General features: G+C 69.9%; 50 protein-coding genes and 1 pseudogene (1 of these 51 only partly in view). 24 read left to right on the forward strand and 27 right to left on the reverse strand.

The window, feature by feature from the left end:
- Positions 1-207: 207 nt before the first annotated feature.
- Positions 208-780 (reverse strand): cob(I)yrinic acid a,c-diamide adenosyltransferase, encoded by a 573-nt coding sequence (locus tag ACIBB8_RS03195; protein WP_266981430.1) that lies wholly within the window; start codon positions 778-780, stop codon positions 208-210.
- Positions 781-996: 216 nt separating this feature from the next.
- Between ACIBB8_RS03195 and ACIBB8_RS03200 the strand changes: the two genes are divergently transcribed.
- The 4 genes from ACIBB8_RS03200 to ACIBB8_RS03215 all read left to right on the forward strand — a co-directional run bounded on the left by ACIBB8_RS03200 (position 997) and on the right by ACIBB8_RS03215 (position 5,912).
- Positions 997-1,638 carry a TetR/AcrR family transcriptional regulator gene (locus tag ACIBB8_RS03200; RefSeq protein ID WP_398948735.1) on the forward strand — a complete coding sequence of 214 codons (642 nt, stop codon included), beginning with the start codon at positions 997-999 and terminating at the stop codon, positions 1,636-1,638.
- Positions 1,639-1,811: 173 nt separating this feature from the next.
- Positions 1,812-2,660, forward strand: a complete 849-nt coding sequence (locus tag ACIBB8_RS03205; RefSeq protein WP_266981425.1) for a 3-hydroxyacyl-CoA dehydrogenase family protein — start codon at positions 1,812-1,814, stop codon at positions 2,658-2,660.
- 238 nt (positions 2,661-2,898) lie between these two features.
- Positions 2,899-3,222 carry an STAS domain-containing protein gene (locus ACIBB8_RS03210; RefSeq protein ID WP_327244317.1) on the forward strand — a complete coding sequence of 108 codons (324 nt, stop codon included), beginning with the start codon at positions 2,899-2,901 and terminating at the stop codon, positions 3,220-3,222.
- A 212-nt stretch (positions 3,223-3,434) separates the two neighbouring features.
- A complete protein-coding gene (locus tag ACIBB8_RS03215) occupies positions 3,435-5,912 on the forward strand; it encodes an ATP-binding protein (RefSeq protein ID WP_398948736.1) in 2,478 nt (825 codons plus the stop codon).
- 129 nt (positions 5,913-6,041) lie between these two features.
- Here the strand turns inward: ACIBB8_RS03215 and nucS are convergent, their stop codons facing one another.
- The 5 genes and pseudogenes from nucS to ACIBB8_RS03240 all read right to left on the reverse strand — a co-directional run.
- On the reverse strand, positions 6,042-6,713 hold the full coding sequence (gene nucS, locus ACIBB8_RS03220; protein WP_356393539.1) for an endonuclease NucS: 672 nt from the start codon (positions 6,711-6,713) through the stop codon (positions 6,042-6,044).
- Between the two features lie 31 nt (positions 6,714-6,744).
- Entirely contained in the window at positions 6,745-7,029 is a 285-nt protein-coding gene (locus tag ACIBB8_RS03225; protein WP_366689525.1) for a GntR family transcriptional regulator, read from the reverse strand.
- 900 nt (positions 7,030-7,929) lie between these two features.
- The gene (locus tag ACIBB8_RS03230; protein ID WP_398948737.1) at positions 7,930-8,208 is read right to left on the reverse strand and encodes a hypothetical protein; all 279 of its coding nucleotides are present in this window, start codon (positions 8,206-8,208) and stop codon (positions 7,930-7,932) included.
- 57 nt (positions 8,209-8,265) lie between these two features.
- Positions 8,266-9,942 carry a recombinase family protein gene (locus tag ACIBB8_RS03235; RefSeq protein WP_398948738.1) on the reverse strand — a complete coding sequence of 559 codons (1,677 nt, stop codon included), beginning with the start codon at positions 9,940-9,942 and terminating at the stop codon, positions 8,266-8,268.
- A 69-nt stretch (positions 9,943-10,011) separates the two neighbouring features.
- A pseudogene (locus tag ACIBB8_RS03240) lies at positions 10,012-10,111 on the reverse strand (endonuclease); the annotation flags it as partial.
- Between the two features lie 271 nt (positions 10,112-10,382).
- Here ACIBB8_RS03240 and ACIBB8_RS03245 point away from each other — a divergent pair.
- Positions 10,383-10,775 carry an SCO5389 family protein gene (locus ACIBB8_RS03245; RefSeq protein ID WP_358857428.1) on the forward strand — a complete coding sequence of 131 codons (393 nt, stop codon included), beginning with the start codon at positions 10,383-10,385 and terminating at the stop codon, positions 10,773-10,775.
- A gap of 77 nt (positions 10,776-10,852) precedes the next feature.
- On the opposite strand, the gene ACIBB8_RS03250 is transcribed toward ACIBB8_RS03245, so the two are convergent.
- The gene (locus ACIBB8_RS03250; protein ID WP_398948739.1) at positions 10,853-11,905 is read right to left on the reverse strand and encodes an LLM class flavin-dependent oxidoreductase; all 1,053 of its coding nucleotides are present in this window, start codon (positions 11,903-11,905) and stop codon (positions 10,853-10,855) included.
- Between the two features lie 201 nt (positions 11,906-12,106).
- On the opposite strand from ACIBB8_RS03250, the gene ACIBB8_RS03255 reads away from it, so the two are divergent.
- Positions 12,107-12,436 (forward strand): ATP/GTP-binding protein, encoded by a 330-nt coding sequence (locus ACIBB8_RS03255; protein ID WP_398948740.1) that lies wholly within the window; start codon positions 12,107-12,109, stop codon positions 12,434-12,436.
- A gap of 21 nt (positions 12,437-12,457) precedes the next feature.
- On the opposite strand, the gene ACIBB8_RS03260 is transcribed toward ACIBB8_RS03255, so the two are convergent.
- The 3 genes from ACIBB8_RS03260 to ACIBB8_RS03270 form a co-directional block, all read right to left on the reverse strand.
- Positions 12,458-13,333, reverse strand: a complete 876-nt coding sequence (locus ACIBB8_RS03260) for an ABC transporter permease subunit (RefSeq protein ID WP_398948741.1) — start codon at positions 13,331-13,333, stop codon at positions 12,458-12,460.
- On the reverse strand, positions 13,330-14,487 hold the full coding sequence (locus ACIBB8_RS03265; protein WP_398948742.1) for an ABC transporter ATP-binding protein: 1,158 nt from the start codon (positions 14,485-14,487) through the stop codon (positions 13,330-13,332). Before ACIBB8_RS03265 ends, ACIBB8_RS03260 begins: the two co-directional genes overlap by 4 nt.
- A gap of 109 nt (positions 14,488-14,596) precedes the next feature.
- Positions 14,597-15,460, reverse strand: a complete 864-nt coding sequence (locus tag ACIBB8_RS03270) for a hypothetical protein (protein ID WP_398948743.1) — start codon at positions 15,458-15,460, stop codon at positions 14,597-14,599.
- A 268-nt stretch (positions 15,461-15,728) separates the two neighbouring features.
- On the opposite strand from ACIBB8_RS03270, the gene ACIBB8_RS03275 reads away from it, so the two are divergent.
- Positions 15,729-16,577 carry a hypothetical protein gene (locus ACIBB8_RS03275; RefSeq protein ID WP_398948744.1) on the forward strand — a complete coding sequence of 283 codons (849 nt, stop codon included), beginning with the start codon at positions 15,729-15,731 and terminating at the stop codon, positions 16,575-16,577.
- Positions 16,578-16,590: 13 nt separating this feature from the next.
- Here the strand turns inward: ACIBB8_RS03275 and ACIBB8_RS03280 are convergent, their stop codons facing one another.
- The 5 genes from ACIBB8_RS03280 to mce form a co-directional block, all read right to left on the reverse strand.
- On the reverse strand, positions 16,591-17,370 hold the full coding sequence (locus ACIBB8_RS03280) for an ABC transporter permease subunit (protein ID WP_398948745.1): 780 nt from the start codon (positions 17,368-17,370) through the stop codon (positions 16,591-16,593).
- A gap of 5 nt (positions 17,371-17,375) precedes the next feature.
- On the reverse strand, positions 17,376-18,389 hold the full coding sequence (locus ACIBB8_RS03285) for an ABC transporter ATP-binding protein (protein ID WP_398948746.1): 1,014 nt from the start codon (positions 18,387-18,389) through the stop codon (positions 17,376-17,378).
- 86 nt (positions 18,390-18,475) lie between these two features.
- On the reverse strand, positions 18,476-19,414 hold the full coding sequence (locus tag ACIBB8_RS03290) for a cellulose-binding protein (RefSeq protein ID WP_398948747.1): 939 nt from the start codon (positions 19,412-19,414) through the stop codon (positions 18,476-18,478).
- 185 nt (positions 19,415-19,599) lie between these two features.
- Positions 19,600-23,427, reverse strand: coding sequence for a polarized growth protein Scy (gene scy / locus ACIBB8_RS03295; protein WP_398948748.1), 3,828 nt, complete (start codon positions 23,425-23,427; stop codon positions 19,600-19,602).
- A 165-nt stretch (positions 23,428-23,592) separates the two neighbouring features.
- Positions 23,593-24,021, reverse strand: coding sequence for a methylmalonyl-CoA epimerase (gene mce / locus ACIBB8_RS03300; protein ID WP_356328855.1), 429 nt, complete (start codon positions 24,019-24,021; stop codon positions 23,593-23,595).
- A 135-nt stretch (positions 24,022-24,156) separates the two neighbouring features.
- On the opposite strand from mce, the gene ACIBB8_RS03305 reads away from it, so the two are divergent.
- From ACIBB8_RS03305 to ACIBB8_RS03320, 4 genes are all read left to right on the forward strand, one after another.
- Positions 24,157-25,359: an acetyl-CoA C-acetyltransferase gene (locus tag ACIBB8_RS03305; protein ID WP_398948749.1), complete on the forward strand. Its 1,203-nt coding sequence runs from the start codon at positions 24,157-24,159 to the stop codon at positions 25,357-25,359.
- A 41-nt stretch (positions 25,360-25,400) separates the two neighbouring features.
- On the forward strand, positions 25,401-26,360 hold the full coding sequence (gene meaB, locus ACIBB8_RS03310; RefSeq protein ID WP_398948750.1) for a methylmalonyl Co-A mutase-associated GTPase MeaB: 960 nt from the start codon (positions 25,401-25,403) through the stop codon (positions 26,358-26,360).
- Positions 26,361-26,503: 143 nt separating this feature from the next.
- The gene (locus ACIBB8_RS03315) at positions 26,504-29,014 is read left to right on the forward strand and encodes a protein kinase (RefSeq protein WP_398948751.1); all 2,511 of its coding nucleotides are present in this window, start codon (positions 26,504-26,506) and stop codon (positions 29,012-29,014) included.
- Between the two features lie 13 nt (positions 29,015-29,027).
- Complete coding sequence (locus tag ACIBB8_RS03320) at positions 29,028-31,259, forward strand: protein kinase (protein WP_398948752.1); 2,232 nt, start codon at positions 29,028-29,030, stop codon at positions 31,257-31,259.
- A gap of 33 nt (positions 31,260-31,292) precedes the next feature.
- On the opposite strand, the gene ACIBB8_RS03325 is transcribed toward ACIBB8_RS03320, so the two are convergent.
- From ACIBB8_RS03325 to ACIBB8_RS03345, 5 genes are all read right to left on the reverse strand, one after another.
- Positions 31,293-31,643: a PepSY domain-containing protein gene (locus tag ACIBB8_RS03325; protein WP_398948753.1), complete on the reverse strand. Its 351-nt coding sequence runs from the start codon at positions 31,641-31,643 to the stop codon at positions 31,293-31,295.
- Positions 31,644-31,771: 128 nt separating this feature from the next.
- Positions 31,772-32,248, reverse strand: a complete 477-nt coding sequence (locus ACIBB8_RS03330) for a MarR family winged helix-turn-helix transcriptional regulator (RefSeq protein WP_398948754.1) — start codon at positions 32,246-32,248, stop codon at positions 31,772-31,774.
- A 150-nt stretch (positions 32,249-32,398) separates the two neighbouring features.
- Positions 32,399-33,166, reverse strand: coding sequence for an AIM24 family protein (locus tag ACIBB8_RS03335; RefSeq protein WP_398948755.1), 768 nt, complete (start codon positions 33,164-33,166; stop codon positions 32,399-32,401).
- Positions 33,163-33,813, reverse strand: coding sequence for an AIM24 family protein (locus ACIBB8_RS03340; protein WP_384370733.1), 651 nt, complete (start codon positions 33,811-33,813; stop codon positions 33,163-33,165). The genes ACIBB8_RS03335 and ACIBB8_RS03340 overlap by 4 nt, the downstream gene beginning before the upstream one ends.
- Positions 33,813-34,445: an AIM24 family protein gene (locus ACIBB8_RS03345; protein ID WP_398948948.1), complete on the reverse strand. Its 633-nt coding sequence runs from the start codon at positions 34,443-34,445 to the stop codon at positions 33,813-33,815. The genes ACIBB8_RS03340 and ACIBB8_RS03345 overlap by 1 nt, the downstream gene beginning before the upstream one ends.
- 210 nt (positions 34,446-34,655) lie before the next feature.
- On the opposite strand from ACIBB8_RS03345, the gene ACIBB8_RS03350 reads away from it, so the two are divergent.
- The gene (locus tag ACIBB8_RS03350) at positions 34,656-35,006 is read left to right on the forward strand and encodes a DUF3817 domain-containing protein (RefSeq protein ID WP_398948757.1); all 351 of its coding nucleotides are present in this window, start codon (positions 34,656-34,658) and stop codon (positions 35,004-35,006) included.
- Positions 35,003-35,296, forward strand: a complete 294-nt coding sequence (locus tag ACIBB8_RS03355) for an MTH1187 family thiamine-binding protein (protein ID WP_030916057.1) — start codon at positions 35,003-35,005, stop codon at positions 35,294-35,296. The genes ACIBB8_RS03350 and ACIBB8_RS03355 overlap by 4 nt, the downstream gene beginning before the upstream one ends.
- 55 nt (positions 35,297-35,351) lie before the next feature.
- On the opposite strand, the gene ACIBB8_RS03360 is transcribed toward ACIBB8_RS03355, so the two are convergent.
- Positions 35,352-36,350, reverse strand: coding sequence for a DUF5937 family protein (locus ACIBB8_RS03360; protein ID WP_398948758.1), 999 nt, complete (start codon positions 36,348-36,350; stop codon positions 35,352-35,354).
- A gap of 74 nt (positions 36,351-36,424) precedes the next feature.
- On the opposite strand from ACIBB8_RS03360, the gene ACIBB8_RS03365 reads away from it, so the two are divergent.
- From ACIBB8_RS03365 to ACIBB8_RS03380, 4 genes are all read left to right on the forward strand, one after another.
- Positions 36,425-37,906 carry an MFS transporter gene (locus ACIBB8_RS03365; RefSeq protein ID WP_398948759.1) on the forward strand — a complete coding sequence of 494 codons (1,482 nt, stop codon included), beginning with the start codon at positions 36,425-36,427 and terminating at the stop codon, positions 37,904-37,906.
- A gap of 10 nt (positions 37,907-37,916) precedes the next feature.
- Positions 37,917-38,426, forward strand: coding sequence for a MarR family winged helix-turn-helix transcriptional regulator (locus tag ACIBB8_RS03370; protein WP_398948760.1), 510 nt, complete (start codon positions 37,917-37,919; stop codon positions 38,424-38,426).
- 58 nt (positions 38,427-38,484) lie between these two features.
- Complete coding sequence (locus ACIBB8_RS03375) at positions 38,485-38,817, forward strand: DUF3817 domain-containing protein (protein ID WP_398948761.1); 333 nt, start codon at positions 38,485-38,487, stop codon at positions 38,815-38,817.
- Between the two features lie 75 nt (positions 38,818-38,892).
- Positions 38,893-40,593 carry a methylmalonyl-CoA mutase gene (locus tag ACIBB8_RS03380; RefSeq protein WP_398948762.1) on the forward strand — a complete coding sequence of 567 codons (1,701 nt, stop codon included), beginning with the start codon at positions 38,893-38,895 and terminating at the stop codon, positions 40,591-40,593.
- A 210-nt stretch (positions 40,594-40,803) separates the two neighbouring features.
- On the opposite strand, the gene ACIBB8_RS03385 is transcribed toward ACIBB8_RS03380, so the two are convergent.
- Complete coding sequence (locus ACIBB8_RS03385) at positions 40,804-41,433, reverse strand: TetR/AcrR family transcriptional regulator (RefSeq protein WP_366689599.1); 630 nt, start codon at positions 41,431-41,433, stop codon at positions 40,804-40,806.
- 333 nt (positions 41,434-41,766) lie between these two features.
- Here ACIBB8_RS03385 and ACIBB8_RS03390 point away from each other — a divergent pair, with 333 nt between their 5' ends.
- The 4 genes from ACIBB8_RS03390 (at position 41,767) to ACIBB8_RS03405 (ending at position 45,933) form a co-directional block, all read left to right on the forward strand.
- Positions 41,767-42,732 carry a tetratricopeptide repeat protein gene (locus tag ACIBB8_RS03390; RefSeq protein ID WP_398948949.1) on the forward strand — a complete coding sequence of 322 codons (966 nt, stop codon included), beginning with the start codon at positions 41,767-41,769 and terminating at the stop codon, positions 42,730-42,732.
- Positions 42,733-43,330: 598 nt separating this feature from the next.
- Complete coding sequence (locus ACIBB8_RS03395) at positions 43,331-43,984, forward strand: DUF6230 family protein (protein WP_398948763.1); 654 nt, start codon at positions 43,331-43,333, stop codon at positions 43,982-43,984.
- A 97-nt stretch (positions 43,985-44,081) separates the two neighbouring features.
- Positions 44,082-44,654 carry a DUF6114 domain-containing protein gene (locus tag ACIBB8_RS03400; RefSeq protein WP_398948764.1) on the forward strand — a complete coding sequence of 191 codons (573 nt, stop codon included), beginning with the start codon at positions 44,082-44,084 and terminating at the stop codon, positions 44,652-44,654.
- The gene (locus ACIBB8_RS03405; RefSeq protein ID WP_398948765.1) at positions 44,644-45,933 is read left to right on the forward strand and encodes a hypothetical protein; all 1,290 of its coding nucleotides are present in this window, start codon (positions 44,644-44,646) and stop codon (positions 45,931-45,933) included. The genes ACIBB8_RS03400 and ACIBB8_RS03405 overlap by 11 nt, the downstream gene beginning before the upstream one ends.
- A gap of 194 nt (positions 45,934-46,127) precedes the next feature.
- Here the strand turns inward: ACIBB8_RS03405 and pyk are convergent, their stop codons facing one another.
- From pyk to pta, 3 genes are all read right to left on the reverse strand, one after another.
- Complete coding sequence (gene pyk, locus ACIBB8_RS03410) at positions 46,128-47,558, reverse strand: pyruvate kinase (protein ID WP_366133400.1); 1,431 nt, start codon at positions 47,556-47,558, stop codon at positions 46,128-46,130.
- A gap of 74 nt (positions 47,559-47,632) precedes the next feature.
- Positions 47,633-48,925 carry an acetate kinase gene (locus ACIBB8_RS03415; RefSeq protein ID WP_398948766.1) on the reverse strand — a complete coding sequence of 431 codons (1,293 nt, stop codon included), beginning with the start codon at positions 48,923-48,925 and terminating at the stop codon, positions 47,633-47,635.
- A gap of 5 nt (positions 48,926-48,930) precedes the next feature.
- Positions 48,931-51,003: a phosphate acetyltransferase gene (gene pta / locus ACIBB8_RS03420; protein WP_398948767.1), complete on the reverse strand. Its 2,073-nt coding sequence runs from the start codon at positions 51,001-51,003 to the stop codon at positions 48,931-48,933.
- Between the two features lie 267 nt (positions 51,004-51,270).
- Between pta and ACIBB8_RS03425 the strand changes: the two genes are divergently transcribed.
- The gene (locus ACIBB8_RS03425) at positions 51,271-52,296 is read left to right on the forward strand and encodes an ATP-dependent 6-phosphofructokinase (protein ID WP_398948768.1); all 1,026 of its coding nucleotides are present in this window, start codon (positions 51,271-51,273) and stop codon (positions 52,294-52,296) included.
- 257 nt (positions 52,297-52,553) lie between these two features.
- Here ACIBB8_RS03425 and ACIBB8_RS03430 read toward each other — a convergent pair whose 3' ends face one another.
- Positions 52,554-53,228: a response regulator gene (locus ACIBB8_RS03430; RefSeq protein ID WP_398948769.1), complete on the reverse strand. Its 675-nt coding sequence runs from the start codon at positions 53,226-53,228 to the stop codon at positions 52,554-52,556.
- Complete coding sequence (locus ACIBB8_RS03435; protein WP_398948770.1) at positions 53,225-54,919, reverse strand: ATP-binding protein; 1,695 nt, start codon at positions 54,917-54,919, stop codon at positions 53,225-53,227. Before ACIBB8_RS03435 ends, ACIBB8_RS03430 begins: the two co-directional genes overlap by 4 nt.
- 130 nt (positions 54,920-55,049) lie before the next feature.
- On the opposite strand from ACIBB8_RS03435, the gene ACIBB8_RS03440 reads away from it, so the two are divergent.
- Positions 55,050-56,402, forward strand: a complete 1,353-nt coding sequence (locus tag ACIBB8_RS03440) for a cation:dicarboxylate symporter family transporter (RefSeq protein WP_398948771.1) — start codon at positions 55,050-55,052, stop codon at positions 56,400-56,402.
- Between the two features lie 179 nt (positions 56,403-56,581).
- On the forward strand, positions 56,582-56,595 hold the 5' end (the start) of the coding sequence (locus ACIBB8_RS03445) for a MerR family transcriptional regulator (RefSeq protein ID WP_398948772.1). 391 nt of this gene lie beyond the right edge of the window; the window shows 14 of its 405 coding nt (coding positions 1-14); the start codon lies at positions 56,582-56,584; its stop codon lies beyond the right edge, outside the window.

A 56,595-nucleotide genomic window follows, 5' to 3' on the forward strand; every position in this document is an offset into this window, starting at 1 on the left:
CGTAGGGCGGGCCTGGCGGCGTCTGGTGCGGGCGATCGCAAGGCGGAGGGTCGCCCCGATACCGGTCGTATCGGGGCGAGCCCGACAATGCAGCGAGCGTGCGTGCCAGACGCCGCCAGGCAGGCGGGACTTTCGAAACACGCCCCAGGGCCGGTCCCGTCCGGCCGACGCTGTCCTCGGACGCCGGACGGGACGAAGGGCCCCGGCCTACCGCTCCCCGCCCGGTACCCACAGCACGTCGCCGACTTCCTTGTTCGCCGTCCTCGCGAGGATGAACAGGAGGTCGGAGAGGCGGTTGAGGTACGTCGCGGTCAGCGCGTTCATCACCTCGCCGTGCACCTCCAGCGCCGCCCAGGTGGACCGCTCGGCCCGCCGGACCACCGTGCACGCCTGGTGCAGCAGCGCCGCCCCCGGCGTACCGCCCGGCAGGATGAAGGACCGCAGCTTCTCCAGCTGCTCCAGGAAGTGGTCGCAGTCCGCCTCCAGCCGGTCGACGTAGTGCTGCTCGACCCGCAGCGGCGGGTACTTCGGTTCCTCGACGACCGGCGTCGACAGATCCGCACCCACGTCGAACAGGTCGTTCTGCACCCGGACGAGGACCTTCACGACCTCCTCCGGCAGCTGCCCGAGCGCGATCGCCGTACCGATGACGGCATTGGCCTCATTGGTGTCGGCGTACGCCGAGATCCGCAGATCGGTCTTGGCGGTGCGGCTCATGTCGCCGAGGGCGGTCGTGCCCTGGTCGCCGGTACGGGTGTAGATGCGCGTCAGATTGACCATGCGGCCGAGCCTAGTGCCGTGACCGGCATGTTTGCCCCCTGAGGAGCGTCGCCTGGTGGGTGCGATCGCAAGGCGGCGACGGGGACGCGTCCGGTCGTGAAGGTCCGGGCGAGACCGGTTGCGGTGATGAGGGGCGCGGCAGCAGAAAAATAGAGCCCATGAAAATTTACAATGACACCAAAAATTAAGTCACGCCAGCGAAGCTAGGATGGCGTCATGGCGGAGGGACTCAGGGAGCGGAAGAAGCGGCAGACCAGACAGCACCTCTCGGACGTGGCCACCGCCCTCTTCCTGGAGCGCGGCTTCGACGTGGTCACCATCGCCGAGATCGCGCGGGCCGCGGACGTCTCCGTGAACACGGTCTACAACTACTTCCCCACCAAGGAGGACCTGTTCCTCGACCGCGGCAGCGATGTCGTCGGATGCCTCTCGCGGTATGTGCGCGGCCGCGACCGGGGCGAGTCCGCCGCCGACGCCGTCCTGCGTGAACTGCGCATCCAGGTCGAATGCGTCTCGCCGACGGTCGGCCTGATCGAGGGGTACGAGCGCTTCATGCGGGTCGTCCACGAGGCCGACAGCCTCAAGGCCCGCCTCTGGTACGTCCAGCAGGACGCGCTCGTCCACCTGGAGACAACGCTGCGCGAGGAGGCAGGCACCGGCTCAGGCGACCCGCTGCCGCTGCTGGTGGCCGGTCAGCTCTCCTGGGTCCACTCCACCCTGCTCGGCCACATCAGCCGCGAGATGGTCGCCGGCCGCAAGCCCGCCGAGGTGTCCCGTGAAGCCCTCGTCCTCCTTGACGAGATGGAGGACGTACTCGGGGACAAGGTGCTCAACTACGCGCGACGCGCTGGCGAATGACGCGTCCCGGTGTGATGTCCGTCATGTGAGACGTGACGCGCATCTCTTCGCCGCCCCAGCGCGCCTCACGGGTACTAATCTCCGCCGGAGAGCATGTGAACAACCGTTAAGAATCCGTCCGGACCGTCGTCGCGGACGACGGCCGTCGGGGCCGAACACAAAGGGGTGCGAACGTGGCCAGGAAGCTCGCCGTCATTGGGGCCGGACTCATGGGGTCCGGTATCGCGCAGGTCTCCGCCCAGGCGGGCTGGGACGTCGTGCTGCGCGATGTCACCGACGCGGCCCTGACCCGTGGTCGCGACGGCATCAAGGCCTCGTACGACAAGTTCGTCTCCAAGGGGAAGCTGGAGGCGGCCGACGCCGACGCCGCGCTGGCCCGCATCACCACGACCACCGATCTCGACGCCGTCGCCGACGCGGACGTCGTCGTCGAGGCCGTCTTCGAGAAGCTCGAGGTCAAGCACGAGATCTTCCGCGCCCTCGACAAGATCGTGCGGGACGACGCCGTCCTCGCCTCCAACACCTCCGCCATCCCGATCACCAAGATCGCGGCTGTCACGGAGCGCCCGGAGCGCGTCGTCGGTGTGCACTTCTTCTCACCGGTCCCGATGATGCAGCTCTGCGAGCTCGTACGCGGCTACAAGACCAGCGACGAAGCCCTCGCCACCGCGCGTGAGTTCGCCGAGTCCGTCGGCAAGACCTGCATTGTGGTCAACCGTGACGTCGCCGGCTTCGTCACCACCCGGCTGATCTCGGCGCTCGTCGTCGAGGCCGCCAAGCTGTACGAGTCGGGTGTTGCCTCGGCCGAGGACATCGACATCGCCTGCAAGCTGGGCTTCGGTCACGCCATGGGCCCCCTCGCGACGGCGGACCTGACCGGCGTCGACATCCTGCTGCACGCCACCTCCAACATCTACACCGAGTCGCAGGACGAGAAGTTCGCGGCACCGGAGCTGATGCGCCGGATGGTCGATGCAGGTGACATCGGCCGCAAGAGCGGGCAGGGCTTCTACACCTACTGATCGCATTCGACCCCCGGGTGCCTGATCTGCCGTCGATCAGGCACCCGGGGGAGCCGGGGGAGGCTCCCGGCTGCGGTGGGCCTTGAGCGGGCCGATGTCACTCAACGGAGTGAATTCGGTATCGGTTCGCTTACAGACGGCAACTTCCCTGTGGCCGGCACAGTCACTTGTGGCAGAGACGGAGCAGGGGCAGGAACAGGCAGACGGACCGTCCATGGAGTATTTCCGGGGAGCGCATATGCACATCAGGGGCGACCACACCGAGCTGGTCGTCGGGGGCCGCCTCGACGTCCGGAGCGCGGCGGACGCCCGTACGGTCCTGCACTCCGCCCTCGATGACGGAGCCGGCGACCTGGTGCTCGACCTCACCGAGCTGGACTCCTGGGACGCCACCGGACTGGGCGTCATCATGGGCGCACACCGGAGGGCCGGGCGGGCCGGGCGGCGGCTGGTACTCCGCGGAGTGCCGCCGCAGATGCAGCGCCTGCTGGTGGCGACCCGACTGCACCGCATTCTGGCCATCGAGGGTGGAATCGCCGCAGACTCCCTGCCGCGGGTGTAGAGGGCGTTCATCCGAACACGCACAATCCTCATGAGACCGTGACGTCCTGGGCGGCGTGGCACCCCGATGGTTTGTGGATGCGGGGCGACGGTCTAGGGTTCGGCCGTCCCCCGAATGACGGAACCCATGGGGCGGACACCGGACCAGAAGCGACAGCGGTGCGTGCGAGGCCGGGAGGGGCAACCGCGCGACGCGTCTGGGGGACTTTGGCGATGGACCCGATACACCGGGGGCCGGAAGATTTCGGCCAGGACAATGACGGCCACGGCGAGGAAAGCGGACGGCGAACGCAGCCCCGCGCGCCGTTGACCAGCGATTTCGGTCAGCAGACGATGCAGCAGGCGCGCGTCGTGCGGGTCGTCTCCGGCGATTTCCTGCTCACCGTCAACCCGGTCGACGGCAGCGAGGTCGAGCTCTGCCCGCCCGGGGAGCAGCCCCCCGTGCCGGTCCGCCGCAACGCCGCCGAGCGCGCCGACCGCGAGCGTGCCGCCGCACCGCCCGTGCCATCGGGTCCGCCCGCCCCCCAACTGCCGCTCCTGGAGCGCCAGGAGGAGCGTGAGCGGCTGGTGCGCCTGCTGGCGCGCGGCCGCTCGGTACGGCTCACGGGGCCGGCCGGATCCGGCCGCACGGCGCTGCTGAGCGCCGTCGCCGCCGACTGCGCGGACTTCGCACCGGACGGAGTCGTCCGGCTCTCCGGCCTCAAGCGCACCGTCACGGACCTGCTGTACGGGCTCTTCGAGGCGGTCTACGACGCACCGCTGCTCCGCCCCGACCGCGCCGTACTTCTCGAGAAGCTCCGGTCCATCGGCGCCGTCGTCGTCCTCGACGACCTGGAGTTCGGCGGGGCCGCGCTGGACGAGCTGCTCGACGCGACACCCGAGTGCGCCTTCCTGCTCGCCACGACCCCCGACGTCCCGGCGCCCGCCGCCGACGCGCACCTCGACGAGGTCTTCCTCGCAGGACTGGGCCGCAGCGCCTCCATCGAGCTGCTGGAACACGTCGTCGAGCGGCCGCTCACCGACGACGAGGCGAACTGGGCGGGTGACCTCTGGTTCGAGTCCGAGGGGCTGCCGCTGCGCTTCGTCCAGGCGGGCGCCCTGCTGCGCCAGCGCGACCAGCTGCGCACCGACCCGACCGCCTACGACGAGCAGGGCTACGGCGAGGGCCGGCCCGTCGACGACGTCTTCGCGAAGGGCGCCGGCGCCGGAGGGCAGGACGTACCGCTGCCCAGCCTCGGCGAGGGCGCGGCCCCCGCCGCGCTGCTCGCCTCCCGGCTGAGCGGTCCGGCACGCGACGCCCTGCACTTCGCCGTCGCGCTCGGCGGCGAGGTGCCGCACCAGGCGCATCTGCCGGCGCTCGTGGGGGACACCCACGCCGATGCCGCACTCGGTGAGCTGGCCGGCTGCGGACTGCTCTCCCCGGCCGGTTCCCGCTACCGGCTGGCCCCCGGGGTCGTCGCCCAGCTGGAGGCCGCCGGATACGGCGAGGACGCGGACGACCGGGCCCGCACCGCCGCCCAGCACTACACCTGGTGGGCCGGGCACCCCTCGGTCACCGCCACCCGGGCGGTCGCCGAGGCCGACGCGATCGTCGCGGCCATGACCCGGCTGGTCCCCGGCGACGGGGCCGGACAGGCCAGCGCTGCCGTGCTGCTGGCCCGCAGTGCCGCCCCCGCCTTCGCGGCCGGGCTGCACTGGAGCGGCTGGGAGAAGACCCTGCGGCTGGGTCAGGAGGCCGCCAGGATCGCCGGTGAGGTCGCGGAGGAGGCCTACTTCCATCACGAGTTGGGCGTTCTCGCGCTCTGCAACGGGAATCCGGACCGGGCCAGGGCCGAACTGGAGACCTCGATCGGCATGCGCGGTGCGCTCGCCGACAAGTCCGGGGCGGTGGCCGGACGCCGGGCACTCGCCCTGGTCGCGGACCGCTCCGGCACGGTGCCCGGCGGCCGCACACAGGCGGGCGAGGAGGTGCCGGCCGCGCGGTACGACGAGCCGGCCTCGCCGTCCGGCGGCATACCCGCGGCCGGGCCGATGGCGCTGCCACGGATGTCCGAGGACGACACCGCGCTGATACCCCGGGCCGCCCCGGCATCCAGCAGTGGGGGATTCGGCGGCCGCAAGGCGGTGCTGGGCGGCGCCCGGCGCAATCTGGTCGCGGCGGGCGCGGGCGTCGTGCTCGCCGCCGTGCTCGGCACCGTGGTGACGCTCGGCATGATGCCCAGCAGCGACGCCCAGGACGGCAAAAGCGTCTCGACCGAGCAGTCGGCGGGCGAGGACGACAGCGAGAACGGGCTCCCGGCCGACGAGTCGGCGGACGACTCGACACCGGGCGGGGCCTCGTCGAGCGGCTCGCCCCAGGCGCCGGGACCGTCCGGCAGTCAGGTCACCCCGAGCGGCAGCGGTGCACCGTCCTCGGAGTCGAGCGGGCCGAGCGACACCCCGAATTCGGGCCGGCCGACGAGCGGGAGGCCCAGCTCCCCGGGCACGCCCACCGAGTCGCCGACCAGGACACCCACGAAGACGCCGACCAAGACGGCCACTCCGCCCCCGAACCCGACGGAGACGACCAGCTCCCCCGCCCCGACCGAGAATCCGACGGACACGACATCCCCGAGCACCTCCGATTCGGCGAGCGGCCCGTCCACGACGGCGAGCGCGTCCGGCAGCTCTCCGGAACCGGACGTGGCCTGACGGTCTCCCCCGCGACAGGAAGCCCACTCCCTGTCGCGGGGGAGGCCGTCAGCGCACCTCCGCGCAGACGAAGAAGGCCCCGGACCGCATGGCGCGGGTCCGGGGCCTTCCGTGGTGCGGAGGTCGTGGTCAGAACAGGCGGAGCTTGTCGTCCTCGATGCCGCGCATGGCGTCGTAGTCGAGCACCACGCAGCCGATTCCGCGGTCCGTCGCCAGCACCCGGGCCTGCGGCTTGATTTCCTGCGCCGCAAAGATGCCCTTCACCGGGGCGAGGTGGGGATCGCGGTTGAGCAGCTCCAGATAGCGGGTCAGCTGCTCCACGCCGTCGATGTCACCGCGGCGCTTCAGCTCCACGGCCACGGTCTTCCCGTCCGCGTCCCGGCACAGGATGTCGACCGGGCCGATGGCGGTGGGATATTCGCGGCGGATCAGCGTGTAGCCCTCGCCGAGGATCTCGATCCGGTCGGCGAGGAGTTCCTGCAGGTGCGCTTCCACGCCGTCCTTGATGAGGCCCGGATCGACACCCAGTTCGTGCGAGGAGTCGTGGAGGATCTCCTCCATCGTGATGATCAGTTTTTCGCCCGCTTTGTTCACCACGGTCCAGACGCCTTCGGTGTCGTCGGCGCCCTCCTTCAGGGTGCAGGGCGGTGACATCCAGTTGAGGGGTTTGTACGCCCTGTCGTCGGCATGGATGGAGACGCTCCCGTCGGTCTTCAAGATGACCAAACGCTTAGCGGAGGGCAGGTGGGCGGACAGTCGGCCGACGTAGTCCACGGTGCAACGAGCGATGACGAGACGCATGGGAGCCAGCCTACGGGGCCCACGGGCCCCGCTAGGCCCCGTCTCGGTCGGCCGGGGCCGACTCCCCACCCTGGGACACGAACGTCCCCCTCTGGGGCACGGTGAACACCCGGCCCTCTTCCACCAGGACGGCGATTGCCCGGCGGACCGTGGTGCGCGCCAGGCCGTATTGCTGCACTAGCTGAGTTTCGCTGGCAATGGCCCGCCCCGGGGCCCAGTCGCCCCGTTCGATGCGGGCCTTAATGATCTCCGCCAGCTGCCGGTACGGCGTGAGCGGTGCCCCCTGGTCAATCTCTGCATCCGGATCAATGTCCATGCCTTGACGCTAGGCGTCGGGCCACGTGTCGGCATTTGCAGCTACGTAGCGATACAAGGCGATACGATGCGGCTACCCCCAAAGGGTGCCCCGGCGGCGCTGTAACGCCCCGGGGCCGGTCAACGCTGAATGGAGCGCAGACAGTTGGAAGACTACCGGGATCGAACAACGCTCGACACGACGTCCGCCAACCAATGGGAGTACGTCACCTACGCGCCTAAGGGCGCGACATGTTCAGCCTGCCTCAAGTCGATTAAGCGCCTGGAGCCAGTGAAACGGGGAGGCTTCGAAAGGCCGTCGGGCTCGCCGCTTGTTGTCTACCGGCACACCACGTGCCCGGAAGGGTGATCGCTAATGCTGAGTACCCCAACGCCCGCTATGCCCATCACCATGACCGCTGAATGGCGCCGTACGCACCGCGAGGAAAGCATCCGCCCGGAGACTGAAGAGGAGCGGGCGGAAAAGCCCCGGCACGTTAGGGACGGCGAGAATCTCGCCTAGCGTGTCGGCACGGCCCCACCGGTTCCCCCCCGCCGGTGGGGCCACCAAAGTCCAGCAGAGGGCCCGCAGAGGGCCGGATGCGACAGAGGGCCCCCGGAATCCGGGGGCCCTCTCGTCGTGTCTCAGACGGCCGTGTACGGCCCGCTTAACGCCAGCGGGCACACGGTCAAAGCCGTGCGTGTGCGTCACATCAGCAATCGTGCTACCCGGCAGCAATTCGTAACACCACTCAGCACCCCAGAGGGCAGGCACCAGGCCCGGCTCCGCCGAGCTCGTTCCTGTGACCGGCATCGGCCCTCGGTGTCCCCGCCTCCGGAGCCGATGCCGCCCCCGCCCATGTGCGGGCGGGGGCGGGCTCAGTCCAACTGGGGGAACGTGGTCATGAGTCGGCGTGCAATGTCATACCGTCACGAAGCCCTCGGTCCACTCGTCGTCGTCGATGGTGTAATGGTCGATGTGGAAGCACAGCGGCTCGTTGGAGAATCCTGGCGACTTTCGAGCCTCGATGATCCGCGATTCCGCTTTTTCGCGGCTTGAGTAGACCCCGAGAAGTTTCACGTCGTCGCCTCCTTCTTCGTCTGCCCAGAAGTCATCCTCGGTCTTGAAGTGGCGAATCTCGCCGTCCTCCTCCGCGCGGTGATGCACATGCCAGAGAAGGTAGGCCGAGTTCTTTTCCATTGCCGCACCGCTGTCTTACTCGATTCAATTGCGCGAAAGATACTTGCGCACCTGGTTTTAAATAGTACTCGGGCCCTTTTGTAGGGTGGCCTGTATCCGCCCTTCTTCTATCGTTTGGTCCGGTCCCGCTTGCGGGATAGGGAAGTCGGTGCCCTCCTTGGCTATCTTTCGCACCGTCTCTTGCCATTCCTCTAGATCTGCGGCCACCCGTCCCGAGTGAGCATCGCTTAGACGCTCGGCCAAGTTGTCCGGAAGGAAGAGGTGGCTGTACGGGGTTTTGGGTGTGCCCCCCATGTAGAGGAAGATTCCAGTCTTGCGGAGTAGTTCACCGCGAGCCGTCCAGTCGTCCCGCTCCCACTGCTGCCGGTACGTGACCCCGGTACCTTCCTCTATCCACCGGGAGGGGATTACCGGCATAGCCTTTAGCGTCTTCAGTGCGGATTCGTGTTCCTCCATGCTCCGGATAACCGATTGTGCCCCAGCGCTGCCGGGCTTAACGCTGGTCAGGTGGCCGGTAAGGTTGTCCAGCGCCTTTGTGATTCGCCCAATCTCCCCGGACTTATCGACTCCCGGAACATAGGTGCGAGTCATGATCTCCAGGTCTCCCACATAGCTCAAAAGGAGAATGGTAATAGTGTCTTCAAGCGTGGCTTTAGGCCAGGACGTAACCCAATCGCACCGGGTGCCGTCTTTACGGCCCCAGGAGCGGCACAGGTAGTAGCTGTATTCCCTAACCGTTCCGTCTATCAGCTTCCGCCTGGAAGTGTTCGAGTAAAGGGGCTCGGTGCACTGGCAGAAGACCACCCCGGCAAGATGCGTAGCGGTACGCTTCGGGCCGCCCTTACCTCGCGCCCTCTTAGTCATCACCTCTTGCATCTTTTCCCACTCGTCCTCGGTGAGAAGAGGGTCAGCCCAAGTGACGGGCAAGCCGTGACGGATAATCGGCTCACCCTTGTGCATGGCGTAGCCCATGAGAGATTTCTTAGTGAATACGGCCGTCATCGTGCTAGTGGTCCACTTGGTGCCCTTAACCTCGGTCTTCACACCGATTCGGCCCTCTTGCGTGTTCACGCGGCGCATGTGATCAAGGGCAGTCAGGATTCCCCGCTCGTTCCAATCCTTAGCGATAGCCCCCAGCGAATCATCCTTATTGACGACGCGGTCGTAAGCCTCCTGCGCTAGGGGCCCCGTTACCGGGTCGATTTCGAGACGCCACCGAGATGCGCCGTTGTGCATGAAGGCGACCGCGCGGTAGCCGAATGGCCACGTACCGCCGGGCCAAAGGTTTTCGTCGCGGTAGTGCTTAGTCTGCTTAAGCTTCTTTTCCTTGACGGCGTTTCGGTAGTTGGCTGCCTGAGTGGCCTTGACGCCCGCGACCATGCGACCATTCGGCGTCGTAATGTCGAATGCGGGATCATCCAAAATAAGGATGCTCTTTTCGTTCGTTAGCACCCACTGAATGAATGACCACCAGTGCATGTCGTCCCGGCTAATCCGGTCCTGCGTGGTCACCATGAGAGCGTCCCACTCATGAACCAGGGGCGCCCGCAACCACTTCCCGAGCGACGGCCGCTGATCCAGGTTCACGGCCCCGGACACGGTCGCGTCCTCCACCCACCCCGCGACCGTGTGACTGCCCTTGACGATGGCTTCCGAGAGTTCGAGCCCTTGACGCTCTAGCGCCGACGACGACTCCGTGTCTCGGCTGATGCGCTTGACGGCCAACACGCGCATGACTGCCTCCCCTTGGTCCGCGAACGTGTGCAGGCCAAAGGTAGCGAGCGTTTGGAGAACTACAAGTCAAACCTTCCATCTTCACCAGGATGAGGCGCCGTGCGGAGGGCAGGTGGGCCGTGAGCCGGCCCGCGTAGTCCACGGAGCAGCGGGCGATGACGAGACGCATGGTCGGCAGCGCTACTCGACGACGGGTGCCCGGCGCGATTCTCCCTCCGCCGCCCCATCGCCACCGCCCATCACAGCGCTTCAGGACCTCGGGCTTGCCCCTCTTTGCGCACCTTCGTTATTGGCCGGTTGTGTTCCCAATCTCCTGGTGCGGCCCGGACTGCGCGCTTACCGTGGAAGCATGAGGTCGCCGTGCGTGCACGCTGCGTCGCCGTCCCTCTTCCCTGCCCGTAAGGCCCCGGCCGTCCGCCGGGGTCGCGAGAGGAGAACCCATGTCGCTCGACGTCTCACCGGCGCTGTTGGAACAGGCCGAGCGAGGCGAGGTCGACGAAGCCGACTTCGTCGACTGCGTCCGGACCTCCCTGCCCTACGCATGGGAGATGATCAGCTCTCTGGTGGCCCAGCTGAAGGTCGACGGCGGAGATTTCGCCGACAACCAGACGCCTCCGCCGGACGAGCAGGCACGTGGTCAGCTGCTGCGTGCGCTCGCGAGTGATGCGATACGCGGTGCGCTGCAGCGGCACTTCGGGGTGCGCCTGGCATTCCAGAACTGCCACCGCGTCGCGGTGTTCCCGCTGGACGCCTCGGTCGACGAGCGGCTGGCCCGATTCACTTCGGTGAGGGGCCAGTTGCTCAACCAGTCGCCCGAACTACGGGACTGCTGAACGCTTCTGCTGCCGCTCCGGGCCGCAGGAGGTGCAACTGGCTCCGGGGCGGCAGCTCCCCGTACTCCTACGGGTGTTCATGTCAGTAGTGGCAGTACCTCGGTGCCCAGCCGCGCTACGTTCTCCTCTGTGGCCGCCAGATCTCCCGAACCCTCCACCAGGAGCGCGAACCTGGTGATGCCTGTCCGCTCGGCGGTCGCGGCGAGCCGGTCGGCGGCGAGCCGGGGCGGGCCCACCGGATGAAGGCCGCAGAGCAACTCCGTATAGGCGACCGGGTCGCGCATCACGCGGTGCCTGCCGTCGACCGTCACATGGGCGTCCAGTCCCTGTCGCAGCCACCCCGGCATAGCCTTCACGAGTGTCTCCACGGCCTCCGCGGACCGGTCCGCGATCTGCGCGACGCCCGCGGAGACATGGCCCGCTTCCCGGACACTCTCGGGCGACCGGCCCGCGGCGAGCGCGGTGGAACCCCACAGGGCGACCATCTCGGCCTTCTCCTCGTCGCCGCAGTGCATTCCGAGGAGCATCGGCAGGCCGTTCTCGGCGGCGAGTTTCACGCTCTTCGGCGATGTGCACGCGACGATCACCTCGGGGCCGCCCGGCCCTTGCGAGCCATTCCCGTCGTTCTCGTCGAGCAGCTCGTCGGCCCGGGGGACCACCGCCACCTCACGGAAGCCGAATCGCTCCCCGTTGCCCGCCACGCGTGGTTTGCGCAGCCAGTCGAGCAGCAGGTCCAACGACTCAGGGAAGCCCTTCTCGTACGCCTCCAGGCCCCCTCCGAACACCTCCAGGTCCACCCAGGGACCGCCCCGTCCCACGCCGAGGGAGAACCTGCCCCCGCTGGTGAGTTGGAGCAGCGCGGCCTGTTCGCCGAGCGCCACCGGATGCTGGTTCGGCAGCACGCTGACCGCCGTACCGACCCGGATCCTGCGGGTGCGGCCGAGCAGCAGCGCGGCCAGCGTGACGGCGGACGGGCAGACCCCGTACGGCACGAAATGATGTTCTGCGAGCCAGACCGAATCGAGCCCGGATTCCTCCGCGACCTCGGTGGACCGGATCGCGCGATGCAGCGCTTCCCCCGGCCCCTGCCCGGGAAACTGGGCTGCCAGTACGAACGTTCCCACGCGCATCGCCAATTACCTCCTTGTGGCCGACGCGGCTCTCCCCTACTGGCAACAACGTCTGACACGTGCCAAGGGCACGGTCCGCGGCGAAGTTGTTGCGATTTTCCGGTAACCCGTCCCGTTCTGGGCCGTACCGGGGGCCTGCCCCGGCCGAATGGCCCTACGCTTGACGGGAACTGCCCAGTCTGCCTGCCCGTGAGGTGTCACGTGTCCCCGCGCCGTAACCGTCCCCGAGGCGGCGAGAGTCCCACCGGCAGCGCGAGTGTGTCGGGGGAGCGCTACGGCGGGGGCGGGCGCGCCGAGGAGTGGCAGGGCGAGCAGTGGTCGGTGCGTCCGGTGAGCGGCGCGAGCGCGGCGGGCAAGCGGTACCGCTGCCCCGGCTGCGACCAGGAGATCCCGTCCGGCGTACCGCACCTCGTCGCCTGGCCCGAGTACGGTGGGATCGACGACCGCAGGCACTGGCACAAGGCGTGCTGGAACGCGAAGGACCGCCGCACCACAAGGGTGCAGCGGTCCAGGAATGCGCCGCGCTACTGAGCTCTGCCGGCCGGAGACCGGTCAGGCGTCGCGCCGGCCCAGCGACATATAGGCGCCGGCCATGGCCACGGCCGTGACGCCCAGCATGATCCACAACGGCTCCCAGCCGGACGGCCCCGACGTGGAGACCGATGCGTCGTACAGCCCGCCGAGCTGGCTGGGGATCGAGTACTCGAAGAGGGCCTGCTGCACCTTGGCGAGCGACCGCGAGAACATGAACATGGCCAGCACCAGCGGCAGCAGTACCACCGCGATCATGATCGTGATCGCGCCGGCGGAGTGCCGGATGAGGGCGCCGACCGCGAGCGACAGCAGTCCCAGGGTCGCGATGTAGAGACCGACGCCGACCGTGGCGCGCAGCCAGTCGTCACCGCTGGCGGTACCGCCGTCCAGGATGGCGGTCTGCAGCACGGCGACGAGCGTGGTCATCACGGTCGTGATGGTGAAGGTGAGCAGGAAGAAGACGATCGCCTTGGCGCTCAGCACCCGGGCACGGCTGGGGCAGGCCGTCAGTGTCGTACGGATCATGCCGGTGCCGTACTCGGTGGCGATGGTCATCACACCGAGCGTGATCACACAGATCGAACCGAGAAGTACCCCGAAGAAGCCGAAGCTGAGCACCTTGGCGTCGCCGAGCTCGGAGCCGGACGTGTTGACGGCGACGGCCGACAGCAGTCCGATGCCGAGCAGCAGCACGATCATGATCCCGAGTGTCCACATCGTGGAGCGCACGGAGCGGATCTTGGTCCACTCGGAGGCGAGCGCGTCGCCGAGGGTGGCGGGGCGCTGCGGGATCGGCGAGGTGTACACATCGGTGGGCGCGGGTGCCCAGTTCTGCTGCGGGTACTGCTGCGCCTGCTGCTGGTACGGCGCCTGCGGAGTCGGCGGCGTTGTCATCGGGCGTCCTCGCTGGTGTCGCGCTTGGTCAGGTCTGCGGGCCCGGCTGCGGGTGCGGCGGGCGCGGTGGGCGCGGTCGTGGGCACGGCCGGGGCGGCCCCGGGGGGTGCCGTGTACGGGTTCTGTCCTGGCGGCGGCGGGGCGTACCAGCCCTGCTGCGGTACGTCAGGGGCGGTCGGCAGCGGCGGTGCGTATCCGCCGCCCGGCACGGGCTGCTGCAGCCCGGCCTTCTGGTCCACCGTCGAGCGGTAGTCCACGGCGCCCTGCGTCATCCGCATGTACGCCTCCTCCAGCGAGGCCTGATGCGGGGAGAGCTCCCACAGCCGGACATCCGCCCCGTGCGCCAGGTCACTGATCCGCGGCAGCTGCAGCCCGGTGACCCGCAGGGCCCCATCCGGCTCCGACATGACCTGGCCGCCCGCCTCGGTGAGCGAGGCGGTCAGCTTCTCCCGCTGCTCGGGCTGCGCATCCGGGACCCGTACCCGTGCGAAATCGGCCGAGTTGGCGGAGATGAAGTCCTTGACGCTCATATCGGCGAGCAGTTGCCCACGCCCGATCACGATCAGATGATCGGCGGTGAGCGCCATCTCGCTCATCAGATGGCTGGAAACGAAGACCGTACGGCCCTCGGACGCCAGCGAGCGCATCAGATTGCGGACCCAGAGAATGCCCTCCGGGTCGAGACCGTTGACAGGCTCGTCGAAGAGCAGCACCTGCGGATCGCCCAGCAGCGCCGCCGCGATCCCGAGCCGCTGCCCCATGCCGAGCGAGAAGCCCTTGGACCGCTTCCTGGCGACGTCCTGCAGGCCCACGACGCCGAGCACCTCGTCGACCCGGGCGGCCGGGATACCCGCGAGCTGCGCGAGCGAGAGCAGGTGGTTACGGGCGCTGCGGCCTCCGTGCACCGCCTTGGCGTCCAGCAGCGCACCCACCTGGCGCGGCGCGTTCGGCAGGCTCCGGAAGGGATGCCCGCCGATCGTCACATGGCCGGACGTCGGCTGGTCCAGACCGAGCATCATGCGCATCGTGGTGGACTTGCCCGACCCGTTGGGACCGAGGAATCCGGTGACGGCGCCGGGCCGCACCTGGAAGGAAAGGTTGTACACGGCCGTCTTCGCGCCGTAGCGCTTGGTCAGGCCGACTGCCTCGATCATGCTCCAGCCCCATCGACTTTTATCTGTCGTCGGGGCCCAGGCCGTCAGGCCGCACGCCCCCGTAAGAGTTAGGAGGATATCCGGGCTTTGACGGTTCCGGCCAAGCCGTTCAGGAGAGCGAGTCGCCGAGAGGCGGCAGGTCGTCGTAGAACCGCAGGTCGCCGGAGGCCTCGAGGTAGGGCAGGAAGTCGGTCTGCGGGAGCACCCATCCCTCCTCGCGGAAGATCCGGGTGCCCTCCTCGCGCAGGCCGGGATCGACGCCCGCCTTCTTGACCCAGGACGACGGATCGGGGCCCAGCAGTTCACCGAGACGGGGCGAAGCGGCGAGCAGGGCGGCGAGGAGCTCGGACTGGTCGCCGCCGCCGGGACGCGGCGTGCCGTCCGGGCCGGCCAGTACACCGTGCGAGCTGAAGTAGAGGTACGCGCCGCCGAGCCGTTCCCCAGACGGCATGGTCATCGGGAATTCGTCGCCGGGCAGTATCGCCCGCCGGTAGTCGGGGAACTCGGTGGCATCGACGGCTTCCAGCTGCTCGGCGTCCAGCCAGGCGACGACGAGGACCGCGCTCGCGCCGCGGTCCACGTACGGCGTGCCCGCGACATAGCCGGCCGGACTGATGTGCCCGGAGCAGCCGACGCCGATACCCTCCACCCGCACCGGCACCATCGGCACGGTGACGGGGATTCCGAGCCGGGTGAGCTTGTGGCTGACCTGGCCGGGGGACGCGTTGGACCCGACGGCGATGACCGGATGCCGACTGCCGGTCACGACCTGGCCGCGTTGCCGCAGTTCCTCGTCGAGCCGCCGCTTTTCCTCGACGTACCAGTCGCCGAGCCGCATCGGGCGGACGCCCAGCTGAAGCAGTTCGTCGCCGTCGAGCAACGAGGGCTCGGTGGTCGGGCGGCCGGGATAGGTCAGCGGTTCCTTCGCCGGCACGTCGTCCAGGCCCAGCGCAGCGAGGCTTCGGTCCTTCATGGTGACGTCCTTCGATTGGTCACGGGCACGGTCACGGACACGGGCAGCCTTCCACACCCGGTCTACCCGCGGCGAGCACCGGCGGCACCCCGCACGCGGGATTCGCCGGAGCCGAATGCGGGCAAGGAGCCTCTCGCACGACGGTTCCGAACGGGGGAGCGAACTGATGTGGATACCCGCGCGATGGCGGAGCGAAAGACCCCATCCGCGCCACCGGACGTCCGCGCGCTGGTGGGTCGCGGGCCGTTCCGTGCACGCACTGATGCTGATGGCACTGAGCGCGCTGGTCTGTCTCGCCGTGTTCATCGCGGCCGTCTGGACCCTGACCGAGCACTCCTCCCGCGGTGTGGGCGACCGCTTCCGCGACGGAGAGGGACTGGTGAACCTGACCCTGGGGGTGCTGCGGGCCTGCGTGGGTACGGACAGCCTCAGCCCCGAGCAGGACAGCCTCGCCCACCAGCTGCTGGCCACCCTCGCCTCATTGACGGGCGCGCTCGCGCCCGCTGTGGTCCTCGGCATCGTCCTGATCAAGTTGTTCGCGCTGCGCCCGTTTGTCTGGCGGCAGCGCGCGAGCGTCTCGCCGGCCCGTACCGCGGACTTTCCCGTACCCGAGGGCGCGGCGGCGGACCATGCCGTCATCGCGGTGCGCTTCTACAACTCCTTCGACAACCTCTCGGTCGTCGACCTCAAAGCCCGGGTGCATCTGCGCTACCTGGAGACATCGCCGTTCGACGGCAGCCGTGTCATCTACAAGAAGTGGCTCAAGGTCCTGGACGAGAAGGGGCAGCGGGCCGACGAGCGTTCGTGGCTCGCCGTGGAGCGAGGGGCGCCCTTCACCGTATGGATCCCGGTGGACGCCACCGTGGGGCAGCTGCCCCTTGCCAGGATCCAGGGCAAGGACCTGTCCGCGTCGGAGGACGCCAAACTCATGGTGAGGCTGACGGCGCGGGCGGTGGGACTCGGCAGTGAGGTGGCTGACGAGCGGTGGTTCGACCTGGACGCGGCCCAGGGCGACTTCGAGCTCGGCCGGTTCGTCCCGCTCAAGGCGGACCCTGAGCGGGACGTCTGGCAGTGGGAGGGCTGGGAGGACTTCGACTCGGTACTGACCGAGTCGTAGTCGGACCTGCCGCCTATGCGTCCCGCTTTTTGAGCACGAGGTACCCGCCGATCAGCGCGGCCGCCACCCATGCGGTCAGAATGCCGAGCCCGCCCCACGGCCCGTACGGCGCCGGCTCGCTGTTCATGGCGGCCGGAACCACCTGCATGATCTTGGAGCCCGCCTGGTCGGGGAAGTAGCGGGCCACGTTCTTGGCACCCGGGACCGCCGAAAGGATCTGCGAGACGAGGAAGAAGAACGGCATCAGGATGCCGAGCGACAGCATCGAGCTGCGCAGCATCGTCGCCACGCCCATGGAGAAGATCGCGATCAGCCCCATGTAGATGCCGCCGCCGAAGACCGCACGCAGGACATGCTCCGCACCGATGTCCGTGCGATGGTCGCCGAGGAGGGCCTGGCCGAGGAAGAACGTGGCGAAACTGGTGGCCAGCCCGACCAGCAGCGACAGCACACCGGCGACCAGGATCTTGCTGAAGAGGAACGAACCGCGCTGCGGCACGGCCGCCAGCGAGGTACGGATCATGCCCGAGCTGTACTCCGTGCTGACCACCAGGACGCCGAAGACGACCATCGCGAGCTGACCGAGGACCATCCCGGAGAAACTGAGGAGGGTCGGGTCGAAGGTGGCCTGCTCAGCCGGGGGGAGTTCGTCGAACTGGGAGTTCATCAGTGCGCAGAGTGCCGCGCTCATCGCCGCGGTGACGGCGAACGCGGAGATCAGGGTCCAGGTGGTGGAGGAGACCGTACGGATCTTGGTCCACTCGGAGGTCAGGACCGCGGGTACCGATGCCATCGTCGTCACGCCCCCTTTCCGGTGCCGGAGGTGCCGGACGTGAAGCTGCCGTGCTGCTGGTTCCACTGCTCGCCCCAGCGGGGGCCCGCGGGCGGTGGCGGCCACCCGGCGTGGTCCGCATGGGCGTGGTACTCCACGGAGTCCGCCGTCATCTGCATGAACGCCTCCTCCAGCGAGGCCCGCTGGGAGCTCAGCTCATGCAGCACGACCTGGTGCTGCGCGGCCAGCTCGCCGAGCTGCTCGCTGGTGGCGCCGTCGATCTCCAGCACGCCGCTCCCCGCTTCGACCACGACGATGCCCGCCTCATGCAGCACATCGCGCAGCCGTTCCTGCTGCGGGGAGCGCATCCGCACGTAACTGCGCGAGTTCTGGTGGATGAAATCGGCCATCGACGTGTCGGCGAGCAGCCGGCCCTGGCCGATGACGATCAAATGGTCCGCGGTGAGCGCCATTTCGCTCATCAGATGCGAGGAGACGAAAATCGTCCGGCCTTCCGCCGCGAGCGTCTTCATCAGATTGCGGATCCAGTGAATTCCCTCGGGGTCCAGACCGTTGACGGGTTCGTCGAACATCAGGATCTCGGGATCGCCGAGCAGCGCGGCCGCGATTCCGAGCCGCTGGCCCATGCCGAGGGAGAACGACTTCGACTTCTTCTTCGCCACCGCGCTCAGGCCGACGGTGTCGAGGACTTCCGGGACGCGGCTCTCCGGGATGCGATTGCTCTGCGCGAGACAGAGCAGATTGTTGTACGCGCTGCGTCCTCCGTGCATCGACTTGGCGTCGAGCAGCGCACCGATGTGCTTCAGGGGTTCCAGCAGTTGACGGTAGTGCCTGCCGTCGATCCGTACCGATCCGCTGGTCGGGTTGTCGAGATCGAGCATCATCCGCATCGTGGTGGACTTGCCCGCCCCGTTCGGGCCCAGAAAACCCGTCACCATTCCAGGTCTGACCTGGAATGAAAGGTGGTCCACAGCAACCTTGTTGCCGAAGCGCTTGGTGAGGCCGTCAAGCTCGATCATGCGTTCACGCTAGAACGGCCACGCGCCCGGCGCCACCACAAGGGCGGAACCGGGCGCGCAAAGGGTACAGCTGAGGTACCGCGGCGTCAGCGGGTCTGCTGAGCCGGGACACCACGGGTGACGGGCTCGTCGTCCACCGGCGAACCCGCGGCGGCCACCGCGGCACCGGTCAGCGTCGCCAGCATCTCGCGAACGTTGGTCAGCTGCGCGTTGATGGAGTCGCGGCGGTTGGTGAGCGCCGCCAGCTCGCGCTCCGATTCGCTGCGGATCCGGTCGGCCTTGGCGTTCGCGTCGGCCACGATGTCCTCGGACTGGCGCTGCGCGGTCTCCACGGTCTGACGCGCCCGGCGCTCGGCGTCCGTACGGAGCTTCTCGGCCTCCAGGCGGAGCTGCTCGGCGCGGTGCTCGATCTCGGCGAGGCGCTTCTCGGCCTTGGCCTGACGGGACGCGAGGTCGCGCTCCGACTGGTCCCGGCGCTTGGCCAGGTTGGTCTCGAAGTCCGCGGCGGCCTGGGCGGCCTTGGCGCGGGTCTCCTCGAAGAGGGCGTCGGCCTCCTCGCGCTTCTGCGCCGCGTCCTTCTGGGCCTCGGTACGCAGAGCGTTGGCCTCACCCTTGGACTTCTCGACGATGCGGACGCCCTCGTCCTCGGCCTTCGCCTTGCGCTCGGCGGCGAACGACTCGGCGTCGTTGCGCACCTGCTGGGCGGCCGACTCGGCGAGCTCGCGGTGCTGCTCGGAGGCGCGACGGGCCTCCTCGCGCAGGTCCTTCGCCTCCTCCTCGGCGAGGCGGAGAATCTTCTCCACACGCGCACCGAGACCCGCGTACGACGGCTCCGCGTCGTTCACCTGGGCCTGGGCGTTCTGCGTCTCGAGGTGGAGCTCCTCGATGCGCTTTTCCAGAGACGTGATGCGGGTCAGCGCGCTATCACGGTCGGCGACGAGCTTGGTAATGCGGTCATCCACCTGACCGCGGTCGTAACCACGCCGCACGAGCTCGAAGCCGAAGGGGGAGGAAGGGTCACTCATGGGGTTCCTGTCGAAGTAAGACCGGTGAGGTGATAGAGGGAATCCTAGGGGCCCGGGCGGCGTGTCATCGAGCGGATGCCCGTTTGATCTGGAGAATGACACCCCTTTTGAGTGGCTGACCCCCGGAACCCTTGCCACTCGGAGGGTTGAACGTTCTTGTCGAAGCACGTGACATGGTCGGCCGACTACCCCTCGGACGACTTGCCACTCGATCGAGTGCCTGCCGAGGCTCCGGCTTTGACGCCGGCGGACCCGCCACCCGTACTCTTCCCGCCGCCCGTCGGTGCCTCGAAGGACTCCAATGCCTCCAGTACGTCCTGGACGCGGGAGATCTCCGTGTTGATGTCCTTGCGCCGGCGGACCAGGAGGTCGAGCTCGCGCTGCCCCTCATCGACCGTCCGCTTCGCCTCCTGCTCGGCGTCGGCCCGCAGCTTCTCGGCCTCGCGGACCATGCTGGCCTTCTTCTGCTCGGCCTCCTTCAGCAGCGACTCGGCCCGCTTCACCGCGGCGATCCGGACCTTGCTCGCCTCCGAATTCGCGTCCGCCAGCAACTCCTTCGCCTTCGCCGCGGCCTCTTCGCGCTGCTCGGTCGCCGCCTTCATCAGCTTGTCGACGCGCTCGCCCGCCGTCTTCATCTGCTCGGAGGTCTCCTGCCGGGCCCGGTCGTGCAGCTGCTCGATCTCGCTCTCCGTACGCGCCCGGAGTTCCTCCGCCCGCTCCCGAATGGCCGTGGCGTCCCGGCGCGCACCGACCAGCAGCTCGTCCGCGTCCGTACGCGCCCGCTCCACCAGGGTGTTGCCCTCGACGGTCGCCTCGGAGGTGATCCGCACGGCCTCCTTGCGGGCCGCGCCGACCATCGTGTCGGCCTGCTCCTCGGCCTCGGTGGCGGCGCGCAGCGCCTCCTCCTGAGCCTTGTTCATGAGCTGGTCGGCCTGCTCGGCGGCGTCCGCACGGCGCTTCGCCGCCGCCTCGCGCGCCTCGTCGAGCAACCGGTCCGTCTCCGCGCGGGCCTCGCCGCGCAACTGCTCGGCCGCCGCCTCCGCGTCGGTCCGCACCCGCTCCGAGTCCTCACGGGTGCGTGCCGCGTGCTCCTGCGCCGAGGCGACAGTGGCCGCCGCCTCCGCGCGCAGCCGCTCCGCCTCGTCGGTCGCCTCGCCGAGGAGCTGGTCGGCCCGGGCCGTGGCGTCGCTGACGAGGGTCGTCGCCTGCTCCGTCGCCTCGGTACGGATCCGCTCGCTCTCGCCCGTCGCCTCGCCGACGAGCCGGTCGACCTGCGCCGCGGCGTCCGAACGCATCCGGTTGGCGTCCTCGCGGGCCTCCGCACGACTGCGGGAGGCATCCTGCTCGGCCGACGCCAGCGCGTCCGAAGCCTCGGTACGCATCCGCTGGCTGTACTCCGCGGTGTCCGAGCGCAGCCGCTCCGACTCGGTGATCGCGTCGCTGACGGTCCGTTCGGCCATTGCCTTGGCGGCCTCGGACTCCTCCTGTACCTCCCGGCGGATCCGGCTCGCGTCCTCGCTTGCCCGCTCCCGCTCCGCGTGCGCATCGGCGCGGACCCGGTCCGCCTCCTCCTGAGCCTCGGCCTTCGTCCGCTCCGCCACGTGCTCGGCGGTGGAACGCAGCCCGGCGATCTCCGCCTCGGCCTGCTCCTGGAGGCCGGAGACGGAGTCCCGTACCTGCTGGGCGGTCTGCTCGGCCGTGGAGACCATCTCGGTCGCCCGCGCGTCCGCCTCCTCGACCAGGCGGTGCGCCTCGGCCTGCGCCTCCTCGACCCGCTTGCGGGCGGAGGCGAGCAGCTCCTCGCTCTGCTCGCGGGCGCGCTCGCGCTCCTGGTTCGCCTCGGTGCGCGCCGCGTCGAGGGTCTCCTCCGCCTCGCGGCGGCGCCGGTTCGCCTCCTCCTGCGCGGCGGCCAGTGCCTCGGCAGCCTCGGTGCCCACGCGTTCGGCGGCGGCCGCGGCCTCGGCCCGTACCCGGTCGGCACTGTCCTGGGCCTCGGACTTGAGCCGCTCCGCCTCGGCGGCCGCCTCGCCGCGCAGCCGTACGGCGACGGACTCGCCCTCGGCACGCGACTGCGACGCGTCCGCCGCGGCCTCGTCGCGCAGCCGCTCGGCCTCGGTCTCCGCCTGTGTCTGCAGGGCGCGCAGCCGCTCGGCGGCCTCCGCGCGCAGCCGCTCGGACTCCTCGTTCGTCTCGCGGCGGATCCGCTCCGCCTCGCCGCGCGCGTCCGTCAGTGTCTGCTCGGCGGCGGCGACCCGGGTCTCGGCCTCGGTCTGCAGCCGGGCCAGCTCGTCGGCGGCCTCGGCCTGCCGGGCGGCGACCGCACGCTCGGTCTCCTCCCGGAGCCCTGCCGCCGCCTGCTCGGCCGCGGCCGTGGTGGACTCAACCTGCTCCTCGGACTCCGTACGCAGCTGGTCGGCCTCGGCACGGGCCCGCTCCAGCGCTTCCTCGGCCTGGGTGCGCAGGGCCGTGGCGCGCTCGACGGCCTCGGTACGGACCCGGTCGCTCTCGGTGCCCGCGGCGGTCCGCAGTTCCTCGGCGTCCGCCTTCGCCTTGGACAGCAGCTCCTCGGCGGTCTTCGCGCCCTCCTCGATCTGCTGGACGGCCTCGCGGCGGGCCTCGCCCCTGATCCGCTCGCCCTCGGCGACCGCCTCGGAGCGCAGCTGCTCGGCCTCGCCGCGCAGCCTGCGGGCCTCCTCCTGCAGCTCGACGGTCCTGGCCCGGTACTCCTCGGTGTCGTCCTTGGCCGCGCCCTTGAGCTGGTCGGCCTGTTCGGCGGCCTCGCCGCGCAGCCGGTCCGCCTCGGCCTCCGCCTCGCGGCGGATCCGGTCGGCCTCCTCGCTCGCCGCCTTCGTGGTCGACCGTGCGTCCTCGGACGCCTTGGTCAGTACCTCCTCGGCGGTCCTGGCCGCCTTGGCGAGCTGGGCTGCGGTGTCCTCGACGGCCGCCGTGCGGGCCTTCTCGGTCGCCTCGGACTTGATCCGGTCCGCCTCGGCGCGGGCGTCGGCGAGCGCCTGCTCGGCTTCCGTCTTCAGCGCCTCGGCGTCCTTCGTGGCCTCGCCGACCAGCCGGGCGATCTCCGACTTGGCCGTACGGGTGCGCTGCTCGTTCTGCGAATCGGCGCCGGCCAGCCGCTTGACCGCGGCCTCCTTCGCCTCGGCGAGGACCTTCTCCGCCTCCAGGCGGGCCTCGCGCAGCTGTGTCTCGGCCTCCTGCAAGCGCTGCTCGGCGGCCCGGTTCCGCTCGGCGGTCTGCTGCCGGGTCTGCTCGGTCTCCGCGGCCGTCGACGTACGCAGCTGTTCGGCGTGGCTGGTGGCCTCCTGCGCCTGGCTGGAGGCGGCGCTCAGCAGCCGTTCGGCGTCCTTGCGGGCGCGCAGCAGGATCGCTTCGGCCTCGGAACGGGCGGACTCCGCCTCGGAGCCGAGCCGGTGCCGGGTCTCGTCGGCGAGCCTGGCGGCCTCGGCGCGGGCGGCCGTCAGGGACTGCTCGGCCTCGGCCCGGGACTCATCGAGCAGCCGACGGGCCTGGGACTCGGTCCTGGCCCGGAGCTGCTCGGCCCAGGCGACGTTCTCGTTGACATGCGACTCGACGGTCTGGCGGCGCTCCGCCAGCTCCTGGTCGAGGCGCTGCCGTCGCTGCACGGCCTCGTTGTGCAGCTCGGCCTGCAGCCGTGCCTGGTGCTCGGCGTGCTCCTGCAGGATCCGCTGCGTCTGCGCCCGGGCGTCACGGAGCTCGCGCTCGGCGTCGGTGCGCAGCTGTTCGGCCTGGATCTGGGCATTACGGAGCAGCTGTTCGGCCTGGTAACCGATGTCCGCGCTGTCGTACGCGGGACGGGTCGCGAGATTGCGCCGAGCCTCGTGCAGCTTGGCGCGCAAGACCTCGACCTGGTAACCGAGGTCCTCGGCGTGCTGGACGGCCTTCTCCCGGTCGGTCCTCAGCCGGTCCATCTTGGCTTCGAACCGCGAGAGATGGTCGTCTTCAGCTCGGTGGCTCTCCTGGCGTTCGTAGCCCCGCACTGCGCGGTCCCATCCGTCCCCTGGTCGCAACTCTCCAAACGAGTACCGTTCGCCGACGAACGGTCCCCCGGGGAATGGTGACAGATCAACGGCTGGGGACGCGGCGCGGCCCCGACCCGGCCCCGGCCCGGAACCGCCCACTCTACCGGGCCGGGTATCCGGAGGTCAGTGCTCCGCTGCGGACGTGACCAGTTCGGTGAGAACGCCGTGGCAGTCCTTGGGGTGCAGGAAGGTGATCCGCGACCCCATCGACCCGGTCCTGGGCTCGTCGTACAGCACCCTGACCCCCTTGGAACGGATGTCCGCGGCGTCCTCGTCGACGTCTGCGGTGCCGAAGGCGATGTGGTGGACCCCCTCGCCGTTCTTGGCCAGCCATTTTCCGACGGCCGAGTCCTCGCGGGTGGGTTCCAGGAGCTGGAGGTACGAGGCACCGCCGTCCGAGGTCTCGTTGATCTTGAGCATGGCCTCGCGTACGCCCTGCTCCTCGTTGACCTCGGAGTGGAAGACTTCGAAGCCGTAGGTCGAGCGGTAGAACTCGACAGTTTTGTCGAGGTCGAAACAGGCGATTCCGATGTGGTCGATTCGCGTCAGCATGGACAACAGTGGAGCGCTCCACCGATGGTTACGCAACGTGCGCGCGATCACACCCGCTGCTGGATGACGGGCCGCGAACCGCTCAGTACATTCGAGTAAACCCTCGTTCACATCTAATCCAAGGGGCCGTGCCTCATGTCTGGAACGACCGGTACCACCTCAGTGATCGTCGCGGGCGCCCGTACGCCCATGGGCCGTCTCCTCGGCTCCCTGAAGAGCTTCTCCGGAGCCGATCTCGGCGGCTTCGCCATCAAGGCCGCGCTGGACCGGGCCGGTATCGGCGGCGACCAGGTCGAGTACGTGATCATGGGCCAGGTGCTCCAGGCCGGGGCGGGGCAGATCCCGGCACGCCAGGCCGCGGTCAAGGCCGGCATCCCGATGAACGTCCCGGCACTCACCGTCAACAAGGTCTGCCTCTCCGGCCTCGACGCGATCGCCCTGGCCGACCAGCTGATCCGAGCGGGTGAATTCGACGTCGTCGTCGCCGGCGGTCAGGAGTCCATGACCAACGCCCCGCACCTGCTCCCGAAGTCCCGCGAGGGCTACAAGTACGGCGCGATCGAGATGCTCGACTCGATGGCGTACGACGGTCTGACCGACGCCTACGAGAACATCCCGATGGGCGCGTCCACCGAGAAGCACAACACCCGCCTCGGTCTGAGCCGCGCCGACCAGGACGAGATCGGCGCCCTGTCCCACCAGCGCGCCGCCGCCGCCCAGAAGAACGGTCTCTTCGAGGCCGAGATCACCCCGGTCGAGATCCCGCAGCGCAAGGGCGACCCGGTCCTCTTCTCCAAGGACGAGGGCATCCGCGCCGAGACGACCGTCGAGTCCCTCGGCAAGCTCCGGCCCGCCTTCGCCAAGGACGGCACGATCACCGCGGGCACCTCCTCGCAGATCTCCGACGGCGCCGCCGCGGTCGTCGTGATGAGCAAGACCAAGGCCGAGGAGCTGGGCCTGGACTGGATCGCCGAGATCGGCGCCCACGGCAACGTGGCGGGCCCGGACAACTCGCTCCAGTCGCAGCCGTCCAACGCGATCAAGCACGCGCTGAAGAAGGACGGGCTGAGCGTCGAGGACCTCGACCTCATCGAGATCAACGAGGCGTTCGCGGCCGTCGCCGTCCAGTCGATGAAGGACCTCGGCGTCTCCCCGGAAAAGGTGAACGTCAACGGCGGGGCCATCGCGCTCGGCCACCCGATCGGGATGTCGGGCGCCCGCGTGGTGCTGCACCTCGCGCTGGAGCTGAAGCGGCGCGGCGGCGGCACGGGTGCGGCGGCGCTGTGCGGTGGCGGCGGTCAGGGCGACGCGCTGATCATCCGCGTCCCCGGCAAGTAGTCCTCGTCACGTACGCACAGAGCGAACCGAACGGAGCGGTGATGGTGGACGTCCCCACCTTGGTCGAGCAGGCCCGTGAAGGCCGGCCGCGGGCCGTGGCCCGGCTCATCTCCCTCGTGGAGGGGGCGGCGCCGCAGCTGCGCGAGGTGATGGCGGCCCTCGCGCCGCTGGCCGGGAACGCGTACGTCGTCGGGCTCACCGGTTCACCGGGTGTCGGCAAGTCGACCTCCACCTCGGCGCTCGTCTCGGCGTACCGGCGGGCCGGAAAGCGGGTCGGCGTCCTCGCCGTCGACCCGTCGTCGCCGTTCTCCGGCGGCGCGCTCCTCGGCGACCGGGTCCGGATGTCGGAGCATGCCTCCGACCCCGGCGTCTACATCCGCTCCATGGCCACCCGCGGCCACCTGGGCGGCCTCGCCTGGTCGGCGCCGCAGGCGATCCGGGTGCTGGACGCGGCGGGCTGCGACGTGATCCTGGTGGAGACGGTCGGTGTCGGCCAGTCGGAGGTGGAGATCGCCTCCCAGGCCGACACCTCGGTGGTCCTCCTCGCGCCCGGCATGGGCGACGGCATCCAGGCGGCGAAGGCCGGAATCCTGGAGATCGGCGACGTGTACGTCGTCAACAAGGCCGACCGGGACGGTGCGGACGCCACCGCCCGCGAGCTCAACCACATGCTGGGTCTCGGGGAGTCCCGCGGCCCCGGCGACTGGCGGCCGCCGATCGTGAAGACGGTCGCCGCCCGGGGTGAGGGCATCGACGAGGTCGTCGAGGCACTGGAGAAGCACCGGGCGTGGATGGAGGAGCACGGCGTCCTGACCGAGCGCCGCACGGCGCGCGCGGCCGGCGAGGTCGAGACGATCGCGGTCACCAGACTCCGCGAACGCATCGGCGACCTGCACGGCGACCGCCGCCTCGGCGCCCTGGCCGAACGCATCGTGGCGGGCCGCCTGGACCCGTACGCGGCGGCGGACGAACTGGTGGCGGGGATCACGGGCGAGTCCTGACAGACAGGTACCAGGGGCGAGGGGCGGCGTGCGGGCCGCCCCTCGCCCGCTCGCCCCCCGTCAGCCGTTCGGGTGAATCGTGCGCACCGCCTGTCCTGTGCGGCCCGTGACCGGCGCATGGCAGGATGACGCACACACGTGTCATGCACACCGGGGGGAAGCGACACATGCTGGGGCCGCTGCGTGAGGACTCGCCCAGACGGATCGGACCGTACGGGATACGGGCCCGGCTCGGCGCGGGCGGTATGGGGGAGGTCTTCCTCGGAGACCCGGGCGACGGCCGGGATCCCGTCGCCCTCAAGACGGTGCGCCGCGATGTGGCGCAGGACCCCGGCTTCCGTCACCGCTTCCGCCGCGAGATCGCGGTCGCCCGCTCCGTCACCAGCCCCTTCCTCGCCCCGCTGCTCGACGGGGACGCGGACTCCGAAGTGCCCTGGCTGGCCACCGGATACGTGGCCGGGCCGACCCTGTCCGCCGCGGTCCGCCGGGCCGGCGCGATGGACGAGGGAGAGGTGCGGATGCTCGGCGCCGGGCTCGCCCGCGCGCTCGCGGCCGTCCATGCGGCCGGGGTCGTGCACCGGGACGTGAAGCCCGGCAACGTGATGCTTGCCGAGGACGGTCCGCGGGTCATCGACTTCGGGATCGCGCGGGACGGCAACGCCACCCCGCTGACCACCACCGGCCGGATGGTCGGCAGCCCCGCCTTCATGTCCCCGGAACACGTGGCGGGCAGCGGGCGCGTCACCTTCGCCTCCGACATCTTCTGTCTCGCATCCGTGCTCTGCTTCGCCGCCACCGGCCGCGATCCCTTCGGCGACGGGCCGGTCGCCGCCGTGCTCTACCGGGTCAAGTACGTCGAGGCCGATCTCGACGGCGTACCGGACGCGCTGCGCGCCGTACTCGCCGACTGCCTGGCCGCCGACCCCGCCGACCGCCCCACCGCTGCCGCACTCACCGAGCGGCTCGCCCCGGGCGCAGCGCAGCAGTGGCCCGAGCCGGTGCGGGAGCACATCGCCGAGTACGGCAGGGAACTGGCCCGGGTCCGCGCCCTCGACGGACCGCTGCTGCCCGGCTACACGCCGACCGAGGCGGCCACCGGCAGCCGCACCCCTGTTGCTCAACTGCCCACGCAGGGAACAGGCTTCGCGCCGGGTCTGCACATGGTGGAGACTCAGGGCCCCGGCCTTGCCCGGCCGGAACCACGCCGACGCAGCCGCCGCGCCCTGATGGCCTTCCTGGCCCTGCTCGTCATCGGGGGCGCGGCGACCGGCGGACTCCTGGCGCTTCGGGACCGCAACGGCGACAACAACACCGCATCCCCGGGCGGCAGTCCGGCGCGGAACACGGTGATGGTCGCCGGGGTGGACGACCAGGGCGGCCCGGACGGTTCCGGAACTGTTCCGTACGGCCGGGAGGTCCGCCCGAAGGACTGGAAGCCTTGGAAGTCCTCGACCGGCAGCAGCGGGCCCTTCGGCTGCGCGGCCAACAGCACGATCGTGGTCTGCCGCGACACCGCTGGTGCCTATCAGGCCCTGTCCGCGGTGGACGGCCGGAAGCTGTGGAGACTCGACACCCAGGAGGCGGCGGACGGGGCCGGAGTGAGTCCCACCGGACAGTTCTTCATGCCGTCCGACTCCAGCCGTCCGACCGTGTACGGGGACACGGTGTTCATGGCGAGCGGTGACCGGCTTCTCGCGGTGGACGCGGCCACCGGTGAAACCCGCTGGCAGCAGCGAGCGGGCGGAGCACACACCATCGAGAGCAGGCCGGTTGTCTCCGACGGAGTCGTCTTCGCCTCCACGACCAGCACTTCGCGCGGGTCCCAACTGGTTGCCTTCGACATGAAGACCGGCGACCGCAAGTGGACCGCGCCCCTCGCCCCGAAGGACATTTCGAAGGCCGAAGCACGCAACTACTGGCCGCTCGCCGCGGTGAAGGGCGTGCTCTACGCGCTGGGCCGCGACGGCATCAAGGCGTTCCGGGTCAAGGACGGCAAGGTGCTGGGTCAGGCGGATGCCGGCAGGACAGGGGTGGAGGAATGCGAGGACGCCCGTGTGCAGGGCTCCTTCCTCTACTGCTCCTCCTTCACCTCCGAACAGAGTGGGAACGGCTACGCGTACAACCTCATCGTCCACCGCCTCAGGACTCCGTCGCTCGCCGATGCCGGCCGACAGGCGGTGGACCCGAAGTTGGCCATGTCCCTGAAGGCAGGTGCGATCGACGGACGGGTGATCGCCTTCCGCCGTGGTGGGACGAACATGGGCCGGCCGGACCCGGCCGGCATCCGGCCGGAGATCGTACTGGTGAGTCTGGACAGCGGCCGGACCCTGGGCCGGTATCCGGTCACCGAGACGTTCTCCGGCGGGCGCCTCAACCCGGTTTCCAGCCCGCTGATCGATGCGGGCACGGTGGTGTGGGCGGACACGTCCACGCTCTACTCGGTGAAGCTGGACAAGGACGGAACTCCCGGGAAGCTGCGCCGTACGGCGCTCAAGGGGGCTCCCGGCCCGTCCGTCCCACCGTCCTACGACCTGGCGCCGAGCGGCTACTCGTACGATCTCGACCTCCTTCCCCCGTATGTGGTGCCGGCCGGTGGGGTCGTGCATGTGTTCTTCGACAACGGCACGGCGCTCTCCGTGCCACTGCCGGAATGAGGATGCGTCACCGGTGATCGAACCGCTCCCCGCCGGACCGCTCCGGCACATCGGCCCGTACCGGCTGCTCGGGCTGCTCGGCGCGGGCGGTATGGGCGAGGTGTATCTGGCCCGGCAGAGCGGCGCGCCGGAAGGCGGGCTCGTCGCGCTGAAGACGGTGCGGGCCGATCTCGACCTTGACGACGGCTTCCGGACCAGGTTCCGCCGGGAGATCGGCGCGGCGGGCGCGGTGCGCAGCGCGTACACCGCGACGCTCGTCGGCGGCGACGCGTCGGGGCGGCCGCCCTGGCTGACCACCGAGTACGTCCCCGGGCCCTCACTTGCCGAGGCCGTCACCCGCGGCGGCCCGCTGCCCGAGCCGGTGGTCCGGGCCATGGGTGCCGATCTGGCCCGCGCCCTCGCCGACATGCATGCCGTGCGCGTCCTCCACCGCGACCTCAAGCCCGGCAATGTCCTGCTCGGCCCGGACGGGCCGAAGGTGATCGACTTCGGGATCGCCCAGGCCTTCGACGCCACCCAGCTCACCCGGACCGGCGTCGTGGTCGGCAGCCCCGGCTACATCTCGCCGGAGCACGTCAACGGCTCCCGGGCACTCGTGCCCGCCTCGGACGTGTTCTGTCTGGGGGCGGTGCTCGCCTTCGCGGCCAGTGGGCGGGGACCCTTCGACGACTCCGACATGGCAGCGGTGATTTTCCGGATCGCGCAGGGAGAGCCGGAACTCTCGGGCGTACCGCCGCAGTTGCGTGAAGTGATCGCCCAGTGCCTGCACGCGCGCCCCGAGGACCGCCCGACGCCGGGGCAGTTGGCCGGGCTGCTGCTCCGCGGGCAGCCGTCGACCCCGTCGTTCCCCTGGCCGGCAGGGGTACGGGAACAGCTGGCCGATTACGAGCAGGCGGCCCGGGACTGCCTCGTCGCGGCCCCGCCCATGGCCGTCGTGCCCCCGGTCCCGGACCGTCCGCCGACACTGGTGCCCCCTTCCGGTACCGTCCCGGGGCGCGGCCGTAGCCGCAGGGCGCTGCCGATGGCGCTGGCGGCTGTTGCGGTGACAGCGTGTCTGCTCCTCGGCTATGTGCTGTGGCCCGGTCTCTTCCCGCCGGACAAGGGCAACAGCGGCAGTTCGGGTGCCACCGGTCCCACGGCCGGTCCGTCCCCGGCGGCCGTGCGCAGCAAGGTGCGGGCCATTCCCCGGGCCGATGGCGGCCGTACCGGTGACTTCGGTGAGGCTGCCGCTGATTCCTCCCTCCGGCCCGCGGGCTGGAAGGCGTGGAAGTCCACGGTCGACGGGGTCGGGGACGGGTGCAGCTTCGCCGAGTCGACGCTGCTGTGCGCGGGCAGCAAGGGCGTCACCGCACTCGACGCGGCCGACGGAAGCCGGCGCTGGCAGGCTCCGAAGGGACAGGCAGGGGCGGCCGGTTCGGCCGTGGCCGGGTTCGCCTCCGGGACTGTGTACGCCTTCGTCGGCCAGGCGTTGGTCGCCTACCGGATCACGGACGGCCGGGAGTTGTGGCGCTCGGCGCTGCCCGACGGATCCGTGGGCGTGGGTGCCGTCCAGGACGGCGACACCCTGTATTACGTCGCCCGGGCCAACAGCGGGAGCACGGGGAAACTGATCGCCCGCCGGCTGACCGGCGACCGTGGCGAGCTGTGGAGCACGGACTTCGGCGACCCTCGGTTCAGCCTGCTCGCCGACGGCGGACGACTGGTCGTGGTGGGCAACGACACCCGGATCGTCGACGGGGCGAAGGGGACCGTGGAACAACGGCTCACAGCCGCAGATTTCCCCTGCCGGGGGCCGGTGCTGAGGGGCCGCCGCCTGGTCTGCCGGGGAGCGACCGGGCTGCTCGTCATGGACGATGTGACACGGCCCGGTCAGCCCCGCAGACTCGCCGAAGAGATCATGCCCACCCACCCGCTGACTCTGGTCGGCGACGACACCGTGGTGGTCTCCGACGACGACCACGCGTACGCCTACGGGCTGACCGACGGGCAGCGCAAGTGGACGACGTACGAGACCCTCACCGAGATGGGCGGCGTCCCTTCCGTGGCGGGTTCCCGGGTGCTGATTGCCGAACACCACGGGGTGGGCGCCTTCCGCCTGGCCGACGGTGAGCCGGAGAACGTGAAGTCCTACACCGGGTGGCCCGACACCGGGCCGGGCATGAGCGGGCCGGATCTGCTCGCCGTCGGGGACCTCGTGTTCCTCACCTTCAGGGACGGCACGGTCCTGTCGGGATACGCCCCCTGACCGGCAGGGACGGCGGGCGGGAGGAGAGCCGGATCAGTCGTCGCCGTGGTCGTCCCCGCGGCGGCCGCCGTCCGGGCGGTCCGCGGTGACCGCGGTGGTCTTCGCGCCCACGTTCAGCCCGTGACGGTTGCCGTCCTTGCCCGTGATGCCGACCTCCCGGTGCAGCGCGCCGCTCCGGGCGGCAGCGTCGTCCAGTTCGATCGAGGTGACCGTGCCGGGCACCGCGCGCAGTGCCGCGTCCACCGCCGCGCCGAGCGGGACCGGGAGCCGCTGGACCTGCCCGGCACGGCCGCCGGCACCGTACGACTCCGGGCGCCGGCCGCCGATCTGCTGCTGCCGGCCCGGCCGAACGCGGGGGCGCGGCCGGGGAACACCCCGGTGCACCCGGGCGCTCCGGTCCGCGAAGAGGTCTCGCAGCGCACCGGCGACCGCACCCCGGTGCCCCTCCGGCGACCGAGGACAGGCCCCGCACCCCGTGCAACGCCTTGCCCCGCACGCACGCCCAGGGGGCGCTACAGCTTGCCCCGCCGCCCCCGCAAGTGCTCCGCGACCGGCGTCAGCGCCGCGTGCAGGTCCGCCAGTGCCTCCGGCGTCAAAAGGTCCATGAAGTGCTTGCGTACCGATGCGACGTGGTGCGGCGCGACCTTCTCCATCGTCTCCGCGCCCGTCTCCGTGAGCACCGCGTACAGACCGCGCCGGTCGGATTCGCAGTTCTCACGGCGGACCAGCCCCGCCGTCTCCATGCGGGTGATCTGGTGCGAGAGCCTGCTCTTGGACTGCAGTGTGGCCGCGGCCAGGTCGCTCATCCGCATGCGCTGGTCTTCCGACTCCGAGAGGTTCACCAGGATCTCGTAGTCGTTGTTGGTCAGGCCGAACGGCTGGAGGTCTTTCTCCAGCTGGTGCATCAGCAGCCTGCTGACGTCCAGGTGGGTGCGCCAGGCGCACTGCTCCGCGTCGCTCAGCCACCGGGTGGCCGTCTCGGTTTCCATGTGTGGATTCTACCTAAGAAGTTGAAAGCCGGACGAAGTGAAGTGGTGCAACGCCCGGAACCGGCCCGGGGCGCCGGTTCCGGAAACCGCTCCGGAACCGGCCCCAGCGCTGGACGTAGGCGTTCGACGTCACACTCCGCAGATTACCGTTCACAAACCGAAGCGACGCTGGAGGTCCCCCAGCTGGCCGGGCAGACGGGGGGTGGCGCCAGGTTGACCCGCACCGCCACCCGGAACCCCTGCCTGCTGTGGCGTCGCCCCCGTCGGCTGCTCCGCCATCAGGACCTCGGTCGACTGGAGCAGCACCGTACCCGCGCCGACGAACTCGAACTGGTGCTCCTCGCCCGAGGTCCCGCCGATCCCGGTCAGCGACCGGAGACCGCCCAGCACGCCCGTCATATAGCCGTGGTCGTAGTGATGGCACGGCGAGGGGCAGTCCGCCCAGCCCACCAGGGCCTGCGGATCGACCCGCAGCGGCGGTTCCATGAAGACCACCGGGCCGTTGGACGCGGCCACGAACTTGCCCGTGCCGATCAGGGTCAGGAAGCCCGGCACGATCGACTGCTTGAGCGCCAGCGTCGGCTGGTACGCGAGGAGGTTGCCGGAGCGGATCGTCAGGTTCCCGTCGTCCAGGTCGTACGAGTTGACGTCGAAGGCCCGGTCGGCGAGCAGCATCTTGCCGCTGCCCTCGGCCACCACCCAGTCGCTCGCGTGGAGCGGTGAGTGGAAGCTCGTCCGGATGAGCCGTTCGAAGCGTCCGTGGCCGATGCCGTTGAACTCGATCTGCCCGTAGTAGGCGATCATCTTGCCCTTCTGCAGGAACCACTGGCTCCCCTTGAGCTCCACACAGAAGGTGTACGCATTGACGTTGTCGTCCGACGGCAGCGTCATCGGGTCGAAGATCACGGGCGTGCTCACAGCTTCTCCTCCGACGCCTGGACGTACACCGCGCCACTGCCGCTCAGCTCCAGCTGGAACGCCTCGCCGGAGCCGCGCCCCACCATGTCGCGCCAGCCGAGCGCGGTGGAGAGCTTGTTGCGTACGTCGCCGTGGTGGGCGACATAGGCCTGCGGGTCCACATGCACCTCGCGGCCCGGCGTGATGGGCAGCTCGATCACCCCGCCGTGAGCCATCACCGCGACCGCGCCATGACCCTTCAGCGTCGTGGTGAACAGGCCCTGCCCGGTCACCTGGCCGCGCACCATGCCCATGACCCCGCCCTGTGACCCCATGAACATCGTGCCCTGCTGCAGCGTCCCGTCGAAGGCGAGCAGCCGGTCGGCCTCCACGTACAGGGTGTCGCCGGCCAGGTTGATGACCTGGATGTGGTGGCCGCCGTGGCCGAACATCACCGTGCCGTTGCCTTCGACGGTCATCAGCGGCGTCGCCTCATTGGCCATCCGGCGGCCGATCATCGACATCACGCCGCCCTGGCCGCCCTGGATGTTCGGGGTGAACGACACCTCGCCGCGGTACGCGAGCATCGCGCCGCGCTGGCTGAACATCTTCTGGCCGGGGACCACCGTCGCCTCGACCATCTTCGAGTTGATCTCACGGAACGGCATCAGACATCGCCCCCGATGGTGTTCCGCTCGCTCGGCTGCACGTAGACGAGTCCCTCGCCCTCGAATCTGATCTGGAACGACTCGCCCGAGCCCTCGCCCATCAGCGTCCGGAAGGTGACCCCGGACTGGAAGTGCTGCTGCAGATTGCCCTGGTGGGCGATGTACGCACCGGGATCGACGGACAACGGGTACTGGGCGGTCACCCGCAGCACCACGGCCGAACCGTCCGACATGATCGCCGCCTGGCCGGTGCCCTCGACGGTGGTGGTGAACAGGCCGTTGCCGGTCGCCCCGCCGCGCAGTCCGGTGAAGGTGGTGCCGGTGCGCAGCCCGGCATCGGTGCAGAGCAGGTTGCTCGCCTCCACGTAGAGCTTCTCGCCGCGCAGTGAGACGAGGTTGATCTCGCTCGCGCGGTCGGCGAAGTAGCAGGTGCCCTGCCCGCTCACCTCCATCACGGTCATCTGCTCGCCGGTCAGCCGGCGGGTCACCATGCCGCGGATGCCCTCACCGCCGCCGGTCATCTTCTTGAACGCCATCCGGCCGTCGTACGCGACCATCGAGCCGTTCTTCGCCTTGACGGCGTCGCCGGTCAGATCGACGGCGAGCGTCTTGCTGCCTTGGAGTCGGAACATTGCCACCCGGTGACGGTAGCGGCAGGGGGCCGGGCCCGACAGGGTCTGTGGGCCTATTGGGACCCTGAGCCGACCCTGATTTGCGTCGATACGTTCCCCGGAGTGTCAACCGGCCCCCGCCCCCGGGCCCGGTGGGGGCCGATGCCACAATGGGACACGCTTGTGCCTGTATTCACAAGCTGTGACGACCCTCCCACCGAAGGTGCCCTCGTGGACATCAAGACCGCTACCGCCCTGCACCGGCTGCGCCTCATCTCGATCCCCGAGGCGCTCTCCTTCCCGGCGCTGATCATCTTTGGCTCGATCCTCAGCCGCGTCTCGGACATCGACTTCCTGATGATGCCGCTGGGCATGCTGCACGGCGTGCTCTTCGTGACCTACGCCGTCCTGCTGCTCGACGTCTGGTCCAAGGCCAAGTGGCCGTTCAAGCGCGTCGCGTTCTTCTTCCTGCTGGCACTGCTGCCGTTCGGCGGGCTGTACGGCGACAAGATCCTCAAGCGCTACGAGGCCGACGGGGTCATCGCCGCCCGCGCCCGCCGGGAAGGCGTGGTCAGCGCGTGATCGTCGCCTTCTCCGTCAGCCCGCTGGGGGTCGGCGAGGATGTCGGCGAGTACGTCGCCGACGCCGTCCGGGTCGTCCGCGAGTCGGGGCTGCCCAACCGCACGGACGCCATGTTCACCTCCATCGAGGGTGAGTGGGACGAGGTCATGGACGTCGTCAAGCGCGCCGTCGCGGCCGTCGAGGCCCGCGCCGGACGTGTCTCCCTCGTACTGAAGGCCGATATCCGGCCCGGTGTCACCGACGGTCTGACCTCCAAGGTCGAGACAGTCGAGCGGTACCTCGCCGGCTGACGCCTCTGTGCACCACTCAAAGGCCCCCCGCGCCGCACGGCGAGGGGGGTCTTCGTCACCCGGGGCGCGTTCCGGGCTCCACCGCCAGCGCGATCCCGAGCGGCGTCCGCTCGTACAGCACCTGGTGCCCGTACCGCCGCGAGGTCAGCAGCCCCGCCGCCCGCAGCACCGACAGATGTTCCGACACGGAGGACGGCGCGAGGCCGAGCCGGTGGGCGAGGGCGCTCGTTCCCGCCGGTTCGTCGAGTGTGCACAGGACATCGGCCCGCGCCCGCCCGAGCAGCCGCGCGAGCGTCTGCGGCGTACGGTCGGCGGGTTCCGTCCACAGTCCGCCGATCCCGCGCGCCGGATAGATCACCGCGGGCTGGTAGGGCGGCTCGTACCCGCTGACCACATCCGGCCAGGCGAAGACGCTCGGCATCAGGACGAGGCCCTGCCCACCGAGCACCCGGGAGTGCCGGCCCCGCATCCCGACGAGCGTGAGCGTCGAGTCCGCCCAGCTCAGCTGGGCACTCAACTCGCCGAGCAGCTGCGCGAAGCCGACCGCGGCGAGCCGGCGCGAGTGGTACGCGATGTCCGCTTCCAGCAATGCGCGCAGCCGCGGCCAGTCCGGCTCGACCAGGACCCGCCACGCCTGTTCCAGGAGCGCGGACAGCTCCCGTTGCGCGCGGGCGGGGTCGTCGAGCATCGCCCGTCCGGCCGGGGAGTCCAGCGCCCCCGGCACACACGCGAGCGTCAGCGCCAGATCCTCACGGACGAGCTCGGGGGCGATGGCGCGTACCCCGGCGATCTCCTCCTCGAACGAGGCATACGGCCCGAGCGGTGGCGGGGAAAGAAAGTCCGGATTGTGCCCGCTCTCCGGCATCAACGACCACAGCGGCCCGAGGTCCAGCCCCGCGGCGGCGCTCCTGATGCGCCGCAGCCACGGCTCGTGGTAGCCGTGGTTCCCGGGGCGCAGGAGGGTGCGTACCGCCTGTTGCGTCTCCCAGAGCGGGGAGAGGGCGAACCTGCAGCGCAGCAGATCGCTCTCGTCGAAATGCAGATGGAACGGCATCGGCGCGCCTCGCGAAGATTCGGTGTCAGCCGAAAGTCTATGGAGTGCGGGCCACGCTCCTGCACGCTGCGTCCATGCCGAGCAACAGCGCCGCCCCGGCGGGCGGCCCCCGCGATGCGGTGGACCCCGCGAGCGGCCCGACGGGCCCCTCACCCCAGGACCCGTCAGCCGCAGGCCGCGCCGCGAACGTCCGTCCCGCAGGAGCGGCGCCGTCCTCGGCCCCGTCCCCGGAGCGCGCCGACCCCATTGACCCGAACCCGTCGCCCGCGCTCCGGGCTCCGGCTTCCGCCACGGACCCCGGCACTCCCCGCGGCTACCGCGCCGTCTTCGCCGTACGGGAGTTCCGTGCCGTCTTCGCCGCACACCTGCTCTCCCTTCTCGGCGTCGTCGTCAGCGAGCTCGCACTCACCGTCCTCGTCTACGACCTCACCGGCTCGCCCCTGCTCAGTGCCCTCACCTTCGCGCTCGGCTTCCTCCCGTACCTCGTCGGCGGCACACTCTTCGCCGGGGTCGCCGACCGCTACCCCGCCCGCCGGGTCCTGGTCACCTGCGATCTGATCTGCGCGGGCTGTGTCGCCGTCATGGTGCTGCCCGGCACCCCCGTCGGCGGGCTCCTCGCGCTGCGCTGTCTCGTCGCCTCCGTGTCGCCCGTCTTCACCGGGACGCGTATGGCCGCGCTCACCGACATCCTCGGCGAGGGCGATCTCTATGTACTCGGCCGCTCTCTGCTGCGGATCGTCTCGCAGAGCGCACTGCTGATCGGCTTCGGAGTGGGCGGTGTGCTGCTCGCCGCGGTCTCCGCGCGCGGGGCGATCACGATCACCGTCGGGACCTTCCTCTGCTCGGCGGCGCTGCTCCGCTTCGGCACCCGCAACCGGCCCGCCCGGAGCGGCCGTGACGGAGGCGGCGCCCTGCTCAAGGACTCGCTCGCCGGAGCCCGTACCGTCCTCGCCGATCGCAGGATCCGCGCGCTGATGCTGCTCTTCTGGCTGCCGGCGATGTTCGTCGTGGCCCCGGAGGCGCTCGCCGCACCGTACGCGGACGAGATCGGTGCCGGCCCGGCCGAGCTCGGACTCCTCATGTGCGCGATGCCGATCGGTCACATCGGTGCCGAGCTGTACGCAGGCACGGCGCTCGCCCCGAGCCTGCGCTCCAGGATCGTGCTGCCGGTCGCCGCCGCGGGGCTGCTGCCCCTCGTGCTGTACGGGTTCCGTCCCGGCATGGTGCTGAGCGTCGTCGCGCTCGTGCTGGCCGGGGTGGGGGCGGCGTACGTCATCGGCCTCGACCAGTGGTTCGTCGACGCCGTTCCGGAGGAGCTGCGGGGCCGGGCCATGACCCTGCTCACCGCCGGGCTGATGACGGTCCAGGGCATCGGTATGGCCCTCGCCGGCCTCGCCGCCGAATTCGTCCCCGTACATCAGGCGGTCGCCGGGGCCGCTGTGATCGGTACGGTGTGCACGCTCGTCCTCGTCCGCGAGGTCAGGAGCACGGAACCCGGGCACGGTCCCCGGACCGAACTCCGAGACGGGGCTGACCAGCATATGGCCAGTGGGTAAGGTCGATCCCGTGCCGAAGCCGCTCAGTCTTTCGTTCGACCCCATCGCCCGCGCCGACGAACTCTGGCAGCAGCGCTGGGGTCCTGTCCCCTCGATGGCGGCGATCACCTCGATCATGCGTGCGCAGCAGATCCTGCTCGCCGAGGTCGACGCTGTCGTCAAACCGTACGGACTGACCTTCGCGCGGTACGAGGCACTGGTGCTGCTCACCTTCTCCAAGGCCGGTGAGCTGCCGATGTCCAAGATCGGCGAGCGGCTGATGGTCCACCCCACCTCCGTCACGAACACCGTGGACCGGCTGGTCAGGTCCGGTCTGGTCGACAAGCGCCCCAACCCGAACGACGGCCGCGGCACCCTCGCCTCGATCACCGCCAAGGGCCGGGAGGTCGTCGAGGCGGCCACCCGCGACCTGATGGACATGGAGTTCGGGCTCGGGGTGTACGACACCGAGGAGTGCGCGGAGATCTTCGCACTGCTGCGCCCCCTGCGGATCGCGGCCAAGGACTTCGAGGAGAACTAGCGCCGCGCCCCCCGGCCCGCTGCAAGATCGCCCCCGGCGCCCGGTTACGCTCGACGTCATGAAACGCAGCGTGCTGACCCGGTACCGGGTGATGGCCTACGTCACCGCCGTCATGTTGCTGGTGCTCTGCACCTGCATGGTCTTCAAGTACGGCTTCGACACCGGTGCGGGGCTGACGCTCGTCGTCTCCCAGATCCACGGTGTGCTGTACATCATCTACCTGGTCTTCGCCTTCGACCTGGGCTCCAAGGCGAAGATGCCGCTCGGCAAGCTCCTCTGGGTGCTGGTCTCCGGCACGATCCCGACGGCCGCGTTCTTCGTCGAGCGCAAGGTCGTCCAGGAGGTCGAGCCGCTGATCGCGGACGGCGCCCCGGTGACAGCCAAGGCCTGACCCGAACCGCCCCGTGCGAAGCACCGGGCGGTTTGTCATCGACATTTACTAGGACGTCCTAGTAAATTGGAGTCCATGGACGCTGACGCGATCGAGGAAGGCCGCCGACGCTGGCAGGCCCGTTACGACAAGGCCCGCAAGCGTGACGCGGACTTCACCACGCTCTCCGGGGACCCGGTGGAGCCCGCGTACGGGCCCCGTCCCGGGGACACGTACGAGGGGTTCGAGCGGATCGGCTGGCCCGGCGAGTACCCCTTCACCCGGGGTCTCTACCCGACCGGCTACCGCGGCCGCACCTGGACCATCCGCCAGTTCGCCGGCTTCGGCAACGCCGAGCAGACCAATGAGCGGTACAAGATGATCCTCGCCGCGGGCGGCGGCGGGCTCAGTGTCGCCTTCGACATGCCGACGCTGATGGGCCGCGACTCCGACGACCCGCGCTCCCTCGGCGAGGTCGGGCACTGCGGTGTCGCCATCGACTCCGCCGCCGACATGGAGGTCCTCTTCAAGGACATCCCGCTCGGCGACGTCACGACATCGATGACGATCAGCGGACCCGCCGTCCCCGTCTTCTGCATGTACCTGGTCGCCGCCGAGCGCCAGGGCGTCGACCCGGGGGTGCTCAACGGCACGCTCCAGACCGACATCTTCAAGGAGTACATCGCGCAGAAGGAGTGGCTGTTCCAGCCCGAACCCCATCTGCGTCTCATCGGCGACCTGATGGAGCACTGTGCGCGCGACATCCCCGCGTACAAGCCGCTCTCGGTCTCCGGCTATCACATCCGCGAGGCCGGGGCGACGGCCGCGCAGGAGCTCGCCTACACCCTCGCCGACGGCTTCGGCTACGTGGAGCTCGGCCTGTCCCGGGGGCTCGACGTCGACACCTTCGCCCCCGGTCTCTCCTTCTTCTTCGACGCGCACCTCGACTTCTTCGAGGAGATCGCCAAGTTCCGCGCCGCCCGCCGGATCTGGGCCCGCTGGATGAAGGAGGTGTACGGGGCGCAGACCGACAAGGCGCAGTGGCTCCGCTTCCACACCCAGACCGCCGGGGTCTCCCTGACCGCCCAGCAGCCGTACAACAACGTCGTACGGACCGCGGTCGAGGCGCTCTCCGCCGTCCTCGGCGGCACCAACTCGCTGCACACCAACGCCCTCGACGAGACTCTCGCGCTCCCGTCCGAGCAGGCGGCGGAGATCGCCCTGCGCACCCAGCAGGTGCTGATGGAGGAGACCGGCGTCGCCAACGTCGCCGACCCGCTGGGCGGTTCGTGGTACGTCGAACAACTGACCGACCGGATCGAGGCCGACGCCGAGAAGATCTTCGACCGGATCAAGGAGCGCGGCACCAGGGCGCACCCGGACGGGCAGCACCCCATCGGGCCCATGACCTCCGGCATCCTGCGCGGCATCGAGGACGGCTGGTTCACCGGCGAGATCGCCGAGTCCGCGTTCCGGTACCAGCAGTCGCTGGAGAAGGGCGACAAGCGCGTCGTCGGCGTCAACGTCCACCACGGCTCGGTCACCGGCGATCTGGAGATCCTGCGGGTCAGCCACGAGGTCGAGCGCGAGCAGGTCCGGGTGCTCGGCAGCCGCAAGGAGGCCCGCGACGACGCACGGGTCAAGTCGGCGCTGGACGCGATGCTGGCCGCCGCCCGTGACGGCTCGAACATGATCGGGCCGATGCTGGACGCCGTCAGGGCCGAGGCGACGCTCGGTGAGATCTGCGGGGTCCTGCGGGACGAGTGGGGCACGTACACCGAGCCGCCCGGCTTCTGAGGGTCTTAGACCGACCGGCAAATGGGAGGCGGCGTCGCGGGGCTGGGCACGCACATCTGCGGCGTTGTCGTCAGTCAACAACGCTCCGCGTTGCCTCCCTCCTCCGCCTTGCAGCTGCACGCACCCAGCCCCGCTCCTTCTTCCACCTCCCATTTGCCGGTCGGTCTTACGGCCTGCCCCGCGACAGGGGAGGCCGTTGGGGGCCGCCCGCTACGTGGCGGCTGCCGCGCCCAGCCCCGCGAGCAGCAGAACGGTGAAGCGCCGGGCCCAGTCCTCGTCGACGGGCTCGGCGCTCACCAGCGTCCGGTGCACGACCGCACCGGCGATCACATCGAAGATCAGGTCGGCGGTCGAGGCCGCCGATGCCTCGTCCGGTTCGACGGGCAGCTCGCCGCGTTGCTGCGCCCGTTGCCGTCCCAGCAGTACGAGCCGCTTCTGCCGGTCCACGATCGAATCGCGGATCCGGGCCCGCAGCGCGTCGTCACGGGTCGACTCGGCGACCACGGCCATCAGCGCCGTCCTGGTCTCCGGGCGGTCCAGCAGCGCCGCGAACTGCAGCACCACGTTCTGCACATCGGCCGACAGGCTGCCCAGGTCCGGTAGTTCCAGCTCGTCGAAGAGGGCCGCGACGGCGTCCACGACCAGTTCGTTCTTGCCTGCCCAGCGCCGGTACAGCGTCGTCTTGGCGACCCCGGCCCGCGTCGCCACATCGCCCATCGTCAGCTTCGACCAGCCGAGGTCGACCAGGGACGCGCGGCAGGCCTCCAGGATCGCCTCATCGGCCGCGGCGCTGCGCGGTCGTCCCGTTCGCCCAGGTTTGGGGTGGCCGTGGCTCAGCATGCGGTGACCATACCCGCCAGTAAGGAGAACCGGCCGGTCGCGTTCGCCGTGAGACAGATCACTGGACACTCCTGCGCGCGAGGGGTGCGGGACAGTTACGCTACGGGTCGTAGCGTAAGGACGACGGTCAGGCCGTCGTCACGCCACGAGCGAACGGCAGCCACATGTGCCGGGTGGGGACCCGGCGCCGAGAACAGGCCCTTCGAGGGTCATGGGACCGCGGAGGTCCGCGCGTCCCGCACACCGGCGGGTACCACGGACGGATGCGGTTCCCGGATCGCTTTCCGGAACAGTGTGCCGAGGGGGGAGGATGTACGTATGCAGCCTAGGAACATGTCCATGAGCGGCGTCGTCGACCTCGCCGCGGTGAAGGCGGCCGGCGAGGCCAAGGTGAAGGCGGAGCAGGCCCGTGCCGAGGCCGCCCGGCAGGGCGGCGGCGGCGCCGTCCCCCCGTCCTCCCTGGTGATCGATGTCGATGAGGCGGGCTTCGAGAGCGATGTCCTCCAGCGCTCCGTCGAGGTCCCCGTCGTCATCGACTTCTGGGCCGAGTGGTGCGAGCCGTGCAAGCAGCTGGGCCCCCTTCTGGAGCGCCTGGCCCACGAGTACAACGGCCGCTTCGTGCTGGCCAAGGTTGATGTCGACGCCAACCAGATGCTGATGCAGCAATTCGGCATCCAGGGCATCCCGGCGGTCTTCGCCGTCGTTGCCGGGCAGGCCCTCCCGCTCTTCCAGGGCGCGGCCCCCGAGACCCAGATCCGGCAGACGCTGGACCAGCTGATCCAGGTCGGCGAGGAGCGGTTCGGGCTCACCGGGATCGCGGTCGACCAGGAGGCCGCCGGCCCGGAGGGTGCCGGACAGGCTCCGGCCGAGGTGCCCGCGGGACCGTACGACGCACTACTCGAAGCGGCCGTACGGGCGCTGGACGCCGATGACTTCGGCGGCGCCGTCCAGGCGTACAAGAACGTGCTCGCCGACGACCCGGCCAACACCGAGGCCAAGCTCGGCCTCGCCCAGGCCGAACTGCTCAGCCGGGTGCGGGACATGGACCCGCAGCAGGTCCGCAACGACGCCGCCGAGAAGCCGACCGATGTGGCGGCGCAGATCGCCGCCGCCGATCTGGATCTGGTCGGCGGTCATGTCGAGGATGCCTTCGGGCGCCTCGTCGAGACCGTGCGCCGGAATTTCGGTGAGGACCGGGACGTGGCGCGGCTGCGACTGCTGGAGCTTTTCGAGGTCATCGGCCCCGACGATCCACGTGTCGTCGCGGCCCGCACGGCGCTGGCGCGCGTCTTGTTCTGATGTGACAACGCGGCCGTGGCGTCCCTGGGGCGTCACGGCCTTTTTCGTGATCTGGCGACCACAGTCGCCCTCGCTTTACCAAATCTTGATAAAAGCACGGACTGTTACTGCCAGTAAATCGTGCGTGGGATTCTGTCCGCTTAAGAACCCCAATTCTCCCTTTCCTCCTTGCGAGAGATGCCACCCTGTGTGGCCGGGCAGCGCCGCCCTGTCGCGCCTTGGTTATCGGGCCGTTACTAGCGAGTAACGAACCCCCTTGTGCCGCGGGCGCTAATGCACCACGATCGGCCACGCTCGGTCCGACGACGCCAGCCCGACCGCCAGTCGGCGCGGCGACCGATTCGGGTCCCCATCGAGTGGGTCGGCGGCAGTGGCGCCGACCGCGGACAGGGGGGTTCCTGCCGTCTGGCAGGGCCTGTCCGAACAGGTTGCGCGAACGCGTGGCCAGTGGTTGTCGCTCGGGGGTGATCGCCGGTGATTCGGACGTGGTTCACGCCTCCGGTTCCGGCGCTCTCCTTTCCGAGGACGTAGCACTTCTCCCATCCCAGGACGGGCCCAGGCCCGGACCGGAGATGTACGTCCGAGAAGGAGGAAAATAATGAGTTCCCAGATTCGTGGCGGCACCAGATGGAAGCGATTCGCTCTGGTCATGGTGCCGAGCGTCGCCGCGACCGCCGCGGTGGGCATCGGTCTCGCCCAGGGCGCCCTCGCGGCGTCGTTCAGCGTGTCCGGCCAGAGCTTCAAGGTGCGCGCGGACAGTCTCGTCGGCCACAACTTCGTGCAGTACGGCAGCGTGGCCACCGGCATGGACCCCCAGGGTGAGAACGGGGCGCACGCCGTGGCCGTGTCCGGCTTCAGCGACGCCACGATCACCAACATGTGCCAGTCGGTGGTCACTCCGAACCTTCCGCTCGGTCTCGGCACTGTCACGCTGGTGCTGAAAGCTGGTACGAATCCGGACAAGCCGGTCCAAGCGACCAATCTGTACCTGGATGTTGCCGAGCTCGACGCGGACGCCGAGTTCGAGCACATCGACATCGGTGTCGCGGCGGGTTCCCTCAAGAACCCGAACAACCCTGATTCGATAGGCATCCAGCCTCGCACCCAGGCGAACCCGAACGGCTTCGCACAGCGCGCCGAAACGGCCAAGCTGACCGACGTGCGTCAGACGGCGTGGGCGACCACCGCCGGCACCTTCAAGCTCAGCAACCTGAGCTTGCGGCTGAAGTCCGGCGACAAGTCCTGCTACTAGGGCACTTGTCCAGGGTGGCCGGGGTGCCCGCCACGGACCTCCGGCCGCCCGCCCCTTCTCTTCTCACAGCAGTACCGGTTCCAGGGAGCTGTTTTCCATGAGCCCCGAGTCCACAGGGCAGAACGAGCACTACCTCCGCGTCTTCCGGCGGGGATTCCGCACCTGGCGGGGTAACCGGCCGTTCTGGGCGGGCCTGTTCACTATGGTGGGTGGTCTACCCATCGCGTACTTCCCGTACGCCAACATGCATCTTGGTAACGTCACGCTGGCGATGTCCACGACCGCCGGTGCCGGATCGCTGATCATTGGGATCCTGCTGATCACGCTGGGCCTCACCATGTGGTTCCACCACATCGTAAGAGTGTTCGCCGGAGTCGCCGCGATCCTGCTGGCGCTGATCTCCATACCGGTCGCCAACATCGGTGGATTCCTGATCGGTTTCCTGTTCTCCCTGCTCGGTGGAGCGCTCTCCATCTCCTGGGCCCCGGGCGAGCCGAAGCCGGCCGCCGCACATGACGGTGCTCAGGGCGAGGCGTTCAAGGACGCCGGGTCCGGTACGCAGGAGCCCGAACCCGAGTTCCAGAGCGCGGCATCGGTGCCCCAGCAGCAGCAGCCGCAGCAGTACGACACGACAGCTGAGGTCGAGGGCGGGAGGCATCGTGGGCAGTGACGAGACGCAGCTGAACTCGGCCGGTGAGGATCTCCCGACGAGAAGCGGACCGCGTCACGCGGCCCCCAGGAAGTCTCTGCTGACGAAGCTTCACATACCCGCGGGCAAGGCCTTCGCGCTCGCCGCGATGCCGACGGCCGTCTTCGTCGGGATGGGGCTCACCCCCAAGCTTGCGCTCGCCGACGACGCGACGGACATCCCCTTCGCGCCGGGCCCCTGTGTGACGCGTTCGGACGAGCCGAGCCAGTCGCCGGAGCCCTCGGCGTCCGCGTCGGAGACGAAGACGCCGTCCCCGTCCGCCAGTGCGTCCACCGGTGCCGGCGGCAGCGGTGCGGACCAGAGCCCCGAGGCGACACTGAAGCCGCTGGCGACCCCGTCGGCGAACGGAGCGGCGGACCAGCAGAGCGTGGCGTCCGCCGCGACGCCGAGCGCCTCGCCGTCGCCCACCGCGACGAACAACCCGCTCGATCCGCTGGGCGTCGGCGACGCACTGGGGGACCTCCTCGGCGGACCGGACAAGGCGACGGCGAGCCCGTCCCCGAGCGCCACCACCGTGTCCCCGAAGCCGTCGGCCTCCGCGACGAGCGAGCCCACCGAGAAGCCCGTGGTCACCGAGAAGCCCGTGGTCACGGTGACGGACGCGGCGAAGGACACGGCCGGCAAGACCGCCGACGCCATCCGCGACGCGGCCGACAAGGCGGGCGCATCGGTCAAGGAGCTCGACGAGAGCGCCCAGGGACTCGACCCCAAGAAGGACGACGACATCCCGGACGGCGCCAAGCAGCCGTTCCCGTGCCCCACCGCCGACCCCGAGGCGCTGGCCGCGGCGGACCTGGAGCAGGGCATCCCCAGGCTTCCGAACCAGCCGTGGATCCTGGAGAGTTCGCTGCTCACCCTGAACGGGCTCGACTACAAGGGCATCGTCGAGGTGGAGAAGGGCGACGGCACCACGAAGAAGGTGCTGAAGTTCACCGCGTCGTCCATCGACATCAAGGACCTGCACCAGCTGACCGAGGGTCCGGGCGGCACCACCGGCCACGTCCAGGCACGGAAGGGCTCGACGTCCACCATCCGCAACGGCACGGTGACGATGTACACGGAGGAGCTGAAGGGCAACCTCTTCGGCCTCATCCCGATCACGTTCAGCCCCGAGACTCCGCCGCCGCTGAACGTGCCGTTCGCGTTCTTCACCAAGGTCAAGGTGACCCAGGCCGGCCAGTTCGGCGGCACGCTCACGGTGCCCGGACTGCACAACTACTTCACCGGCGACAACAGCTAGCCGACACCGACCCGTTCGGGAGCCGCACAGAAAGGCTGTGGGCCGCACCCTTCCGGGGGTGCGGCCTGAGCTGGGTTTCCCGTACACGGAGACCGACTCGTCGGCAGGGCTCGCCGTACCTGAGCCGCTTGCGGCTGTCATGACGAGGTGGCCCCGGCAGACGATGCCGGGGCCACCTCATGTGTACCTGCGTATCAGTCGCGCGTCCCGCCACCGACATGGTGCACCCGCACCATGTTCGTCGTGCCCGGGACGCCGGGGGGCGAACCGGCCGTGATGACCATCGTGTCGCCCGCGTTGTAGCGGCTCAGCTTCAGCAGCTCCGCGTCGACCAGGTCCACCATGGCGTCGGTGTTGTCCACGTGCGGCACGACGTGGGCCTCGACGCCCCAGCTCAGCGCGAGCTGGTTCCGGGTGGACTCGTCGGTGGTGAAGGCCAGGATGGGCTGCGCGGCGCGGTAGCGGGAGAGCCGGCGGGCCGTGTCACCGGACTTGGTGAAGGCGACCAGCGCCTTGCCGTTCAGGAAGTCCGCGATCTCGCAGGCCGCGCGGGCCACCGAACCACCCTGGGTACGGGGCTTCTTGCCCGGGACCAGCGGCTGCAGGCCCTTGGACAGCAGTTCCTCCTCGGCGGCGACGACGATCTTCGACATCGTCTTGACCGTCTCGATCGGGTACGCGCCCACGCTGGACTCGGCCGACAGCATGACCGCGTCCGCACCGTCCAGGATCGCGTTGGCGACGTCGGACGCCTCGGCGCGGGTCGGCCGCGAGTTGGTGATCATCGACTCCATCATCTGGGTCGCCACGATCACCGGCTTGGCGTTTCGCCGGCAGAGCTCCACGAGGCGCTTCTGCACCATCGGGACCTTCTCCAGGGGGTACTCGACGGCCAGGTCGCCACGGGCGACCATCACACCGTCGAACGCCATGACGACGCCCTCCATGTGCTCGACGGCCTGCGGCTTCTCGACCTTGGCGATGACGGGGACCCGGCGGCCCTCCTCATCCATGATCTTGTGGACGTCCTTGACGTCGTCGGCGTCGCGCACGAAGGAGAGGGCGACCAGGTCGCAGCCCATCCGCAGGGCGAAGCGCAGGTCCTCGACGTCCTTCTCGGACAGGGCCGGGACGTTGACCGCCGCACCCGGCAGGTTGATCCCCTTGTGGTCGGAGATCACCCCGCCCTCGATGACGATGGTCTTGACCCGGGAACCCTCGACCTCGACGACCTTCAGTTCGACGTTGCCGTCGTTGATCAGGATCGGGTCGCCCTTGTCGACGTCGCCCGGCAGTCCCTTGTAGGTCGTACCGCAGATCGACTTGTCACCGGGGACGTCCTCGGTGGTGATCGTGAACTCGTCCCCGCGGACCAGTTCGACGGGGCCCTCGGCGAACTTCGCCAGGCGGATCTTCGGGCCCTGGAGGTCGGCCAGTACACCGACCGCCCGGCCGGTCTCGGCGGCGGCCCGGCGGACGCGGTCGTAACGGCCCTGGTGTTCCTCGTGGGAGCCGTGGCTGAAGTTGAATCGGGCCACGCTCATGCCGGCCTCGATCAGAGCGACGAGCTGCTCGTGCGAGTCGACGGCGGGACCGAGGGTGCAGACGATTTTGGAACGGCGCATGAGGCGGATCCTATCGGTTTGTTTCGCTGCGGAATATTCCGGCTGGTGGAAGATACAAAGGGGCGCGGGGGTGCTCAGTTGTCGATCTGTCCGAGCAGTTCGGCCTGCCCGGGCGCGGTCCGTCCGAGCCGTTCGACCAGCGCAAAGGTCTGGCCGGCGATCTCCAGCTCCTCGTCCGTCGGCACCACGGCGACCGCGACCCGCGCGTGGTCCGGCGAGATCAGCCTCGGTTCACCGGACCGCACGGCGTTGAGACCGGCGTCCACCGCGAGGCCGAACCCTTCGAGACCGGCGATCGCAGCCTCGCGTACGGGCGCCGAGTTCTCCCCGACCCCCGCCGTGAACACCACGGCATCCACCCGCCCGAGGACCGCCGAATAGGCGCCGATGTACTTCTTCAGCCGGTGCACATAGATGTCGAACGCCAGCGCCGCCCGCTCGTCGCCCTCGTCGATCCGGCGCCGGATCTCCCGCATGTCGTTGTCCCCGCAGAGCCCGACCAGACCGCTCCTCTTGTTGAGCAGGACATCGATCTCGTCGACCGACATCCCCGCGACCCGCTTCAGATGGAAGGTGACCGCCGGGTCGATGTCCCCGGAGCGGGTCCCCATCACCAGCCCCTCCAGCGGGGTCAGTCCCATCGACGTCTCCACGCACCGGCCGCCCGCCACCGCCGACGCCGAGGCGCCGTTGCCCAGGTGCAGCACGATGACATTGACCTCCTCGGGGGTGCGTCCCAGCAGCTCGGCGGCCTTGCGGGAGACGTACGCGTGCGAGGTGCCGTGGAAGCCGTAGCGGCGGATGCGGTGGGCGTCCGCGGTCTCCACGTCGATCGCGTAGCGCGCGGCGTACTCCGGCATCGTCGTGTGGAACGCGGTGTCGAAGACGGCGACCTGGGGCAGGTCGGGGCGGAGAGCCTGGGCGGTGCGGATCCCGATGATGTTCGCCGGGTTGTGCAGCGGCGCCACCGGGACGAGCCGCTCGATCTCCGCCAGCACCTCGTCGGTGATCACGGTCGGCTCGGTGAAACGCAGGCCGCCGTGCACCACCCGGTGGCCGATCGCCGCCAGGTCGGGGGAGTCCAGCCCCAGCCCGTCCGCGGCCAGCTCCTCGGCCGCCGCCTTCAGCGCCGCCTCGTGGTCGGCGATCCTGCCCGTGCGCTCGCGTGTCCCGGCGCCTGCGCCGGTCAGCGAGGTGTGCAGCAGGCGGGAGGTGTCCTCGCCGATCCGCTCGACCAGGCCGATCGCGAGCCGGGAGCGGTCTTCCATGTCGAGGAGCTGGTACTTCACCGATGAGGAGCCGGAGTTGAGGACGAGGACGCGACGGGCCTGCACGGCGGCGAAGCCTTTCTTCGTGGGGGTGGTCATGCGGATCACTCCTCGCCCTGCGCCTGGATCGCCGTGATCGCCACGGTATTGACGATGTCCTGGACGAGCGCACCGCGGGAGAGGTCGTTGACGGGCTTGCGCAGCCCCTGGAGCACCGGGCCGACGGCGACCGCGCCGGCCGAGCGCTGCACGGCCTTGTACGTGTTGTTGCCGGTGTTCAGGTCCGGGAAGATCAGCACGGTGGCCTGCCCCGCCACCTCCGACCCGGGCAGCTTGGTCGCGGCGACGCTCGGCTCGACCGCCGCGTCGTACTGGATCGGACCCTCGATCCTGAGATCCGGCCGGTTCGCGCGCACCCGGTCCGTCGCCTGCCGCACCTTGTCGACATCGGCGCCCGTGCCCGAGGTGCCGGTCGAGTACGAGAGCATCGCGATCCGCGGCTCGACACCGAAGCGGGCGGCGGTGGCGGCGGACTGGACGGCGATGTCGGCGAGCTGCTCGGCGTCCGGGTCCGGGTTGACCGCACAGTCCCCGTACACCAGCACCTTGTCGGAGAGGCACATGAAGAAGACCGAGGAGACGATCGACGCGTCCGCCCGCGTCTTGATGATCTCGAAGGCCGGGCGGATCGTCGCCGCGGTGGAGTGCACGGCCCCGGAGACCATGCCGTCGGCCAGGCCCTCCTGGACCATCAGCGTGCCGAAGTAGTTCACGTCCGAGACGACGTCGTACGCCAGCTCCACCGTGACCCCGCGGTGCGCGCGCAGCTGTGCGTACCGCTCCGCGAACGCCTGGCGCAGCTCCGAGGTCTGCGGGTCGATCAGCTGCGTATCGGCGAGGTCGATGCCGAGGTCGGCGGCCTTCTTGCGGATGGTGTCGAGGTCGCCGAGCAGGGTGAGCTCGCAGACGTCGCGGCGCAGCAGCACATCGGCGGCGCGCAGCACCCGCTCCTCTGTGCCCTCCGGCAGCACCACGCGGCGCCGGTCCGAGCGGGCCTGCTCCAGCAGCTCGTGCTCGAACATCATCGGCGTGACGCGGCTGCTGCGGGCCACCGAGATCCGCTCCAGCAGGGCTGCGGTGTCGACGTGGCGCTCGAAGAGGCCGAGTGCGGTCTCCGCCTTGCGGGGCGTCGCCGCGTTCAACTTTCCCTCCAGCGCGAAGAGTTCGCCTGCGGTGGGGAAGGATCCGCCGGCCACCGACACGACCGGGGTGCCCGGTGCGAGGCGTGCGGCCAGCTTGAGTATCTCCTCGCCGGGGCGCTCGTTGAGGGTCAGCAGCACGCCGGCGATCGGCGGGGTCCCGGCGCTGTGTGCCGCCAGTGAGCCGACCACCAGGTCCGCCCGGTCGCCGGGCGTGACCACGAGGCAGCCCGGCGTCAGCGCGTTCAGCAGATTCGGCAGCATCGCTCCGCCGAAGACGAAGTCCAGCGCGTCCCTGGCCAGCCCCGCGTCGTCGCCGAGCAGAACCGTTCCGCCGAGCGCCGTGGTGATCTGGGCGACCGTCGGCGCGGAGAGCGCCGCGTCGTCCGGCAGCACCGAACAGGGGACGGGCAGCCGCGCCGCCAGCCGCTCGGCGATGACCTCGCGGTCCTCGGCCGCCACCCGGTTCACCACCATCGCGAGCACGTCGCAGCCCAGCCCGGCGTAGGCCCGGTAGGCATTGCGCGTCTCGGCCCGTACGGACTCCGCGTCCTGCCCCTTCCCGCCGACCACCGCGATCACGGAGGCGCCGAACTCATTGGCCAGCCGGGCGTTGAGCGCCAGCTCGTCGGGGAGCTGGGTGTCCGCGAAATCCGTGCCGAGGACCAGCACCACCTCGTACGAGCGGGCCACCTGATGGAAGCGGTCGACGAGCCGCGAGACCAGTTCGTCGGTACCCTTCTCCGCCTGCAGCGCGGACGCCTCCGGGTAGTCCAGGCCGTAGACCGTCGACGGGTCCTGGGAGAGCCGGTAGCGGGCCCGCAGCAGCTCGAACAGCCGGTCGGGGCCGTCATGGACCAGCGGCCGGAACACCCCGACCCGGTCCACCTGACGCGTCAGGAGCTCCATGACTCCCAGATCGACGACTTGGCGGCCGTCTCCCCGGTCGATTCCTGTCACGTACACGCTGCGCGTCACGCGTGCTCTCCCGTCGTTCTGTCCGGTTGGAGCGATATCGCCCTGTTGACGATACCTGCGGGGGCGGATACGCCGCCCGCCGGGTGAAAGGCCCTGATCAGGTGCGGGAAGACCTGGCGCCCGGCTCTCCGTCCGGTGCGGTGCCGGTGGAAGAGTCGGTAGCGCAAGGTCCAGACCTGACGTGGGACAATCGTTGTGGCTCACGGTACGGGGATTCTGCAGTCGCCCCCGGAATGCACGGCACTAGCGAGCAGGAGATACGGCACGATGCGCATCGGAGTTCTCACCGCAGGTGGCGATTGCCCGGGCCTGAACGCAGTGATCCGGTCGGTCGTGCACCGCGCCGTGGTGGGTCATGGCGATGAAGTCATCGGCTTCGAGGACGGGTTCAAGGGACTCCTCGACGGTCACTTCCGCCCCCTCGACCTCAACGCGGTCAGCGGCATCCTCGCCCGCGGCGGCACCATCCTCGGCTCGGCCCGGCTGGAGCGCGACCGGCTCCGCGAAGCGGCCGAGAACTGTGAGGAGCTGAGCCGCCGTTACGGCATCGACGTGCTGATCCCGATCGGCGGCGAGGGCACCCTCACCGCGGCCCGGATGCTGTCGGACGCCGGAATGCCCGTCGTCGGCGTCCCGAAGACCATCGACAACGACATCTCTGCCACCGACCGCACGTTCGGCTTCGACACGGCGGTGGGCGTCGCCACCGAAGCCATAGACCGTCTCAAGACCACGGCCGAATCGCACCAGCGGGTCATGGTCGTCGAGGTGATGGGCCGGCACGCGGGCTGGATCGCGCTGGAGTCCGGCATGGCGGGCGGTGCGCACGGCATCTGTCTGCCCGAGCGGCCGTTCGAGGTCGCGGACCTGGTCAAGATGGTCGAGGAACGCTTCGCACGCGGAAAGAAGTTCGCGGTCGTCTGCGTGGCCGAGGGCGCGCACCCGGCCGAGGGGTCGATGCCGTACGCCAAGGGCGAGATCGACCAGTACGGCCACGAGCGCTTCCAGGGCATCGGCAACCGGCTCGCGATCGAGCTGGAGACCAGGCTCGGCAAGGAAGCCAGGCCGGTCATCCTCGGCCACGTCCAGCGCGGCGGCACGCCGACCGCGTACGACCGGGTGCTCGCCACCCGCTTCGGCTGGCACGCGGTCGAGGCGGCGCACCGGGGCGACTTCGGCCGGATGACGGCGCTGCGCGGCAACAGCATCACGATGGTCCCGCTCGCGGACGCGATCACGCAGCTGAAGAGGGTACCGAAGGACCGGATGGACGAGGCCGAGTCGGTGTTCTGACCGGTTCCGGGCGCCGGACGGGCCCGTCACGCCCGGCACGTCCGGCGTTCGAGAGTGCGGAGGCTGCCCCCAGGGGGCAGCCTCCTTTCGGATCGGGCCGGATCAGGGTGCGTGCCGGACCCTGCGAGCCCGGCAGGACCCGAAAGGCAGGCCCTCGCGGACACCGTCGCCGCCTGGGAGCGCGGCGTGCTGCCCAGCGAGTGCCGTGACCGGCAATGTCTGCCCCGTGACGGGCGCGGGTACGGACTCAGGAACCGTCAGCGAGTCTCGGCCACCCACCGGTAGTGCAGCTCCGGCCGTCCGATCTGCCCGTACTGGGGGCTGCGAACGGCGCGCCCCGTCGACACCAGATGCTCCAGATAGCGGCGGGCGGTGATCCGCGAGATGCCCAGCTCCACCCCTGCGGCCGCTGCCGTCACTCCGTCCGGGGAGGCCCGCAGCGCACGCGTCACCGCCTCCAGTGTCGGGCCGGTCAGTCCCTTGGGAAGCCGGACCGGCTGCGGCGCCCGCAGCGCGCCGAGCGCCCGGTCCACCTCGTCCTGCCCGCTCGCCTCGCCGGCCGCCGCGCGGAACTCCGCGTAGCGGACGAGGCGGTCGCGCAGGGTGGCGAACGTGAACGGCTTCAGCACGTACTGGACGACACCGAGCGACACCCCCTCCCGGACCACCGCCAGATCACGCGCCGACGTCACGGCGATGACATCCGCCGCGTGCCCGGCGGCGCGCAGCGAACGCAGCAGCTGCAGCCCGTGCCCGTCGGGCAGATACAGGTCAAGGAGCAGCAGGTCGATGGGGGTACGGTCCAGCGCCCTTACCGCCTCCGCACGCGAATGAGCGACCGCGGCCACGGTGAAGCCGGGGACCCGGCCCACGTACAGCTGATGGGCGTCGGCGGCCACGGGATCGTCCTCGACGACAAGCACCTGGATCACGGGGTGGGCTCCTTGGAGGCGTGCGTGCGCGTGGACGGCGTGGGCGCGGGCGACAGCGGCAGTCGTACGGTGAACTCCGCGCCGCCGTCCGGGCCCCCGCTCAGGGTGACCGTGCCCCCGCCCCGGTGCACGGCCTGCTGCACGAGCGCCAGACCGAGCCCGCGACCGGCGCCGTGTGTCGACCAGCCGCGGCGGAACACCTGGGCGGCGTCACCGGGATCGACCCCGGAGCCGGTGTCGGCGACCCGCAGCAGCAGCTCGCCGTCATCGGCGAGCGCGGTCACGGTGACCCGGGCACGGACCGGGCGGCCCGCCGCGGGATCCCGCTGACCGGGAACGCCCCCGGAGGGGGACGGGTCCGTCGCCGCCTCGGACGCCGCATCCACCGCGTTGTCGATCAGATTGCCGAGGATCGTCACCAGATCGCGCGGCGACAACGTCTCGGGAAGGGCCCCGTCGTCGATCAGGCTGTCGTCCGCGAGCACCAGCTCCACCCCCCGCTCGTTCGCCTGCGCCGCCTTGCCCAGCAGCAGGGCCGCCAGCACCGGCTCGGCGACGGCGTCGACGACTCGGTCGGTGAGGGCCTGGGCCAGCTCCAGCTCCGCCGTGGCGAAGCCGACCGCTTCCTCCGCCCGGCCCAGCTCGATCAGCGAGACGACCGTGTGCAACCGGTTCGCCGCCTCGTGCGCCTGTGAGCGCAGCGCCTGGGTGAAGCCCCGCTCCGAGTCCAACTCGCCTGACAGCGCCTGAAGTTCCGTGTGGTCGCGCAGGGTCACGACCGTGCCGCGCTGCTCGCCGCCCACCACCGGACGGGTGTTGACCACGATCACCCGGTCCGCCGTCAGATGCAGCTCGTCGACCCGCTCCTCGGAGGCGAGCAGCGCCCCGGTCAGCGGCGGCGGGAGCTCCAGATCGGCGACCCGGCGCCCGACGGCACCCGGCGGCAGGCCGAGCAGCTCCCGGCCCGCGTCGTTGATCAGCGCGATCCTGCGCTGCCCGTCGAGCATCAGCAGTCCCTCGCGCACCGCATGCAGCGTGGCCTGGTGGTAGTCGTGCATCCGGCTCAGCTCGGCGGCGTTCATGCCGTGCGTGTGGCGCCGCAGCCGGGCGTTGATCACATACGTTCCGGCGCCGCCGAGCGCGAGCGCCCCGCCCGCCGCCAGCCCCAGCGCACCGAGCTGAGCCCGCACCTGCGAGGAGACCCGCTCGACCGTGATGCCCGCGCTGACCAGACCGGTGATCCTGCCGCCGTCCCGGATCGGGGTGACGACCCGGATCGACGGACCGAGCGTGCCGGTGTACGTCTCCGTGAACGTCTCGCCGCGCAGCGCCTGCGCGGTGTGCCCGAGGAACTTCTCGCCGATCCGGTCGGTGTCGGGGTGCGTCCAGCGGACCCGGCCCGGGCTCATGATCGTGACGAAGGCGATCCCGGTGTCCCTGCGGACCTTCTCCGCGTACGGCTGCAGCACGGCGGACGGGTTCGGGGTGCGGGTCGCCTCCCGTACCGACGGAGAATCGGCCACCGCCAGCGCCACCGCCCGGACCTGCCGGGCCGCGGTCCTTTCCGCCTGTGCGCTGCCGGAGACGTACGTGAAGAAGGCCCATCCGGCCACCACGGCCGCCACCAGCACCACCTGCATGGCGAAGAGCTGACCGGCCAGGCTGCGCGGACGGGTACGGGGGAGACGCATGGCCACAGTGTGCCTGGCCGAAAACATATGAACGAAATGTACGCAAGGGTGACCGCCCTCACAGGGAGCGAGATATTCGCCGAGACCCCCAGGGACGGGGGACAGACCGGGACGAGCCGAGGAGAACCCCGTGGGAGTGCCAGCCGCCAGGCGGGACCGTACGCACTATCTGTATCTCGCCGTGATCGGCGCTGTGGCGCTCGGCATCCTGGTGGGCTTCGTGGCCCCGGGGGTCGCCGTGGAGCTCAAGCCGATCGGTACCGGCTTCGTGAACCTCATCAAGATGATGATCTCGCCGATCATCTTCTGCACGATCGTGCTGGGCGTCGGCTCGGTCCGCAAGGCCGCCAAGGTCGGCAAAGTGGGCGGCCTCGCGCTCGGTTACTTCCTGGCCATGTCGGTGGTCGCGCTGGCGATCGGCCTGCTCGTCGGCAATGTGCTGCACCCCGGCGAAGGCATGCACCTCACGCAGTCGGTGAAGGATGTCGGCCACACGGCGGCGAGCGACGCCGCCGAAGGGCCGGTCGACTTCCTGCTCGGCATCATCCCGACCACCTTCGTGTCGGCCTTCACCGGTGGCTCGGTGCTCCAGACCCTGCTGGTCGCGCTGCTCGTCGGCTTCGCGCTGCAGGCCATGGGCGCGGCCGGTGAGCCGGTGCTGCGCGGCGTCGAGCACATCCAGAAGCTGGTCTTCCGCATCCTGTCCATGATCATGTGGGCGGCCCCGGTGGGCGCGTTCGGCGCGATGGCCGCCGTCATCGGCGAGACCGGCGTGGACGCGCTCAAGGCGCTCGCCACGATCATGCTGGGCTTCTACATCACCTGCATCCTGTTCGTGGTCCTGGTGCTCGGCACCCTGCTGCGCCTGGCGACCGGGGTGAACATCTTCCAGCTCTTCAAGTACCTGGGCCGCGAGTTCCTGCTGATCCTCTCCACGTCCTCCTCCGAGTCGGCACTGCCGCGCCTCATCGCGAAGATGGAACACCTGGGTGTCAGTCGCCCGGTCGTCGGCATCACCGTGCCCACCGGGTACTCGTTCAACCTCGACGGCACGATGATCTACCTGACCATGGCGTCGCTGTTCATCGCCGACGCGATGGGCCAGCCGCTGGCGCTGGGCCAGCAGGTCTCGCTCCTCCTCTTCATGATGATCGCCTCCAAGGGCGCGGCCGGCGTCTCCGGTTCTGGCATCGCCGTGCTGGCGAGCGGGCTCCAGTCGCACAAGCCCGCCCTGGTCGACGGCGTCGGCCTGATCATCGGCATCGACCGCTTCATGAGCGAGGCCCGCGCCCTCACCAACTTCGCGGGCAACGCCGTCGCCACGCTGCTCATCGGCACCTGGACCAAGGAGATCGACCGGGAACGGGTCGAGCAGGTGCTGGCCGGCTCGATCCCGTTCGACGAGAAGACGCTCACCCAGGACGTGGCGCACGGCGCGACGGATGTTCCCGAGCCCAGGGACGGCGTGACGGCGAAGGTCTAGTCACGCGCGCGCGACGCGGGGCCGGTACGGGAACGTCCGTACCGGCCCCACTTGTGTTCTGGTCCCGCGTTGTCGACGGCACGTCGCAGCCCGCGGCGAGCCCGGTTTGTCACCTGCGCAGCGCAGACGGGGAGTTCCGCGCTTGCCTTGACGTCCGCGTCAAGGATTACCGTCGCCACATGCGAATCGGGGA

It is taken from the genome of Streptomyces sp. NPDC051286 (assembly GCF_044455345.1).
In the GTDB taxonomy this organism is placed as follows: Bacteria; Actinomycetota; Actinomycetes; order Streptomycetales; family Streptomycetaceae; genus Streptomyces.

Bases quoted from the DNA above. Each gene is read 5' to 3' on its own strand.
- ACIBB8_RS03195 (WP_266981430.1), bottom strand. From the start codon at position 780: ATGGTCAATCTGACGCGCATCTACACCCGTACCGGCGACCAGGGCACG.
- ACIBB8_RS03200 (WP_398948735.1), top strand. From the start codon at position 997: ATGGCGGAGGGACTCAGGGAGCGGAAGAAGCGGCAGACCAGACAGCAC.
- ACIBB8_RS03210 (WP_327244317.1), top strand. From the start codon at position 2,899: ATGCACATCAGGGGCGACCACACCGAGCTGGTCGTCGGGGGCCGCCTC.
- ACIBB8_RS03215 (WP_398948736.1), top strand. From the start codon at position 3,435: ATGGACCCGATACACCGGGGGCCGGAAGATTTCGGCCAGGACAATGAC.
- nucS (WP_356393539.1), bottom strand. From the start codon at position 6,713: ATGCGTCTCGTCATCGCTCGTTGCACCGTGGACTACGTCGGCCGACTG.
- ACIBB8_RS03225 (WP_366689525.1), bottom strand. From the start codon at position 7,029: ATGGACATTGATCCGGATGCAGAGATTGACCAGGGGGCACCGCTCACG.
- ACIBB8_RS03230 (WP_398948737.1), bottom strand. From the start codon at position 8,208: ATGGAAAAGAACTCGGCCTACCTTCTCTGGCATGTGCATCACCGCGCG.
- ACIBB8_RS03235 (WP_398948738.1), bottom strand. From the start codon at position 9,942: ATGCGCGTGTTGGCCGTCAAGCGCATCAGCCGAGACACGGAGTCGTCG.
- ACIBB8_RS03245 (WP_358857428.1), top strand. From the start codon at position 10,383: ATGTCGCTCGACGTCTCACCGGCGCTGTTGGAACAGGCCGAGCGAGGC.
- ACIBB8_RS03250 (WP_398948739.1), bottom strand. From the start codon at position 11,905: ATGCGCGTGGGAACGTTCGTACTGGCAGCCCAGTTTCCCGGGCAGGGG.
- ACIBB8_RS03260 (WP_398948741.1), bottom strand. From the start codon at position 13,333: ATGACAACGCCGCCGACTCCGCAGGCGCCGTACCAGCAGCAGGCGCAG.
- ACIBB8_RS03265 (WP_398948742.1), bottom strand. From the start codon at position 14,487: ATGATCGAGGCAGTCGGCCTGACCAAGCGCTACGGCGCGAAGACGGCC.
- ACIBB8_RS03270 (WP_398948743.1), bottom strand. From the start codon at position 15,460: ATGAAGGACCGAAGCCTCGCTGCGCTGGGCCTGGACGACGTGCCGGCG.
- ACIBB8_RS03275 (WP_398948744.1), top strand. From the start codon at position 15,729: ATGGCACTGAGCGCGCTGGTCTGTCTCGCCGTGTTCATCGCGGCCGTC.
- ACIBB8_RS03280 (WP_398948745.1), bottom strand. From the start codon at position 17,370: ATGGCATCGGTACCCGCGGTCCTGACCTCCGAGTGGACCAAGATCCGT.
- ACIBB8_RS03285 (WP_398948746.1), bottom strand. From the start codon at position 18,389: ATGATCGAGCTTGACGGCCTCACCAAGCGCTTCGGCAACAAGGTTGCT.
- ACIBB8_RS03290 (WP_398948747.1), bottom strand. From the start codon at position 19,414: ATGAGTGACCCTTCCTCCCCCTTCGGCTTCGAGCTCGTGCGGCGTGGT.
- mce (WP_356328855.1), bottom strand. From the start codon at position 24,021: ATGCTGACGCGAATCGACCACATCGGAATCGCCTGTTTCGACCTCGAC.
- ACIBB8_RS03305 (WP_398948749.1), top strand. From the start codon at position 24,157: ATGTCTGGAACGACCGGTACCACCTCAGTGATCGTCGCGGGCGCCCGT.
- meaB (WP_398948750.1), top strand. From the start codon at position 25,401: ATGGTGGACGTCCCCACCTTGGTCGAGCAGGCCCGTGAAGGCCGGCCG.
- ACIBB8_RS03315 (WP_398948751.1), top strand. From the start codon at position 26,504: ATGCACACCGGGGGGAAGCGACACATGCTGGGGCCGCTGCGTGAGGAC.
- ACIBB8_RS03330 (WP_398948754.1), bottom strand. From the start codon at position 32,248: ATGGAAACCGAGACGGCCACCCGGTGGCTGAGCGACGCGGAGCAGTGC.
- ACIBB8_RS03340 (WP_384370733.1), bottom strand. From the start codon at position 33,813: ATGCCGTTCCGTGAGATCAACTCGAAGATGGTCGAGGCGACGGTGGTC.
- ACIBB8_RS03345 (WP_398948948.1), bottom strand. From the start codon at position 34,445: ATGTTCCGACTCCAAGGCAGCAAGACGCTCGCCGTCGATCTGACCGGC.
- ACIBB8_RS03360 (WP_398948758.1), bottom strand. From the start codon at position 36,350: ATGCCGTTCCATCTGCATTTCGACGAGAGCGATCTGCTGCGCTGCAGG.
- ACIBB8_RS03365 (WP_398948759.1), top strand. From the start codon at position 36,425: ATGCCGAGCAACAGCGCCGCCCCGGCGGGCGGCCCCCGCGATGCGGTG.
- ACIBB8_RS03375 (WP_398948761.1), top strand. From the start codon at position 38,485: ATGAAACGCAGCGTGCTGACCCGGTACCGGGTGATGGCCTACGTCACC.
- ACIBB8_RS03380 (WP_398948762.1), top strand. From the start codon at position 38,893: ATGGACGCTGACGCGATCGAGGAAGGCCGCCGACGCTGGCAGGCCCGT.
- ACIBB8_RS03385 (WP_366689599.1), bottom strand. From the start codon at position 41,433: ATGCTGAGCCACGGCCACCCCAAACCTGGGCGAACGGGACGACCGCGC.
- ACIBB8_RS03390 (WP_398948949.1), top strand. From the start codon at position 41,767: ATGTCCATGAGCGGCGTCGTCGACCTCGCCGCGGTGAAGGCGGCCGGC.
- ACIBB8_RS03395 (WP_398948763.1), top strand. From the start codon at position 43,331: ATGAGTTCCCAGATTCGTGGCGGCACCAGATGGAAGCGATTCGCTCTG.
- ACIBB8_RS03400 (WP_398948764.1), top strand. From the start codon at position 44,082: ATGAGCCCCGAGTCCACAGGGCAGAACGAGCACTACCTCCGCGTCTTC.
- pyk (WP_366133400.1), bottom strand. From the start codon at position 47,558: ATGCGCCGTTCCAAAATCGTCTGCACCCTCGGTCCCGCCGTCGACTCG.
- ACIBB8_RS03415 (WP_398948766.1), bottom strand. From the start codon at position 48,925: ATGACCACCCCCACGAAGAAAGGCTTCGCCGCCGTGCAGGCCCGTCGC.
- ACIBB8_RS03425 (WP_398948768.1), top strand. From the start codon at position 51,271: ATGCGCATCGGAGTTCTCACCGCAGGTGGCGATTGCCCGGGCCTGAAC.
- ACIBB8_RS03435 (WP_398948770.1), bottom strand. From the start codon at position 54,919: ATGCGTCTCCCCCGTACCCGTCCGCGCAGCCTGGCCGGTCAGCTCTTC.